At 33.1% G+C, this 57,671-nt stretch carries 52 protein-coding genes, 1 tRNA gene and 1 pseudogene (2 of these 54 cut by a window edge); 24 read left to right on the top strand and 30 right to left on the bottom strand.

All coding sequences use genetic code 11. The features are described from left to right. On the top strand, positions 1–764 hold the 3' portion of the coding sequence (locus tag SB689_RS15575) for a Gfo/Idh/MocA family oxidoreductase (RefSeq protein ID WP_410693007.1). It extends 292 nt beyond the left edge of the window; only the last 764 of its 1,056 coding nucleotides appear in the window; the start codon falls outside the window, past its left edge; its stop codon occupies positions 762–764. Between the two features lie 175 nt (positions 765–939). Here the strand turns inward: SB689_RS15575 and abc-f are convergent, their stop codons facing one another. Continuing rightward, positions 940–2,832 (bottom strand): ribosomal protection-like ABC-F family protein, encoded by a 1,893-nt coding sequence (gene abc-f / locus SB689_RS15570; protein WP_410693006.1) that lies wholly within the window; start codon positions 2,830–2,832, stop codon positions 940–942. A gap of 100 nt (positions 2,833–2,932) precedes the next feature. On the opposite strand from abc-f, the gene SB689_RS15565 reads away from it, so the two are divergent. The 4 genes from SB689_RS15565 to SB689_RS15550 all read left to right on the top strand — a co-directional run bounded on the left by SB689_RS15565 (position 2,933) and on the right by SB689_RS15550 (position 7,468). Further along, positions 2,933–3,562 carry a hypothetical protein gene (locus tag SB689_RS15565; protein WP_410693005.1) on the top strand — a complete coding sequence of 210 codons (630 nt, stop codon included), beginning with the start codon at positions 2,933–2,935 and terminating at the stop codon, positions 3,560–3,562. Positions 3,563–3,687: 125 nt separating this feature from the next. Continuing rightward, a complete protein-coding gene (locus tag SB689_RS15560) occupies positions 3,688–4,206 on the top strand; it encodes a DUF1761 domain-containing protein (RefSeq protein WP_410693004.1) in 519 nt (172 codons plus the stop codon). A 303-nt stretch (positions 4,207–4,509) separates the two neighbouring features. Continuing rightward, on the top strand, positions 4,510–5,640 hold the full coding sequence (locus SB689_RS15555) for a peptidogalycan biosysnthesis protein (RefSeq protein ID WP_410693003.1): 1,131 nt from the start codon (positions 4,510–4,512) through the stop codon (positions 5,638–5,640). 181 nt (positions 5,641–5,821) lie between these two features. Further along, a complete protein-coding gene (locus SB689_RS15550) occupies positions 5,822–7,468 on the top strand; it encodes an alpha/beta fold hydrolase (protein WP_410693002.1) in 1,647 nt (548 codons plus the stop codon). Between the two features lies 1 nt (position 7,469). Here SB689_RS15550 and SB689_RS15545 read toward each other — a convergent pair whose 3' ends face one another. Further along, the gene (locus SB689_RS15545; protein ID WP_410693001.1) at positions 7,470–8,333 is read right to left on the bottom strand and encodes a glycoside hydrolase family 25 protein; all 864 of its coding nucleotides are present in this window, start codon (positions 8,331–8,333) and stop codon (positions 7,470–7,472) included. A 65-nt stretch (positions 8,334–8,398) separates the two neighbouring features. On the opposite strand from SB689_RS15545, the gene SB689_RS15540 reads away from it, so the two are divergent. The 5 genes from SB689_RS15540 to deoC all read left to right on the top strand — a co-directional run bounded on the left by SB689_RS15540 (position 8,399) and on the right by deoC (position 12,893). Beyond that, complete coding sequence (locus SB689_RS15540) at positions 8,399–9,661, top strand: NAD(P)/FAD-dependent oxidoreductase (RefSeq protein WP_410693000.1); 1,263 nt, start codon at positions 8,399–8,401, stop codon at positions 9,659–9,661. Next, complete coding sequence (gene trmD, locus SB689_RS15535; protein WP_410692999.1) at positions 9,658–10,335, top strand: tRNA (guanosine(37)-N1)-methyltransferase TrmD; 678 nt, start codon at positions 9,658–9,660, stop codon at positions 10,333–10,335. The genes SB689_RS15540 and trmD overlap by 4 nt, the downstream gene beginning before the upstream one ends. 366 nt (positions 10,336–10,701) lie before the next feature. Beyond that, positions 10,702–11,631, top strand: a complete 930-nt coding sequence (locus tag SB689_RS15530; protein ID WP_410692998.1) for an endonuclease/exonuclease/phosphatase family protein — start codon at positions 10,702–10,704, stop codon at positions 11,629–11,631. A gap of 41 nt (positions 11,632–11,672) precedes the next feature. Further along, positions 11,673–12,143, top strand: a complete 471-nt coding sequence (locus SB689_RS15525) for an Lrp/AsnC family transcriptional regulator (protein ID WP_066755185.1) — start codon at positions 11,673–11,675, stop codon at positions 12,141–12,143. A gap of 3 nt (positions 12,144–12,146) precedes the next feature. After that, on the top strand, positions 12,147–12,893 hold the full coding sequence (gene deoC, locus SB689_RS15520; RefSeq protein ID WP_410693168.1) for a deoxyribose-phosphate aldolase: 747 nt from the start codon (positions 12,147–12,149) through the stop codon (positions 12,891–12,893). A 57-nt stretch (positions 12,894–12,950) separates the two neighbouring features. Here deoC and dusB read toward each other — a convergent pair whose 3' ends face one another. Beyond that, the gene (dusB, locus tag SB689_RS15515; RefSeq protein WP_410692997.1) at positions 12,951–13,946 is read right to left on the bottom strand and encodes a tRNA dihydrouridine synthase DusB; all 996 of its coding nucleotides are present in this window, start codon (positions 13,944–13,946) and stop codon (positions 12,951–12,953) included. Between the two features lie 200 nt (positions 13,947–14,146). Between dusB and SB689_RS15510 the strand changes: the two genes are divergently transcribed. Beyond that, on the top strand, positions 14,147–16,111 hold the full coding sequence (locus SB689_RS15510) for a T9SS type A sorting domain-containing protein (protein WP_410692996.1): 1,965 nt from the start codon (positions 14,147–14,149) through the stop codon (positions 16,109–16,111). A 77-nt stretch (positions 16,112–16,188) separates the two neighbouring features. Here the strand turns inward: SB689_RS15510 and SB689_RS15505 are convergent, their stop codons facing one another. Further along, positions 16,189–19,386 carry a hypothetical protein gene (locus tag SB689_RS15505; RefSeq protein ID WP_410692995.1) on the bottom strand — a complete coding sequence of 1,066 codons (3,198 nt, stop codon included), beginning with the start codon at positions 19,384–19,386 and terminating at the stop codon, positions 16,189–16,191. 186 nt (positions 19,387–19,572) lie between these two features. On the opposite strand from SB689_RS15505, the gene SB689_RS15500 reads away from it, so the two are divergent. Then, a complete protein-coding gene (locus tag SB689_RS15500) occupies positions 19,573–20,343 on the top strand; it encodes a T9SS type A sorting domain-containing protein (protein ID WP_410692994.1) in 771 nt (256 codons plus the stop codon). Between the two features lie 221 nt (positions 20,344–20,564). Next, on the top strand, positions 20,565–21,431 hold the full coding sequence (locus SB689_RS15495; protein ID WP_410692993.1) for a lamin tail domain-containing protein: 867 nt from the start codon (positions 20,565–20,567) through the stop codon (positions 21,429–21,431). Positions 21,432–21,484: 53 nt separating this feature from the next. Here the strand turns inward: SB689_RS15495 and SB689_RS15490 are convergent, their stop codons facing one another. From SB689_RS15490 to SB689_RS15450, 9 genes are all read right to left on the bottom strand, one after another. Further along, on the bottom strand, positions 21,485–24,310 hold the full coding sequence (locus SB689_RS15490; protein WP_410692992.1) for an aminopeptidase: 2,826 nt from the start codon (positions 24,308–24,310) through the stop codon (positions 21,485–21,487). A gap of 52 nt (positions 24,311–24,362) precedes the next feature. After that, positions 24,363–25,742: an orotidine-5'-phosphate decarboxylase gene (pyrF, locus tag SB689_RS15485; RefSeq protein ID WP_410692991.1), complete on the bottom strand. Its 1,380-nt coding sequence runs from the start codon at positions 25,740–25,742 to the stop codon at positions 24,363–24,365. Between the two features lie 209 nt (positions 25,743–25,951). After that, positions 25,952–26,299: a YkvA family protein gene (locus SB689_RS15480; protein WP_410692990.1), complete on the bottom strand. Its 348-nt coding sequence runs from the start codon at positions 26,297–26,299 to the stop codon at positions 25,952–25,954. An 84-nt stretch (positions 26,300–26,383) separates the two neighbouring features. Then, the gene (locus SB689_RS15475) at positions 26,384–26,923 is read right to left on the bottom strand and encodes a TlpA family protein disulfide reductase (RefSeq protein WP_410692989.1); all 540 of its coding nucleotides are present in this window, start codon (positions 26,921–26,923) and stop codon (positions 26,384–26,386) included. A gap of 153 nt (positions 26,924–27,076) precedes the next feature. After that, complete coding sequence (locus SB689_RS15470; RefSeq protein WP_410692988.1) at positions 27,077–27,640, bottom strand: thioredoxin family protein; 564 nt, start codon at positions 27,638–27,640, stop codon at positions 27,077–27,079. A gap of 14 nt (positions 27,641–27,654) precedes the next feature. Then, positions 27,655–28,725: a chorismate synthase gene (aroC, locus tag SB689_RS15465; RefSeq protein WP_066755197.1), complete on the bottom strand. Its 1,071-nt coding sequence runs from the start codon at positions 28,723–28,725 to the stop codon at positions 27,655–27,657. A 50-nt stretch (positions 28,726–28,775) separates the two neighbouring features. Beyond that, complete coding sequence (locus SB689_RS15460) at positions 28,776–30,410, bottom strand: LIC_10190 family membrane protein (protein WP_410692987.1); 1,635 nt, start codon at positions 30,408–30,410, stop codon at positions 28,776–28,778. Positions 30,411–30,465: 55 nt separating this feature from the next. After that, a complete protein-coding gene (locus tag SB689_RS15455; RefSeq protein WP_410692986.1) occupies positions 30,466–31,014 on the bottom strand; it encodes a YMGG-like glycine zipper-containing protein in 549 nt (182 codons plus the stop codon). A gap of 851 nt (positions 31,015–31,865) precedes the next feature. Continuing rightward, positions 31,866–32,693, bottom strand: coding sequence for a glycosyltransferase family 2 protein (locus SB689_RS15450; protein ID WP_410692985.1), 828 nt, complete (start codon positions 32,691–32,693; stop codon positions 31,866–31,868). A gap of 1,121 nt (positions 32,694–33,814) precedes the next feature. On the opposite strand from SB689_RS15450, the gene SB689_RS15445 reads away from it, so the two are divergent. The 3 genes and pseudogenes from SB689_RS15445 to SB689_RS15435 all read left to right on the top strand — a co-directional run. After that, a complete protein-coding gene (locus SB689_RS15445) occupies positions 33,815–34,525 on the top strand; it encodes a hypothetical protein (protein WP_410692984.1) in 711 nt (236 codons plus the stop codon). 34 nt (positions 34,526–34,559) lie between these two features. Then, positions 34,560–34,739 (top strand): hypothetical protein, encoded by a 180-nt coding sequence (locus tag SB689_RS15440; protein WP_410692983.1) that lies wholly within the window; start codon positions 34,560–34,562, stop codon positions 34,737–34,739. Positions 34,740–35,050: 311 nt separating this feature from the next. After that, positions 35,051–35,233: pseudogene (locus SB689_RS15435) on the top strand (hypothetical protein); the annotation flags it as partial. 38 nt (positions 35,234–35,271) lie between these two features. On the opposite strand, the gene SB689_RS15430 reads toward SB689_RS15435, so the two are convergent. The 8 genes from SB689_RS15430 to thrA form a co-directional block, all read right to left on the bottom strand. Continuing rightward, positions 35,272–35,541: a hypothetical protein gene (locus SB689_RS15430; RefSeq protein ID WP_410692982.1), complete on the bottom strand. Its 270-nt coding sequence runs from the start codon at positions 35,539–35,541 to the stop codon at positions 35,272–35,274. A gap of 304 nt (positions 35,542–35,845) precedes the next feature. Further along, a tRNA-Cys gene (locus tag SB689_RS15425) sits at positions 35,846–35,916 on the bottom strand. A gap of 60 nt (positions 35,917–35,976) precedes the next feature. After that, complete coding sequence (locus SB689_RS15420; RefSeq protein ID WP_410692981.1) at positions 35,977–36,465, bottom strand: RDD family protein; 489 nt, start codon at positions 36,463–36,465, stop codon at positions 35,977–35,979. A 36-nt stretch (positions 36,466–36,501) separates the two neighbouring features. Beyond that, positions 36,502–37,866: a DUF4403 family protein gene (locus tag SB689_RS15415; protein ID WP_410692980.1), complete on the bottom strand. Its 1,365-nt coding sequence runs from the start codon at positions 37,864–37,866 to the stop codon at positions 36,502–36,504. Positions 37,867–37,903: 37 nt separating this feature from the next. Further along, positions 37,904–38,272 (bottom strand): dihydroneopterin aldolase, encoded by a 369-nt coding sequence (folB, locus tag SB689_RS15410; RefSeq protein WP_410692979.1) that lies wholly within the window; start codon positions 38,270–38,272, stop codon positions 37,904–37,906. A gap of 5 nt (positions 38,273–38,277) precedes the next feature. After that, positions 38,278–39,582: a threonine synthase gene (gene thrC / locus SB689_RS15405; protein WP_410692978.1), complete on the bottom strand. Its 1,305-nt coding sequence runs from the start codon at positions 39,580–39,582 to the stop codon at positions 38,278–38,280. A gap of 24 nt (positions 39,583–39,606) precedes the next feature. Continuing rightward, positions 39,607–40,533, bottom strand: a complete 927-nt coding sequence (locus SB689_RS15400; RefSeq protein ID WP_410692977.1) for a homoserine kinase — start codon at positions 40,531–40,533, stop codon at positions 39,607–39,609. 10 nt (positions 40,534–40,543) lie between these two features. Continuing rightward, a complete protein-coding gene (thrA, locus tag SB689_RS15395) occupies positions 40,544–42,991 on the bottom strand; it encodes a bifunctional aspartate kinase/homoserine dehydrogenase I (protein ID WP_410693167.1) in 2,448 nt (815 codons plus the stop codon). Between the two features lie 61 nt (positions 42,992–43,052). Here thrA and SB689_RS15390 point away from each other — a divergent pair, with 61 nt between their 5' ends. From SB689_RS15390 to SB689_RS15365, 6 genes are all read left to right on the top strand, one after another. After that, positions 43,053–43,226: a hypothetical protein gene (locus SB689_RS15390; protein WP_410692976.1), complete on the top strand. Its 174-nt coding sequence runs from the start codon at positions 43,053–43,055 to the stop codon at positions 43,224–43,226. Between the two features lie 81 nt (positions 43,227–43,307). After that, the gene (locus SB689_RS15385) at positions 43,308–43,520 is read left to right on the top strand and encodes a bacteriocin-like protein (RefSeq protein ID WP_410692975.1); all 213 of its coding nucleotides are present in this window, start codon (positions 43,308–43,310) and stop codon (positions 43,518–43,520) included. Positions 43,521–43,528: 8 nt separating this feature from the next. After that, complete coding sequence (locus SB689_RS15380) at positions 43,529–43,750, top strand: bacteriocin-like protein (protein ID WP_410692974.1); 222 nt, start codon at positions 43,529–43,531, stop codon at positions 43,748–43,750. A 54-nt stretch (positions 43,751–43,804) separates the two neighbouring features. Further along, positions 43,805–43,990: a bacteriocin-like protein gene (locus SB689_RS15375; RefSeq protein WP_410692973.1), complete on the top strand. Its 186-nt coding sequence runs from the start codon at positions 43,805–43,807 to the stop codon at positions 43,988–43,990. A 62-nt stretch (positions 43,991–44,052) separates the two neighbouring features. Further along, a complete protein-coding gene (locus tag SB689_RS15370) occupies positions 44,053–44,244 on the top strand; it encodes a bacteriocin-like protein (RefSeq protein WP_410692972.1) in 192 nt (63 codons plus the stop codon). Positions 44,245–44,284: 40 nt separating this feature from the next. Then, complete coding sequence (locus SB689_RS15365; protein WP_157886014.1) at positions 44,285–44,452, top strand: bacteriocin-like protein; 168 nt, start codon at positions 44,285–44,287, stop codon at positions 44,450–44,452. Between the two features lie 54 nt (positions 44,453–44,506). Here SB689_RS15365 and SB689_RS15360 read toward each other — a convergent pair whose 3' ends face one another. From SB689_RS15360 to SB689_RS15345, 4 genes are all read right to left on the bottom strand, one after another. After that, positions 44,507–45,007: a hypothetical protein gene (locus tag SB689_RS15360; RefSeq protein WP_410692971.1), complete on the bottom strand. Its 501-nt coding sequence runs from the start codon at positions 45,005–45,007 to the stop codon at positions 44,507–44,509. After that, complete coding sequence (nadA, locus tag SB689_RS15355; RefSeq protein ID WP_410692970.1) at positions 45,008–46,027, bottom strand: quinolinate synthase NadA; 1,020 nt, start codon at positions 46,025–46,027, stop codon at positions 45,008–45,010. A gap of 92 nt (positions 46,028–46,119) precedes the next feature. Further along, entirely contained in the window at positions 46,120–46,692 is a 573-nt protein-coding gene (gene gmk, locus SB689_RS15350) for a guanylate kinase (protein WP_410692969.1), read from the bottom strand. 76 nt (positions 46,693–46,768) lie between these two features. After that, positions 46,769–47,626 carry a YicC/YloC family endoribonuclease gene (locus SB689_RS15345; RefSeq protein ID WP_410692968.1) on the bottom strand — a complete coding sequence of 286 codons (858 nt, stop codon included), beginning with the start codon at positions 47,624–47,626 and terminating at the stop codon, positions 46,769–46,771. Between the two features lie 167 nt (positions 47,627–47,793). Here SB689_RS15345 and miaA point away from each other — a divergent pair, with 167 nt between their 5' ends. Beyond that, a complete protein-coding gene (gene miaA / locus SB689_RS15340; protein WP_410692967.1) occupies positions 47,794–48,714 on the top strand; it encodes a tRNA (adenosine(37)-N6)-dimethylallyltransferase MiaA in 921 nt (306 codons plus the stop codon). Positions 48,715–49,070: 356 nt separating this feature from the next. Here the strand turns inward: miaA and SB689_RS15335 are convergent, their stop codons facing one another. The 4 genes from SB689_RS15335 to SB689_RS15320 all read right to left on the bottom strand — a co-directional run bounded on the left by SB689_RS15335 (position 49,071) and on the right by SB689_RS15320 (position 56,146). Beyond that, the gene (locus SB689_RS15335) at positions 49,071–50,483 is read right to left on the bottom strand and encodes an efflux transporter outer membrane subunit (RefSeq protein ID WP_410692966.1); all 1,413 of its coding nucleotides are present in this window, start codon (positions 50,481–50,483) and stop codon (positions 49,071–49,073) included. Positions 50,484–50,796: 313 nt separating this feature from the next. Further along, complete coding sequence (locus SB689_RS15330) at positions 50,797–53,979, bottom strand: efflux RND transporter permease subunit (protein ID WP_410692965.1); 3,183 nt, start codon at positions 53,977–53,979, stop codon at positions 50,797–50,799. Between the two features lie 45 nt (positions 53,980–54,024). Next, the gene (locus SB689_RS15325) at positions 54,025–55,185 is read right to left on the bottom strand and encodes an efflux RND transporter periplasmic adaptor subunit (protein WP_410692964.1); all 1,161 of its coding nucleotides are present in this window, start codon (positions 55,183–55,185) and stop codon (positions 54,025–54,027) included. 364 nt (positions 55,186–55,549) lie between these two features. Beyond that, positions 55,550–56,146, bottom strand: coding sequence for a TetR/AcrR family transcriptional regulator (locus SB689_RS15320; protein ID WP_410692963.1), 597 nt, complete (start codon positions 56,144–56,146; stop codon positions 55,550–55,552). A 302-nt stretch (positions 56,147–56,448) separates the two neighbouring features. Between SB689_RS15320 and SB689_RS15315 the strand changes: the two genes are divergently transcribed. Beyond that, positions 56,449–57,003 (top strand): thioredoxin family protein, encoded by a 555-nt coding sequence (locus SB689_RS15315; RefSeq protein ID WP_066755218.1) that lies wholly within the window; start codon positions 56,449–56,451, stop codon positions 57,001–57,003. 200 nt (positions 57,004–57,203) lie between these two features. On the opposite strand, the gene SB689_RS15310 is transcribed toward SB689_RS15315, so the two are convergent. After that, a protein-coding gene (locus SB689_RS15310) for an AraC family transcriptional regulator (RefSeq protein WP_410692962.1) crosses the window boundary here: on the bottom strand, positions 57,204–57,671 show its 3' portion. Its footprint extends 438 nt past the window's final position; the window shows 468 of its 906 coding nt (coding positions 439–906); its start codon lies off the right edge, out of view; its stop codon occupies positions 57,204–57,206.

Genomic DNA, 57,671 nt, shown 5'->3' with positions numbered 1-57,671 from the left:
TAAATGTTACTGAAGCTGAAGAATTGGTGAAATTAGCCGAAGAAAAAGGATTATTTCTAAGTGTTTATCAAAACAGAAGATTTGACCGTGATTTTCTTCAGGTTCAAAAAATAATGAGTGAAGGGAAATTGGGTGAAATTAAAGAAACTGAAATTCGCTTTGACCGTTTCCGTACAACAGCAAGCGGAAAAGCACATAAAGAAGATCCTCAGGCAACTGGTTCTGGTTCGCTTCATGACTTGGGATCACATTTGGTAGATCAGGCAGTACAGTATTTTGGTTTTCCTGAAAAACTTTTTGCTGATGTATTTTCAATGAAAGGAGAGGAGTTTGCGAATGATTATTTCGAAATTCTTTTGTATTATAAAAATAACTTACGAGTAAGATTAAAATCTTCTGTTTTCAGTAAAGAAGCACATTACGCTTATATGATTCATGGTGAAAAAGGAACTTTTTTACAGGAGAGAACAGATAATCAGGAAAATGAATTGGTTGCAGGATCAATTCCTGTTTACGGTAAAGACTGGACGATTCCTTTAAATGATACTGACGGGATTCTAAATGTTTTAAGTGAAAATTCAGAAACAGAAAGAACACTTACTTCAAGCGAACCAGGAAATTACATGAATTACTATCAGAATATCTATGAACACATCGTTTTCGGATATTATTTACCTTCGCCAGCAGGAGAAATTATTCAGAATATGAAGATTATTGATGCTGCTTGGGATAGCTCGAAACAAGGCAAAGTAGTTGAATTGTAAGAGAGATTTTGAGTTGGAGGGTTGGAGAGTTTTAGAGTAGGAGGATTGGAGCGTTTGTGTATTACATTAAGTTTTAAAAACTTGATGCTGATGACAAGAATTATAACATTCTCACCCTAAAATCCTAAAACTCTCCAACTCTAAAACCCTCCAACCCTAAAACTCTCCCACTCAATTATATCTCCTGAAGCTCCAACCATCTCATTTCGTGGTTTTCCAATTTCTCAGAAATCGCTTCTAATTCTGCAGAAAGTTTAGCGATTTTATCATATTCGCTTTCATTATTAAGTTGCTCAAGAATCTTGGCACGTTGCTCTTCCAATTGAGGAATTTCCTTGTCAATAGTTTCCAATTCTCTTTGTTCTTTAAAAGAAAGTTTTCTTTTTGTAGCCTGTGACTGTGGTGTTGAAACTGGAGCAGGAGCCGAAACAGGAGCTTCAACTTTTTTCTCTACAACAACTTTAGGACTTTTTTCTTCTAATTTTAAATTTTCTCTGTATTCTGAGAAGTTTCCGATAAAATCTCTGATTTTTCCTTCTCCTTCAAATGCTAAAATATGGTCAACAATTCTGTCCATAAAATATCTGTCGTGAGAAACAATAATCAAACTTCCCTGGAAGTTCAATAGGAAATTTTCCAATACCGTCAATGTTGGAAGATCAAGGTCATTCGTAGGTTCATCAAATATCAAAAAGTTTGGATTTTGATATAAAATATACATCAAATGCAGTCTTCTTTTTTCACCTCCCGAAAGTTTTGAGATTGGTGAATATTGGGTTTGATCGTCAAATAAAAATAACCTCAAAAACTGCGATGCAGAGATCGTTCTTCCGTTCGCTAAAGGAAAGTTTTCAGAAATTTCTTTGATGAAATCAATAACTCTTTCGTCTTCCTTATACTTAAGTCCTTTTTGCGAAAAGTAACCGAATTTTATAGTTTCTCCGGTTTCAATTTCTCCGGAATCTTTTGGTTCAAGACCTTGAATGATATTTAATAAGGTAGATTTTCCCGCACCATTTTTTCCTACAATTCCTACTTTTTCACCTCTTTGGAACTGATAACTGAAATCTTTTAGTAATAATTTATCTCCATAACTTTTAGAAATATCTCTAAGTTCCAAGATTTTATTTCCAAGCCTTTTCATTTCGAAATCAAGTTCCAGAGATTCTTTTCTTGTATCGGTTTTAGCTATTTTTTCAGTTTCGTAAAAGTCATCTTGTCTGGATTTCGATTTTGTCGTTCGTGCTTTTGGTTGTCTTCTCATCCACTCCAATTCCTTTCTGTAAAGGTTGTTGGCTTTGTCGATGGTAGAATTCATATTATCCTCACGAATCATTTTATTTTCAAGATAAGTCGCGTAAGAACCATTGTGGAAATACAGATTTTTATCTTCCATTTCCCAGATAATTCCACAAACAGCATCTAAGAAATATCTGTCGTGAGTTACCAATATTAAAGTGATTTTAGCCTTACTTAAATAACTTTCCAGCCATTCTACCATTTCCACATCAAGGTGGTTAGTAGGCTCATCCATGATAAGTAAAGTGTGACGGTGCTCTGCTCTGGTTTCAGTTAATAATTTTGCCAACGCAACACGTTTGATTTGTCCTCCGGAAAGGGTTCCCATTTTCGCATCCAGCTCTGTGATCTTCAACTGAGACAGAATTTGTGCCATATCATTTTCCAGATCCCAAGCTTTATGAATTTCCATTTCAGCTAAAGCTTTTTCAATGAAATCATAATCTGTGGAAAGTAGCGATTTATGGTAATTTTTCAATGCCTGAATTGGCGCTGAATCAAGCGTCATCATAAATTCGTCGATTGTTAAGTCAGAATCAAACTCGATTTCCTGATCAAACAAAACAACCTGAATATCTTTATTAATAACTACAGTTCCGCTGTCTGCAATTTCTTTGCCCATCAAAATTTTAAGAAGGGTAGACTTTCCACTGCCATTTTTGGCAACAATGGCAATTTTGTCTCCTTCATTTACATGAAAAGAGATATTTTCGAACAAAACTTTGATGCCATAAGATTTGGTAAGGTTTTCGACAGAAACGTAATTCATTGGAATGTAATGGTTTGATTTAAGAATTCAATTGAGCGGCAAAAGTACGAAAATGTAACAAGAAAACTTTTAAATAAACTAATACTAAAAAATTATTAACATGATAAAAAAACTATCCTCAATTCCCAAAGAAAGCTATTGGGAGTATTTTATTTTAGTGGCAAGGTTTTTACTGGCTGCTACATTTTTCAGCTATGGATACAGCAAACTTATTGAAAACGGACAATTTGGAATCTCACCTCAGGAAATGGCAACCCCAATCAAGGATTTATCTTTATTTAGAGTGATGTGGTATTTATTTGATCATGAGCCTTTTAAATCAACGATCGGGATTATTCAAATGATAGCCGGAATTTTACTTCTTTTTAACAGGACTGCAATTTTAGGAGTAATGTTTTTTATTCCTATTGCCGCTAATATTTTATTAATGGACATTAGTTTCATGCCTGAAGGTTTAGCAATGGGCTTTACAAGAAGGTTTGTTTGGTATTTTATTTTATGCTTTTTAATCTTATGGAATAATAAAGAAAGAGTGAAAACCATCTGGAATGCTATGATTAAGAAATTCTCAATGAAACTTAGATTCCCAATATTAATATATTTATTAGTTCCTCTATTTGCGCTGATTCTAGAGATCATACCAGGGATTCCACAGTTACTTTTTTATTTTTTTACCGAGCCAAATAAAAGTTTAAACTCCATCAAACAGGTATTTCATTTGTTGTTTTAGTATTTAATGTTAAAATTATTAATTTACTTATTGAAATCTTATTAAATGTGTTTGAATTTTGAATTAATTTATAATTGTATTGATTTTTAATGTAGATTTGATATAATTAATTAAAATACAAAACTATGATGCAAATTAACTTTTTGGCTATTGCGGTAGCCGCATTAGTACCCCTAATTATGGGATTTATCTGGTACCATCCAAAAATTTTCGGAACTGTTTGGATGCAGGAAGTGGGATTAACTGAAGAGAAAATGAAAGGATCAAACATGGGATTTGTCTTTGTTTTCGCATTTATCCTCTCTATTTTGATCGCTTTTTTCTTACAAATGATCACTATTCATCAATTTGGAGCTTTAGGAATGATTGGTGGAGACGAAACAAACGCAAAACCTTCATTTTTTGCCTTCATGAAAGACTACGGAATGGCTTATCGCTCTTTTGGTCATGGTGCTTTGCATTGTTTTATGGCCGGGGTTTTATTTATATTTCCACTTACGGCAATCAATGCCATGTTTGAAAGGAAATCCTGGAAATATACCTTCATTAATACAGCATATTGGACGATAACGATCACAATCATGGGTGGAATTGTCTGCGGTTGGTATTCTCCGGAAGGTTTTAATTGGGTTACACAAAAATAAAATTCTAACGATCGAAATTATAAGGCTACATTTGTGGCCTTTTTTATGTTATATAGCTCTCTGTGCAGTTGAATACTTTGTTTTTAAATATAAGTCAGACATCCATGTTCAGGTTAATCTAGTATATTCTAAATAGTAGCTTTTATTTTGCTTTTGCTTATTGCAAGCATAAACAAAGATAGATTGAAAAATAAATCATTTAATTAAAGAAAAAACAAAGCTCATTCGTTTATGTAAGTAAAACGAAAATAAAAACTATGGATTATCAATTATTTAAAATTTTACTTCCAAAATACACAACGGGTGCCATATAATTTAAAGATATATAATAGTGTTTCGGAGCTGCCTTTACAATGGAAAGCTGTAATTGGAAATCACAACATCATGCTTTCTAAGGAATATTTTCATGTTTTGGAATCGTCTAAACCGGATAACATGCAATGTTATTATATAGGTTTTTTCATTGATAATGAATTGATTGGCGGTGCTTTATTTCAGTATTTAAATTTTAAAAATCATGCTACTTTTCAGAAAAATGAAGTTTGGTGCAATATCAGAAATTTCTTTGGAAGAAAATTCAGCAAAGATGTTATGATCCTGGGAAACAATATGTTGACAGGGCAAAATGGATTTTATTTTGATGCTTCTAAAATTACTTTAGAACAAGTTATTCTGCTTTTGGATAAGGCGGTTCAGAAAATGCAAAAAGAAATCAGAAAAACATCTTTGATCATTTATAAAGATTATCAGTCTAATTTTGTGAAGTATTTCCAAGATAAAAATCATCAATCCTATTTCAGATTTTCAGTTCAGCCAAATATGATGTTGAAAATAAAAGAAAAATGGACTGTTTTTGAAGATTATTTAAATGATTTTTCCAAGAAATACAGAACAAGAGCCCGCTCTGCCAGAAAGAAATTTGAAGGAATTGAAAAATGTGAAATGAATTTTGATGATATAAAAAAACATCAAAAAGAAATGAATCTTCTCTATCAAAATGTAGCCGAAAATGCTCCTTTCAATACTTTTTTTCTTGCTGAAAATCATTTTGAAAGTATGAAGGAAAATTTAAATCAAAATTTTAAAATCTTTGGATATTTTTTAGATCAAAAATTAATCGGATTTTATACTTTAATTCTCAATAGCGAAGATATTGATACATACTTTTTAGGCTACGATAAAGAGCTTCAAAAAGAAAAGCAATTATATCTGAATATGCTTTTAGACATGGTGGAATTTTCAATTAATAACAAGTTTAAAAGAATAATTTTTGGAAGAACAGCCCTGGAAATAAAATCAACCATTGGTGCAGAGCCGATTGAAATTTTCGGGTTGATAAAACATAATAATATTCTCATAAATCAGTTTATTGGAAATATATTTTCGTCACTCAACCCTAAAACTGAATGGATTCAGAGAAAACCTTTTAAATAATAATTATTTCAATTAATTTATTTTTAGCGGAATCATCTGTGTAATCTGTGGTTTAAATATAAAATTAGAATCATATTTGAGTGATTTTTTATAAAACATTTAACAAGATAGGTGGTAAATTTAATAACCTGTTGGGAGCTTTTAATGAAATAAATGAACATTTTTGTGTCAAACTTTTACCATGAAAAAACTCAATACTTTATTTCTTATATTTTTTACTTTTTATATAAACGCGCAGGTTGTTTCTGGAACTGTTTTCTCCAAAGAAGAAAATAAACCAATTCCATACGTGAAAATTGGTGTCGAGAAAGAAAAGACGGGTGTTATTTCAGATGAAAAAGGAAATTTTTCAATCGATCTTTCCGGAATTGATGAAACTCATAAAGTAAAAATAGAAGTTCCCGGCTATGAAAATTATTCAGAATCTGTTCAGAATTTTTCTAAACAAAATTCTCAGAAAGTTTTTCTAAATGAGAAAGTTAAAAATATCCAGGAAGTAAAACTTGTACCTAAAAAGCTAGTTGATAAAAACTGGGGCGTGAATACCAAGACGAAACACGTGATGTACTCAGTAAATCCACAATTTCGAAAAGAAGATTTCTTGGGAGAAACTGCTTTGGAATTTAATGCCAGCAAAAGATCTAAGATTAAAAATATTAACTTAAATATTGCAAGTTATAAATCAGATAAGCCAGTTTTAATGCGTTACAGTATTTACAGCGAGAAAAACGGTTTTCCGGATAAGAATATTTTAGAGGAAGAAATTACTGTACAATTAACGGAAGATATGGTAAAAGACGGAGTTTTTTCGTTAGATGTTAATCACTATAATATTTGGGTTCAGGGAAAATTTTTCATTGGAATTCAATTTTTAAAGGAATTTGAAGGTAAAATAAATATCAGTGCAGCATTATTTCGAACAGGCTTTTTAAGAAAATTTTACGGAGATTGGGAGAAGATAACTTTGGCAGCTCCCGCAATAAATATTGATGTAAAAGTTGATAAAAACGGAAAGAATGTAAAAGATGAAACGGCTGTTTCTGATGAAAATCTTACAGACCTTATTCCTGATCTAAGCAAATATAATATGGAAAAAGAAAATTCTATTTACGGTAAAAATTCTTCTGTAGGAAAGGTTTTAAAGCTGAAAAATACAGATCTGTATTATGAAATATATGGTGAAGGAGAGCCTTTGGTTTTACTTCACGGAAACAGCGGAAGTATTCAAGAATTTTATCAGCAGATTCCTGAGCTTTCTAAATATTATAAAGTAATTGCTGTCGATACAAGAGGTCAGGGAAAAAGTACAGATTCATCAAAAACCGATTTTACCTATAAAATTTTCGCGGATGATGTAAAAGCTTTGGTTGACGAATTAGGTTTGAAAAAAGTAAATATCGTCGGATGGAGCGATGGCGGAAATAGCGGTCTTGAGTTTGCCCTGAAATATCCAGATCATCTGAAAAAGCTTGTAACAATCGGAGCTAATGTTTTTCCGGAAGGAGTAGATTCACGACTTTTGCATAATATGAAAACTCAGCTTCAGGTTTTTCAGGCTGAAAATGATCCTGCCAAATTCAATGAAATACGTTTGCTGAAAATTATGCTGAAAGAACCGAATATCACGAAAAATTCTTTAAATAAAATTCAAAATTCTGTTTTTATAATTGCCGGAGAAAATGATGTAATCAAAAAAGAACATACGGAATTTATAGCGAAACAACTTCCAAATTCCGAGCTTAAAATCTATAAAAATGCAACACATTTTATTCCTTTAGAAAACCCGGAAGAATTAAATGCTGATATTTTAGAATTTCTGAGAAAATAATTTAATCTATCGTCAATCTTTTCAAAGACCATAAGCTTCCATTGTAAATGTCCAAATCTACCTTGGTGTTGATTCCGTGAACGATTCCGCTTTCTGTAAACTGCCAGAAATCCCAATTGCCCTCTGGAGATGGAGTAGGAACATCATTATAATTAGCCAGCCAAAGCGGATAATCATCAAATTCGCCTTTTAAAAAATCTTTATAATAATGATAATAGGTATAAATAATTGGTTTTTCACCGTAGGTTTCCTCGATAATTTTGCACCAAACTTTTAAATCTTCAATTAATTTTTTGTTGGTTTTTCGCTTCGGAATTTTTTCAATATCTAAAATTGGGGGAAGATCTCCGCTTTCCAATTTTACATTAGCCAAGAAATTATTCGCCTGAATTACAGGATCTTCATCAGCTCGGTAAAAATGATAAGCACCACGAATTAATTCATTTTTTTTCGCCTGCTGCCAAAATTCTTCAAAATGTTTGTCGGCATTTCGGTTGCCCATTGTAGCTCTCATCACAACAAAATCCAACGGAATAGTTTTGTTGCCGATACTCAAACTGTCCCATTTTATATCTTCTCGATTTTGATAATGAGAAATATCAAATCCGTACGTTTTATCGAGATTATTGCTAAGAATTTTTTGAATTCTTAATGTTTCCCTTTCGTTATTATGGAGTTTTTTATGACTGAATTTATTAAAATATAATGCGTAATAATAGCTTATCGATTGTTTTAAGTACAATCCCGTTCCCAATAAAGCAACAAATAAAATGGCCAAGACAATTTTGCGACGGAAAAAATAATTTTTTCGCCTGTTGTCGTGAATCTTTTTGGCAGTTTTTTTGGTGTACTTTTTTTGTGTCATAAAGTTTTGCAAAACTAACTTTTTAACGACTAAAATGCTAAATAAAATCAGTAAATTTGTATAATATGGAAACACGCGAAAAGATCATCATTATAGGAGGAGGATTTGCGGGATTACAACTTGCAAAAACGTTGAATAACAAGAACAAAAAGGTAATTGTTCTGGATAGAGTTAATCATCATATGTTTCAGCCGCTCTTCTATCAGGTAGCGTGTGGGAGGATAGAACCTTCCAATATTTCTTTCCCGTTCAGGAAAATTTTTCAGCAGTCAAGAAATACTCAGTTTCGTTTAACGGAAGTTCGGGAAATTGACGCTGCCAACAATAAAGTGATCACCGATGAAGCCGAATTTACTTATGATAAATTGATCATCGCGACAGGTTGTAAAACTAATTTTTTCGGTAATAAAGATCTTGCAGGAAGAGCTTTCGGAATGAAAAATACTCAGGAAGCGATCGGAATCAGAAATCATGTTTTGATGACTTTTGAAAAACTGATTATTGAAAAAAGCCGAAGTGACGATGGAAACTGGAATATCGTGATTGTAGGAAGTGGACCGACAGGTGTTGAGCTAGCCGGAGCTTTCGCGGAAATGAAAAAAGAAATTCTGCCAAGAGATTATCCTTACATGAATTTTGATAATCTAAAGATCATTTTAATAAGTTCTACAGAAAAACCGCTTGCCGTAATGAGTCCTGAAGCTCAGGTACAATCTGAAAAGTATTTGAAAGATCTTGGAGTAACTTTCATGAGCGAAGAATATGTTACTGATTATGATGGTGATAAAGTCCACATGAAAAGCGGGAAAACTATTCCGTCAAACAATGTGATCTGGGCGGCAGGAGTTACCGGAAATGTTGTAGACGGTTTTCCAGAAGATAAATTAAACAGAAACAGATATATTGTTGATCGTTTTAATAAAATAAATGGATACGATAATATTTATGCAATAGGAGATATTTCCTACATGGAAACTCCAAAATATCCACAGGGGCATCCTCAGGTTGCGAATGTGGCCATTAATCAAGCAAAAAATTTAGGTAAAAATTTCTTGAAGAAAACTTCCAATGAATGGAAGGAGTATGAATACGAAGATCAGGGATCTTTAGCAACCATCGGAAAACACAGGGCAGTTGTGGATTTACCATTTATAAAATTCCAGGGCTTTTTTGCTTGGTATTTTTGGATGTTTTTACACTTAATGTTGATTTTGAGTGTAAGAAATAAACTTGCAGTGTTCTTCAACTGGATGTGGAGCTATTTTAATAAAGATTCATCTTTAAGACTAATTATTTTACCGAATAAGAAAAACGAAACATTACAATGAGAATTGATATCATAAGCGTACTTCCTGAGTTGATGGAAAGCCCTTTTCAGACTTCTATTTTGAAAAGAGCGGTAGATAAAGGATTAGTAGAAGTACATTTTCACCAATTGAGAAATTGGTCAATTAATAAACACAGACAGATTGATGATGAGCCTTACGGAGGCGGAGCAGGGATGGTGATGATGATCGAGCCGTTGGATAAATGTATCTCGGAGCTTAAATCTCAGAGAGAATATGATGAAGTGATCTATCTGACGCCGGATGGAGTTACTTTAACTCAAAAAATATCCAATACACTTTCTATTAAAAACAATCTGATTTTTTTGTGCGGACATTATAAAGGTATCGACCAAAGAGTGAGAGATCTGCATATTACAAAGGAAATTTCGATCGGAGACTATGTTCTTACGGGTGGTGAATTGGCTGCGTGTGTACTTGCAGACTCAATTATCCGTTTGGTTCCCGGAGTTTTGAATGACGAGCAGAGTGCTTTAACTGATAGCTTCCAGGATGATCTTTTGTCACCACCAATCTATACAAGACCTGAAAATTATAAAGGTTTAGAAGTACCTAAAATTTTATTAAGCGGTAATTTTGCTAAGATTGAAGAATGGCGACACGACGAGGCAATGAGGATTACTAAAGAAAAACGTCCTGATTTACTCTCGAAATAGTTACTTAAATTCGTTAATCAGAAACATTTTTTTCACTTTTTGAATAATTAATTCGAAAAATGGAATAATAATTGCAATAACTGCGATTAAGATTTAAATATGATTACATAATCCTATTTATAATAGATTATTATTCTAATTATTTTAAATTTTATATACTGTTTTGATTTTGTTTTGAATGATAGAACTTGGAAATGATTAAAAATTTTAATCTAATGTTTAAAATTAGTTATTTTTATCATTAAACTGTTATTGTTTTAAGTATGAAATTAATGTAAATATATTGTAAATAAATTAACCATATTTGAAAAAAAATAATAAATTTACATATCGAAACTAAAGTATAAAGAATAGAAATGCGAGGCGATGGAGTTGTTCAGTTTTTACAATGTTGAAAATTTATTTTTGCCCGATCCTGCACCAATTCATAAATTGGATCCTACAAAATCAGGATTAAGAGGTTGGGATGATAAAAGATACAGGAACAAACTTTTAAAAATTGCACACGTATTTCAATTAATGAAGGAGGAAAATGGGGTACTGCCATTTATGATAGGTCTGTCTGAGATTTCCGGAAGGAAAGTATTGGAAGATCTTGTGGAATTGCAGCCCTTTAATTCAGAATATGGCATTATTCATTACAATTCTATGGATGAGAGAAATGTAGATGTTGCCTTATTGTATGATAAAAATAAAGTAGAAGTAATAGACTCAGAAACCATTACTTTCTTCTTTGAAATTATAGATAAAAACACAGAAAACTACGACACAACAAGAGATGTATTGTATTCTAAAGTGAAATATAAAGGAGAGATTATTAATGTCTTTATCGCGCACCTTCCCTCAAAGCGAGAAAAAGATATTAATAAACCAAAAAGAGCTTTTATATTGAACGAGGTTCGGGGGCGGATCTTGAATATAATAAATGAAAAGGAGCATGTAATCTTGTGTGGTGATTTTAACGAAAACCCAGATGATGAAAATATAGTAAAAATTCTCTATGACAACGCCAGCGAGAAGGTATTAGAAAACCCTTTCCAGCAGTTGTTTTCCACAAGAAATTATTCTACTTTTCATTATAAATCCGGATTGCTGTTTGATCAGATTATATTATCAAAATCATTATTTGATAATGTTGGTTTGTCATTTCAGGAGGCTGAAGTGTTCAACTCTGAGAAAATACGCAGTAGGAACAGGAATTTTGAAGAAAGACCCTTTCGAACTTATGCCGGTACACGGTATTTGGGTGGGTACAGCGATCATTTTCCGGTTTTTGTAAAATTTAGCGATTTATAACACAATTTTAAAAACATAAATAATTAAAAAAAGTAGAAAAAATGAAAAATTCAACAAACGCAAACTACCATTTAGATTCAATCGACAAGGAGATCATCTACATGTTGATGGATAATGCTAAAACTTCTTTAGCTCACATTTCAAAAAATGTAGGAATTTCAACAACCGCTGTACACCAGAGAATTAAGAAGCTGGAGCATGCAGGAGTTATTGAAAATTCAATATCTTTTCTGAATCCTAAAAAGATCGGATATAAAGTAATTTCTTATATCGGTGTATTTTTGGATCAGCCAAGTCACTACCCTGAAGTTGTGAAAGCTTTAAAAGAGATCAATGAAGTAGTAGAAGCGCATTACACCACAGGAAATTACACGATTTTCTTAAAAGTTCTTTGTAAGGATAATGATCATTTAATGATGATTCTTAGCAAACTTCAGAAGTTAAAAGGAGTGACAAGAACAGAAACTTTCATATCTTTGGAGCAAGGTATTTACAGACAATTGAAAGTATAACAGATTATGAATATTGCTCAATATTTGGATTCAACATATTTGAAAACTCCGGCACAATCGGGTATTTCAAACGAAGAAACTTTACAGAAAGACAAAGATCTTGCACAGGAAGCTATTGATAATGAAATTCTTGCAGTAATGATCCGTCCGGATTATGTACCCGAGATCAAAAAGTATATTCAGGAAAGGAATTCAGGTGTTATTGTAGGAACTGTAATAGGTTTTCATGAAGGAACTTATTCTGTTGATGAAAAACTTGCAGAAGCCTCAAAAGCAATACAAGGCGGAGCAGACGAATTAGATTTTGTTATTAATTATAATGCCTATCTGAAAGGAAATCTGGAATTAGTAAAAGAAGAATTTGTAAAGTGTACACAACTGTGTATCGAAAATCAAAAGGTTGCAAAATGGATCATTGAGATCGCAGCTTTAACTGATGAACAGATTGCTGATCTTACTAAAAAGATATCCAATTGGGCAGAAGAAAATTTCTCTGAAAATGATCTTCCGAATATTTTCGTAAAATCTTCAACAGGCTTTTATGAAACTACCGGTGGAAAGCCGAACGGAGCAACATTTGAAGGTATAAAAATTATGCTTGATAATGCCGGAAAACTTCCTGTGAAAGCAGCAGGAGGGGTAAGAACTCCAGAAGATGCCGAGAAAATGATCAATTTGGGAGTGAAAAGAATAGGAACTTCTTCAGCATTGGGATTAATTAAAAATCAGTCTACTTCAGAAGGATATTAAAATATTTAATTTTAAATAATAAAAGAAAAACCATCAAATATTTGATGGTTTTCTTGTTTATACTTGAGCCTGATATTCTTCGTAAAATGCTTGAGTTTGTTTAATCACTTCATCCATTTCTTCCAAAGTATATACTTCCAGGAATTTTCTTCTGAAATCTTTAAAATGAGGAATTCCACGGAAATAATTGCTATAATGCTGTCTCATTTCGATCAGTCCTAATTTTTCACCTTTCCATTCTGCGCTCCATTCTGCATGTTGGCGAACAGCTAATAATCTGTCGAAAATTGTAGGTTCAGGTAAATGTTCTCCTGTTTTAAAAAAATGTTTTATTTCATTAAAAATCCAAGGATAGCCAATCGCCGCACGACCGATCATGATTCCGTCGCAGGCATATTTTTGTTTGTATGCTAAAGCTTTTTCGGGGGAATCAATATCACCGTTTCCGAAAATTGGAATTTCAATATTCGGGTTTTGCTTAATTCTTGAGATATGTTCCCAGTCAGCTTCACCTTTGTACATTTGCGCACGCGTTCTTGCGTGAATCGTTAATGCTTTGATTCCTGTTTCCTGTAGACGTTCTGCTACTTCATCAATATTGATTGTGTGACTATCCCATCCTAAACGTGTTTTCACAGTTACGGGTAGGTGAGTAGAGCTTACAACAGCTTTTGTAAGACGTACCATTAAATCAATATCTTTTAAAACTCCGGCTCCGGCGCCTTTGCAGACTACCTTTTTTACGGGACATCCGAAATTGATATCAACAAGATCCGGGTTTACCGTCTCTACAATTCTTGCAGACATTGCCATTGCTTCTTCATCTCCACCAAAGATCTGAATGCCGACAGGTCTTTCATAATCGAAGATATCTAATTTTTTTCGGCTTTTCATAGCATCACGAATCAACCCTTCAGAAGAAATAAATTCTGAATACATTAAGTCTGCACCATGCATTTTACACAAGCGTCTATATGGAGGATCACTTACATCTTCCATAGGCGCTAACAAAAGCGGAAATTCCGGCAGTTCTATGTTGCCTATTTTTATCATGATGCAAATTTACGAAATTATAAAACATTTAGAAAAGTTGTTTTATCATGTTTAAGTTGGGAATAAAATATGTGTTAAAAATTCGTAATTGATTGGTTTTTATTTAGTTTAAAAGTAATTTATTTGTGTTAAATTAATTTATTTTGATTTTAGTTTGAATATTTTACATATATTTATAATCCAATTCAAATAACAATAACATGAAAAAAATTCTATTTTTTATTGCTGTAAGTGCTGCAGCGATAAACTTAAATGCACAAGTGAGTTTAGCTGCAACGTCAGGCACAACGACAGGAACATATACTACATTAAAAGATGCATTTGATGCAATTAATGCAGGAACCCATCAGGGAGCTATTAATATTAGCATTACTGCAAGTACTACGGAAACTGCGACGGCGGTTTTAAATGCAAGTGGAGGAACAACAAGTTACACTTCTGTTGCTATAAAACCTGCAACGGGAGCAACTCCAACTATTTCTGGGAATTTGGCAAGTTCAACGCTTGTAAGAATTCTTGGAAGTAATATTACGTTGGACGGAAGTAATACCGTCTCAGGCACAACGCGAGATCTTACATTTACCAATACAGCCACAACAGCTCCGCAGGTCATTAACTTCATAGCGACAACTGCAGCGGCTGCCAATACCAATATTGTTGTTAAGAATTTAAATATCGTTAATGGTATCAATACTTCTTCAGCTTTTATCATGTATGATGGGAATACAACACCTACGGGAGGATATTTTAATAATGTTACCCTTCAAAATAACTCCGTAAAAAAATCTTATATAGGAATGTATCTGTTTACAGCAATCGCTGCCGGTAACGGAGCAAATACTTTGGTTACAGGAAATGATTTTACTGCAACAGGCGCAGATGCGAACCGATTGGTAGGAATATATCTACAAGGATTAGACGGAGCAACAGTTACCAATAATACGATAGGAAATTTTGAAACTGCAAATACCGAAATTAAAAGAGGTGTTTGGTTTGCAACGGGAACGGTGAACTCGTCAATAACCTCAAATACAATTACAAATCTTGGATATACGGGTACCAGTACAGGAGGAGCAACAGGAATTACGGTTACATCGGGAAATACAGGAGCGTCAGCAGCTGCTAATGTTATCATAAGAAGTAATAATATTAACAATTTTACTTCAAGCGGAACGGGTACTATCTTTGCCGGAATTTATGTAGCCGGTACAGCTACGAACGGGGTAATTATCGATAAAAATAAAGTAAGTACAATTAAAAATACGAACATAAATGGCTACGGTTCACAAGGTATTTATGTAGCTTCTACAAATGTTGCTGCAAATACTTTGGTATCCAATAATATTGTAAATGGTATTTCAGGATATGGATACGCTGCAGCTGGCGGAGTAAATGATAACGGTAACGGAATTGTAGTCGGCGCAGGCGGCGGTTATAAAATATATTACAATACTGTTGTGATGGACGCGAGTCAGACCGTGGCAGGAAGACCTTCTGCATTTAATGCTTTGTCAACTGTTACTGCTGCAGGAGCAATTGATTTAAGAAATAATATTTTTGTAAACAGCCAAACACAGGCAGGTGATAGATATACAGTTTATTCAAGTTCTGCGAATACTATTTTCTCTAATATTAATTATAATGATTATTATTCTTCAGGAACAAGTCTTGGGTTTATAGGTTCTGCAAGAGCTACTTTAACAGATATGCAAACAGGTTTCGGAGGAAACGTGAATTCTCTTAATATTCTTCCTGCGTTTGTTTCTGCTACAGATTTTCATTTAGCTTCTTCGGGTAATTCTACTCTTGATAATAAAGCAACGCCGGTTCCGGAAGTTACAGTAGATGCTGATGGTAATGCCAGAAATGCAACAACACCGGATCTTGGAGGTTATGAGTTTGTTACAACAGTTTTAGCGGTACAGGATGTTGCTAAGAAGAAACTTAATTATTATCCAAACCCTGTGGTAGACTTTATCTCCATTAATGATGTGAATAAAATCAAAAATGTAGAAGTATACAATACGGTTGGACAAAGAGTGATTGTTGAAGATGTAAATTCAGATAAAGCATTAATTGATATGAGAAAAGTACCTACTGGAACTTATATCTTGAAAGTTAATTCTGAAAAAGAATCACAATCAATAAAAGTTATAAAAAGATAAAACCAAATAAGAATTAAAATTATGACCCGGCTTTTAAGTCGGGTTTTTTTGTTTTTATTAATGGTCAATAATGAATTTTAGAAACTTGCCTTCACCTGCATACTTCCGATATGTATGGTTCTATCTCCGGAATTTCTTCCTTCGTAATTTAAGTTTAATTGTAAGAAAGAATTGATCGCCTGTTGAATGAAAACACTCCAAACCTGGTTTTTTCCTGGCTTTAATCCATCCAACATTTGGTTCCCAACGATGCTGAAATTATTTCCATTAAAATTATTATTAATAAAAGAGAAATTCCCTCTGATGGAAGTTTTCTTGCGATCCCACTGTATCGTTCCTGTGATGTCAAAAGCTTTCAATAGTTCCTCACCGTCCATTCTTTGCTTTTGACGGAAAGCAGACGATAATTCAGCCTGAATGGCGTCCGTAAATTTATACGTAGCTTTTGGCTTCGTCTCAAAATTATTCAAACGATAATCTCTCGTTGCAAACAACTGTGATGAGTTCTGAATATCATGAACCGAGTTTTCCCAATCTACCCTGAACTCTTTATTAAACCAATATCCAACATTTAAGAAATGAGAAACCTGCTCTCTTTCTTCATTACTGAAATTGGCATTGATGAGGTTGTCGTTGGAAATAAAACGGTAATTACCATTCCATCCGGATTTTTCTGTCGGACTGAATTGAACTGATGCTAATATATTTTGATTTTTAAGAATCTGGTCAGCGTTTTTCTCAAACGGATTTATTACCAAAACCTTATCTTTTTTGTAGAAAGAATTTTGAGAATTTAAGGAAATATTAAAATTCCAACGCTTTAAAAATTTATTTTCAGAATTAAAAACAATAGACGGATTTACAAATAAAGCCAACTGAATTTTATTTTTATTGGAAGGAATATACCGTACAGAATTTGTATAAACTCTGATGTATTGTGCTAAATCTGAATATTCTGCAATTTCAAATTCATCAAGCTGTTGAACGCCGTCACCATTGTAATCGGTCCATTTATAAATACCTTGCCCGTCTGTAACCTTTAAATATTGGAATTCTCTTTGCGCTTCCTGTCCGTTTCCTAATTCATAAAACGCCTGCAAACGCATACCGTTTCTGAAAAGCTGTTGATTGTAAAGAATATTTCCAACCACGAAATCATTGTTTCTTGATGCGTCAATATCCTGATTTTGATAGAAGAATTTTCTGTAATGAATTAAAGCATTTAAAGTCGTTTTTTCAGTTTTGATGATCTGACTTTCCGCCATAAAACCTAAAATATTATTCATGTTTTGAAGCCTGTTGTCACGCACTGAGTCATTGTCTCTCATGTAAACTCTGGCCAACAATTTCGTTCTCGTACTGTCACCGATTTTCTTCTGAACAAATAATTCTTTCCAACTGAAACTTGTAACATCCATCAACTGGGTGTCGTTGTATTTTTTCTCGTTGTGTTCCATACTTCCACCGACTGCCCAGCTTCCTTTTGCGCCTGTAAATTCTGTAGAAACACCACCTCTGATGAATTTTGTATCCTGTTGAATAGCATTCGTATTCAAATAAGATAAATTTCCTTTTGTGAAGAATTTTCCTTTGATCCAGCCAAAATCCAGATCATTTTTCATTCCTTTATAAGAATCCTGTTCGTCCAGATAGTTGATGCGGTAGTTTAAGGTAGATTTATTATTCCATTTGTTTAAAAAGCTGAAAATAAATCTGTTTTGCGTTCTTCCGCTGAATTCCTGAGCCAAGTTGAAGTCTCTGGAGAATTCTACATCATTAATTCTGTCTAAAATATGGAATTGCTTATCTATATATTGATACTCGAAACTTGGAGTACCTTTCCAGTTATTTTTTGTGAACGTTTTATTCCCGAAAATACGTCCGGCATAACCAATATTTTGGTCAGAATCTTTTGATGAGAATAAGTTTAAATCATAATTACTTAATGAAAAATCCGCTCCTATTTTTCCGTCTTTCAGTAAAAATTCAGAATTTACAGAATATACCTGAGATTTTTGTGGTGAAGGCAATTTTCTCACGGCTCTGTAATCTCCCGCATTTGGACCTACATATTCAAAAACACGACCGTTGTTGGTGGTCTGTGTAATTTTATAATCTCCAAGATTGATCCCGAAATAAGTAAACGAAACCTGATAAAGCGTTTCATTAGGATCGGTAGAAAATTCATAGAAACTTCCATTACCGTTTTGTGATAATTTGTATAGAATCTTATTGACATCATATTCAGTAATTACACCTGATGGAGCGTACATTAAATTAGGATCATTTCCTGCGTCGGCTAGGATCTGCTCGTCTTCTTTAGAAAGATTTAGTGCTAATGGAGCATTTTTGTTGTCATTTTCCATAAACCAGCTTAAGCCCACTTTTAATTTTTCTCTCTTATGCTCAAGTTTTCCTGTAAATAAATATCTCGAATAATTTCTATTCGCATAATTATAAGAAATAGTAATAAAGTTTTGCTGGAAAATAGGTCTAAAACTGGTGAAAGTTACCTCACCTGTGTTATAATTGATAATATAATCTTGGTTTTCACCACGCTTCATTAAAATACCGTCAATAAAAACCTGCTCAGAACCTGAGATCAACGTTATAAACTGCTCTCCATTTTTACCTGTTAAACGATAAGGCCCTTGGTTACCTTCAACCCCTTGAAAACGAACTCTATGGAACTCACTTCGAGCCACACCCATCGAAACATCTACAAAAGTTTTATTATCCTTTCCGAATTCTGTCTGGAACTGAAGTCCCATGCTTCGTCTCTGGTATTTTGCGAAATAGTTTTTAGATTCATTAAGATCAAGATGCCCGGCTCTAAGAATAGATTTATCCTTTATATTAAGCTGCATGTAAATCTTATCGAATTCCTCTAAAGTCTGCGTGTATCCATCTGCCTGAATAGGTAAATTGTGATCCGAAATACTGGCCAAAATAGTTACATCTTTAGAAAGTCTCCCGGAAATTTGCAGATCCATCGAACTTTGTACAGACTGCCCCTGATTGTTACCAAAAGTTATCCCTCTAATAATAGAACCTTTAGAATTTAGTTCGCCTAAAAATCTTTTTTTATCATTTTTAGCAAGTACAGCTTCGTCTACAATAATTCTGTTGCTGGTTCTTACAAAGTCTAGAGTATCTTTTGTGAAAATATCCTGTTCAAGTCTTGCGGCGAGAATACTGTCCTTTTTTATACTGTCTTCCGGAATGTTAGGATTTTTCCACGAAAAAACCTGAGCATTTCCCAAGAATAGGCCCATGAAAAACAACGAGAATAATAGAATAAAATTCCGCAAGGTTTTAATAATAATTGGTAAAAATACTTAAAAAATGTTAATGGTAAGCCTTTTAGCATTATTAACAAAAAATTAACCTAATTATTGTTTCAAATAAAAAAATCTACGTAATTTTGTCATGTAAATTATTAATAATTAAAAATTTAAGTTATGAAAAAAATCTTTACAATTTTAAGTATTGTTGTTATTTCGGCTATTTCTAATGCACAGACAGTATTTAGCGCAACATTTGATGATGTATCAGGAACAGGTGGAAATGATGGTGGATGGAGTGGAAGTGTAGCTGCTTCTGGATTTGCAGATGGATCTACATCTTATACAACTGGAGGAGCTTGGACTTTGGCAAAAGCTTACAAAGGTAACCAGTGTGTTAAAATGGGAACAGGTTCTTTAAAAGGAACAATGACTACACCGTCAATCACTTTAACAGGAAACGGTACGTTAAGTTTTAGAGCTGGAGCTTGGAATGGAGCAAGTGAAGTTACTACTTTAAATATCTCTGCTACTGGTGCTACATTAAGCCAGGCTACTGTAACTTTAGCTAAAGGGGCATTTTCTACTTATACAGTAAATATTACAGGTGCTACAGGTGCGGTAACTCTTACTTTTGAAGGAAGTGTAGCTGCAAACAATAGATTCTTTATTGATGATATCATTGTAACTACTGGTTCTTTGGCTACTGCGGATTTTGCTAAAGCAAAAGGAAACTTCGTTAAAAACACTTTCGTTAAAAATGAAGGAATTACTTTCGGATCTCAGGCTAAAGATGTAAAAGTTTACAATATGTTCGGACAAGTTGTAAAAACTGCTTCTGTAAAAGAAAACGAAACTTTAAACGTTGCTGAATTAGCAAAAGGTAACTACATTGTTACTGGAACGGTAAATAACCAACCGGTTTCTCAAAAAATCTTGAAAGACTAATCTGAAATATTTTTTAGATATACAACCGCTGTTTCATTGAAGCAGCGGTTTTTTTGTTTAATTAAATCTTAATTAAATGCATGTATTAATAACAGATACTATTATTTAAAATTAATTATGTTGTGTTTAATTTAAATAATTCAATATATTATTGATTTTAATTAAAGTTTTTCGGTATTATTTTTGCATTTTCATGATAACACCACAAAAATCGTATTATCATGAAAAAACTTTTTACTATTATCGGATTAGTTTCGACGGTTGCATTAATGGATGCTCAGATTGTCATCAGCGAAATTTACGGCGGCGGCGGAAATTCGGGATCAACATTAAAGAATGACTTTATAGAACTGAAAAATATTGGTTCGGCGACAGCTACATTAACAGGGGCAACCATTCAATATGCTCCGGCTGTTGGAGCTTTTACTCAATATCATAATTTACCAAGTATCACTTTGAGCCCCGGACAGGCTTATCTTATTCAGGAGGCAACAGGTGGTGGCGGAACGGTAGATCTCCCAACTCCGGATTTTATCGCTACAACGGTTATTAATTATAATGGAACTCCAAATCCTTCGGTCGGAATCGGAATAGCCGTTACTTCTGGAAAAATTGTTTTAGCTAGCAATGCCACGCAGGTTACTGGACCAACAGCTACCAATGTGTTAGATTTTGTAGGCTATGGACCTACAGCGGATCAATTTGAAGGTCCGGGACCGGCTCCATCACCAACTACGACAACTTCAATTACAAGAATCTCGGGTGATACCAATAATAATGTAGTTGATTTTACCATTGCAACGGCTTCTCCAGGTAATTCTTCCGGTGGAACATTGGCTGTTACTGATATTTATAATAATACTGGGAAATTCAATTTCATCCAAAATGGATTTGTCAAAGAGAATGAATTGATGTTCGGAACTGAAGTGAAAAATGTGAAAATATACAACTCAGTGGGAGCGATTTTAAAAGCTACTTCTGCGAAAAATATTTTAAGTTTAGATGTTTCTGATTTACCAAAAGGAAATTATATTGTGACAGGAACTATTAATAATGAACCTGTTTCTCAAAAGATATTAAAAGATTAGTTTAAATAATTTTTGTACATGAAAACAGCTGCCATCCGTAGCTGTTTTTCTTTTTAGTACCAACCTCTTCTCGCAGCATTAATAATTGATCCTAAGTTAAGAACCAATGTATATCTAATCCTTTTTGCATAATCTTTAAATGAAGGCTCGAATCCTAAAGAAGACTGAATCGGGAAGTATACCTCAAGGAAATCAGGAATTACTCTTACTTTTACGCCTGTGTCCCAAATAAACTTTGTAGGTTGATCTTTATTTTTATAAACTCCGGCGTCAGCATACACATGAAATATTTTCCAAACACTTGAATCTACGTTTACAGAAGTGACCCACTTATTGACACTTCCGGGAATGAATGATTTGAAACCACCATCAGCCAAAATAAACTGCTGGGATAAAATTCCACTGTTGGCACTTTGACCTAAAAGATTGTACGAAAAAGAGTAATCAGAAACTCTTGAAATACCATAGTTGAAGGTATTATTTCTTGTTTCATTTCTCAGGAAATATCCTCCGAATAATCTTACGCTTAATTTTTGTTTTGGGGCAAATTCCCACCTGTAAAAAGCTTCTGCGGTGATTTTGTTAAAATCTTCCATTCCTTGTGTACTCACGCTTAAACTTTTTTCGTGGATCATTTGATTGTCGGAATATCCATAGCCTACACTCCAGAGATTGTATTTATCATAATCGCGGTTAGCAATCATTAAAGGACTTAAGTCTCTTTCAAAATAAGTATAAGAAAGACCAATTCCTCTGCTCACTGTGCTTCTCGGATTTTTTCTGAAATTGATATTAGAAAAAATAGAAGCTTTTCTATAAGCAAGATCATAATCATAATGAAAATAAGATCCCGAAACTCCAAAGGTTAAACTCCTCAGAATACTTTCGGCAGGCAGAAAAGAGTAGGAGACAGACCCTGAGCCAGTCAGTTGCCCTGTACCTGTACTGTAAGTTGGAGTTACAGAGTATAAAAATTTCTGATCAAAGAAAGATTGATTTTTAAAATTAAATCCGATCAAAAATTTGTCGTAGGTATTATTAAAACGAACTCTCGGACTTACATAAATTTCATTGAATTCAGGATTCGGAATATCTTTTATCAGTTTTAATTTGATCTTTTTTGTATTTGAAAAGAAACCTTTTGCATAAAGAAAATTATCTCTATACTTCGATTCAGGAAAAATAAAATCGTTGTTTAAAGTGATCTTGTAGATATCTAAAGCTGGAATAGAAAACATTTTTGTGTTTTCATTTTCGTCGGTTTCTATCCAATATTCTTTTTTCTCTTTTGTCTCCTTAGTTTCGGTTTCCAGCTTCACAGGAATTGAGGAAATAGTATTTTTGTAGATATTGATATTTAAAGAGTCATCTTCTTTTTTAAATCTTTTCAGTTTAAAATTAACCCTGTTTTTATGTTCAAGAAAATCAGTTAAATAACTTGTTGTTTTATCTTCTTGAGAAAGTTGTTTTAGGAAATCCTTTGGATTAATTTGTTTATCAGTATTTTCAGCAATATAATTCTTTAACAGGGTATTGAATTTTTCATAGCCCATTTTATCCGCCGAATAATTGAATAGACTTCCTGTTTCAAAACCACTGATTGCCATGTCATTAAAATTACTTAAAACAGTAAATTTTTCATCAATTTTCTGATCAAGATTTTGAGACATGATATATTGATACGCCAAACCATAACGATCAATCAATTTTACTTTTGAAGCATGGAACAGTTTTAAAGGTTTTACGCCGAAGACTTTAGTTTCGGGTAAAGTTCCTAAAAGTTTTGTTTCAGAGTAAAATTTATTTAAATATTGAATTTCAAGATAAGATTTTAAACCATTTTTAAACCAATGGTTATCCTGCTTGTCTGTGATAATACTTTCGTCAAGAATTTTTTTAGCAATGATCCCGAAATAATCCATATCCGTTTTTTCAGCTTCAGTAAAAAGTCTGAATCTGAATTTCAAAAACGTAATGTCATTATTTCCAAAGAAATCCTCTTTATCTCTGAACTTGTCTGAAATAAATATTCTTTCAGGAACGGAACCTATTTTTTCTTTAATGAATTTTAAATGTAACGGTAAATAAAATTCTAAATTTTGTTTTTCTTCCGGTTTTAAATTATACCCAAATTTTACTTCAGTGTTGATGTCCGAAGTATTGATTTTTATGGAAGGAAATTCATTTTGTGAGATCAAGAATTCAGGATCAGAATCCAAATATCCTTTAAAGGAGTTCATTTGGATCTGTTGAAGATTACTTTCAATAAAATAATTTACCGGAATGTCGAAATTAACTGTCCAAAAGGTATTGAAGCTGATAGATTCCTCAATATCATGATAATTTCTCTGAGAAATATTGTCCGGATCAAAATGATCCGGAACAATAAAGAAATATTTTAAAGCTATATTTTTATCAGATGTTCCGTAGCCTGTAAATTTTTTATCAGGCAGCTGCATCTGATATTGCAGTTGTAATTTTACGCTTTCGCCGGGCTTTAAAGTCTTAGTCAAAGGAAGAAAAAGATTCTCTTCTGATATGTTATTTACAGAAATATCCTGATTGTCGGAACTTTTAATGTTTAAACTTAAAAGTTTCCCCTGTTCTTCAGGTTTTGCGAAATGCAGATCATTATTTCTGTCTTCCAGTTTTCTGTAAACCAGCGAAGTTCCTCTTTTTCTGTAAGCCGAAACCCAGTTTAAAAGTTTTACTGTATCGAGATCTTTTTCGGAATTATTGTAATAAACGAGTTCCTGATTAATGTTCAGCGTTTTTTTATCCGAAGACAATTTGGCTTCAATATAAATGCTGTCTTTTTGCGCAGAAACCTCTACAACACCCAAAAACAAAACAAGACAAATACTAATACTTTTTTTCAAAATTCTGATAAAGTACCAAATATAACTTATTTTGAAGAGATTTCGTAAGATTTTAGTTCTGAATTGCTTTTTTTTCTAAAGAATTCAAATATGCTTTCCAACCTTCGTTTTTATACGTGATAGAAGCCTGTTCAGGATTATCAGATTTATAAATTCCTCTTCCTACAATAATAAAATCTGTGTGAAGCGTTTTAAATACATGCTCCGGAGTATTATATTGCTGTCCTTTTCCGTCTCCTGAATCTGCTAAATTCACTCCCGGAGTAAACAATAAGATCTCCTCAGGAATAGCGTTCTGAGAAACACCTCCAATTACATTTGGATGTGATAAAGCTACTTTAAGCGCTTCTTCTCTATAACTGTTGGTTGTTAAAGTTCCTTTTGAAGACATTCCGATGATGGCAACAACACCTACATTTTTGAAGCAGTCTAACGATTCAAAACCTCCGATAACTTGAGAAGTCACGAAATCTGCCCAATCTGTAATTTTGAAAACTCCACTTGTGAACTGTAATTCCTGAGTGTTTCCGATGTCAGCAAATTTTCTGTCTTCCATTAATAAAAACTGATATTTTTGAGCCAAAGCTTTTAATGGAACGATTGTTTTTTCGTAATCAAAATCAGAAATAATATCGATGTGAGTTTTTAATGCAATAATATTTGGACCTACTTTTTCTGCTAATTCCAACAATTCTTGAGTTGTGGTGACGTCTGCAGAAGCGATAAGGTTTGATTGTTTTGCTAAAGCTGTCTCTAATAATTTTTTAGAAACCGAATGCTGAGCATTTTGTAATTTTTGCTCGTAAGAAGCTCTTGTTTTCTCTTCAAACTGAATATGATTCCCTTGAAGGAAATCCTGAATTCTTTTTACTTCTTCATCGCTAAGATCTCCAGTTTCCTGAAGAATTTCGCAAACTTCTGAAATATTGAAAAGGGTATGAACTCTAAATCCTTTGTTTTCTAAAAGTTGTTTTCCGCCTTGTTCTCTGTCTAAAACGACAACGATGTCTGCAACTTTAAGATCTTCCTGCTCGATTTCAGCGATGGTTTCTACCAAAGATTTTCCGGAAGTAATTACATCTTCTACCAAAAGACAGTTTTGTCCTTTCTGGTAAATTCCTTCAATCATTTTTTTAGTACCGTAATCTTTTGCTTCTTTTCTTTTGATAATCAATGGAATGTAGCTTTCCAAAGACATAGCTGTTGCCATTGGAAGTGCAGCGTAAGGAACTCCGCAGATCAAATCAAAATTATCTAAAGGAAGCATTTCCAATAAATAATTAGCAAGATTTTTTAAAATTTTAGGATCTGAGGCTAAAGGTCTTAAGTCTACATAAAACGGACTTTCAATACCACTTTTTAAAGTGAATCTTCCGAATTTAATGATACCTAGCTTGTAGCACTCCAAAAAGAATTCTTTTTTACTTTCCATTATTTTTTATTAGATGTTGCAAATTTAAGGATTTGAAAGGGAACTTTAAAATGTGAAAGGGGAATTGTCAATTTTGCTTTGCAAGTGAATAGTCAATTGTGAATTGTTTGCGGTTATTTGCTAAGTTTAAATTATTAAAATTCACAATGAAGTTAATTGACTTATTCACTATTAACAAAAAAACCATTCCTTTTCGGAATGGTTTTTATTTATTTTAATATTTGCGCGTCAATTACTTTTGTTTGACCCGAGCTGTATTCCTTTTCGGCTTCCCAAAGTAAAAACTTGTCGACTTCTTTTACCAATTTAGGAATCGTTAGTGACAAAACTGCCAAGTCATCCAAAACTCCCAAAACAGGTATTGCAACCTCTGGAAGTAAATCAATTGGTGAAATTACATAGACAAGACCTAATAAAGGTAGAATAATATCAATGGAATTCACGGGATAATCTCCTTTTCTCCACATTTTTATCATCCTGAATATATCAGGGATTTTTTTTACGAAACCTTTATGGCTAATGGCTTCTTTTGCCAAATTTAATTTTGAATACTTCATTGTGCGTTTAGTTTTAAAATAATTTTTTCAACTATACAAATTTCGCAAATTCCGTACCAACTCAATAAAAATTTTAGTTAAATATTACTTAATAATATTATCAATGAATTGATGGGTAGATTCTGTGTTCCAGTCTCTTGAAGCATCTTCTTTTATAAGGATTCTTCCGCTTTTATCTAAAAGAAAAGTGGTAGGAAATACTTTCGGCAACAGTTTTTCTGAGATCGGACTTTGAGCAATATAAACCGGAACATTGTATTTATTTTCTTCTAAAAACTTTCTAACAGCCGGTTCCTGGTCATTCATTGCGATTAAAACAAAATCTACATTTCCTTTTCTTGTGTCATATAATTTTTGAATTGAAGGCCATTCTTTTCTACAAGGTGGACACCAAGTTCCCCAGAAATTTAAGAAAATAGGCTTGTCTTTGAAGTTTTTGAGATTGGTGTTTGGAACGTTTATTCCTTTTAATTCAATATCATAATCTTCTTCGCTGATGTGTACCGCATTTTCAATCGTAGCGATTGGGAAAAACAGATCTTTAAGAGTGTCTTTGACTCCCGGAACAAAAGCGATCACACCGATAATGGCGATCAAGACTATATAAATTATATTTTTTTTCATTTTTATTTGTTGATAAAAATTGTAAATCTTTAACTTAGGAATTTAAACATCATATTTGTCATTCCGTAGGAATCTAAACAGTTTAAGATTCATTATGAGAACTACTTTGTTGAGATTCCTACGGAATGACAAAATGAATGTAATATGATTGTGTTATAACAATTCTAAAATCTCCTGAACAGCATCTTTTCCTCTGTTTTTAGCATAATACAATTGAAGATCATTATAAAATTGATCTTTTGTATATGCTTCCGGATCGGCTTTGTATTTCATTAATAATTCCTTTCCGAATTTCGGTCTTGGTCCCCAAGAATTTTTTACGTTAAAATCTTTATCCAATATAATAACTTTCGGAATAGATTCTGTCCCATTAGTTTGAAATTGACTGATCAGACTTTTATCGCTGTCTCTTAAAAATATTCTTACTTCGTTGTGACCTTCGAAAAATTTAACCAAAGCAGGAACGGTTGCACTTGCATCACCGCACCAGGTTTCAGAAATAATTAAAATTTTTCCATCGAAATTTTTAGATTCTAATTCTTTTAATTGTTCTTCATCCGGGGTGTACTTTTTTAAAGTTCTTTCCATTCTTTGAAGTCCCAATTCGTAATATTGTTTATAATCTGTGTCTTGTTGAGTGATCGGATTTGCTAATCTTTCTTTTCCTGTATTTACATACTCTTCGAAAGAAATTCCTTTATCCCAGTAATTTTTCATACGATTAATTGATATTAAAAATTATTGATGTTTCTTGTTTTGTTGATCAAAAATAAGTCTGCCAATACAAAAGCAGCTAAGCTTTCTACCACAGGAACGGCTCTTGGAACTACACAAGGATCATGTCTTCCTTTTCCTTCCACGATGGCTGGATTTCCATATTTATCAACACTTTCCTGAGGTCTTAAAATAGTTGCAACAGGCTTAAAAGCAACACGGAAATAAATATCCATTCCATTAGAAATTCCACCTTGAATTCCTCCAGAAAGGTTAGATTTTGTAGTGAAATCTGTGTTGAAACCGTCGTTGTGCTCACTTCCTGTCATTTTAGCTCCGCAAAATCCGCTTCCATATTCAAAACCTTTACAGGCATTGATATTTAACATTGCTTTTGCTAATTCTGCCTGAAGTTTAGAGAAAATAGGCTCTCCAATTCCCACAGGAACGTTTTTAATCACACAAGTAATCGTTCCACCAATTGTATTTCCTTCTTTTTTGATCTCTTTGATTCTTGAAATCATTTTTTCTGCGGTTTCTGCATCGGGACAACGAACTTCATTGCTTTCAGTTTTAGAAAAATCTAAAGCCTGATACGGTTTTTCACAAAAAATGTCGCCTACAGAAGAAACGTAAGCATTGATTTCTATATCAGATAAAAGTTGTTTTGCAAGCGCACCCGCAACAACCCAGTTGATTGTTTCTCTCGCTGAAGATTTTCCACCGCCACGATAATCTCTGATCCCATATTTTTGATCGTACGTGAAATCTGCATGACTCGGACGATAAGAATTAGCGATGTGATCATAATCTTTTGATTTCTGATTTTCGTTTTCGATGATAAAACCAATTGGAGTTCCGGTTGTTTTTCCTTCAAACATTCCTGAAAGAAATTTTACGGTGTCACTTTCTTTTCTTTGTGTAACAATAGCCGATTGACCTGGCTTTCTGCGATCTAATTCATACTGAACTTTATCAAGATCGATTTCCAAACCTGCCGGAAAATTATTGATGATTCCACCGTAAGCCACACCGTGACTTTCTCCAAATGTTGTAAGACTGAGAAGATTACCTAAAGTATTGAACATAATACAAAATTACCGATTTTTCTCCACATAATAAAGTTTACGGATTGGTTCTATTTATTGGTGTTTTCGATAGTATTGATAACGTTTTGGGCTTCTTTTTTCTCTTTTGGATTCATTTTTTTCCAGATAAATCCTTTTTTGATATTATTTTCATCAATAAGTTGTGGGAAAATTTCTGCTTTTACATCATCAGAAATATAACTTGAGGAGATGGCAGGAAGCTGAGTATCAAAATTAAAAGAATATTTTTTAGAAATATTAAACTTCAAATTTCCGACTTTTTGAGTGCTGAAATTATTATAAATATAACTTGACGGTTTGTATAACTGTTCTTTTTCAAATGTTCCCATGAATTTGCTTAATCTAAAACTCGGTACGTATTTTTGAATAAGATTCGGGAAAGATAAAAATCCAATGAAAAATATACTTAATGAGGTGAAAACAATAAATGCTTTCTTTTTGGTGAAATAATTAATGAATATTACAAAAAATATCACGAAAAAAACATCGATGAAGAATCTGTATTGTGCTGAAAACAGAAGTACTAAAACGGTTTTTATAATTAATGAAATGCAAATTAATGAGATGATTTTATTTTTTTTAATGATTGCAAAACCAATAAAGATTAATAAGCTTGTAATAAAAAAAATGTTGATTTTTGATTTAATTCCATTTAGGAAAAGCCAGTTTTTAATATAATCTATCGAAGAAAATTGTTGAATTTCCTGATAGGAATATTGCATATCATAAGTTTTCAAAATAGCATATTGAGACGAGATTTTTAAAACTTCGGGATTAGGTTTCCAGCTTACTCCAATATCACCGATTGAAACTGGAAAAATTGGATGACCGAAAGTCCAGATATTTTTAATTAAGAATAAAATAAGAATTGAACTTCCAAAAATCAAACTTTTAAAATTCGATTTAACAATGAAAATACAGTAGAGGAAACTTAAAATCGGAAGCCAGATCATTGTTGGTTTTATAGCAAAAACAAAAACTGAAAATCCTATTAATAATGATGTCTTTTTATTTCCCGAAAGAATCTCTTTTAAGATAATCATTGAGAAAATAATGACAGGAAGATCCGGGCTTGGAGATTGCGAAAATAACAGCAGAATCGGGATGAAACATAGTTGAATCCAGCTTTTCTTTTCGATAATATAAATTGTGTAGACAATCAGTAAAATCGCATTGATTCTTAAAAAAGGATCAGAAAAATTAGAAAATCCGGCCTGAAAAATATGCCAGACAGACATTTGTCCCAAAGTGAGATCCAGATTTGAAATTCCTTTTACCAATCCGTATTCTGTGAGCCATTTTATGGTCGGAATATAATATCCGAAATGATCTAATATATAAGGATAATAAGAACTTGCTAAGAGAATTATAAATGAAATTAATGCAATTGGAATTGTATCTTTTTTTGAAAAACTATAAATTTCTTGGTATAATTTATCTTTAAAAAAATAAAAAAGTCCAATTAAAAGGGTAATAATTTCTACATAAATATTCAAGGGAATAAAAAATGCAAGAATCGTCCATAGTAAACTGATTCCCAATATTCCGGAAAAAACTTTTGAAGAAATTCCTTCAAACAAAGAACCTGAAAAATTTTCCACAATTTTCCCGAAACCTAGCAAGGTTGGAATTATGAGAATTGTAGAAAGTAAAATTAAAATCATAAAAAAAGATTGCCTAAAAATAAGCAATCTTTTAAATTTATTGTGAAAATATTAATTATTTCGGTTGAACTCTACCGTCTTTTCTGTCACCGGCTCTACCGATTGTATATCCTGTTGCACCACCAACTACACCACCAATTACGGCGCCAAGACCTCTGTTTTTCTTAGCAATGATCGCACCTGCTGCGGCTCCACCTACAGTACCGATGATGGTACCTTTTGCAGCTTTACTCATTCCTTTTTTCTTGGTTGCAGTTGTTCCTGTTGAACTATTTCCGTTATCTGCATATGTTCCATTATTAGAGCTAGAGCTTGATTCTCTGTCTCTGTAAATGGTTTTTGTTTCTCTTATTACTTGTGGTCTTGAATTATTAGCTGCCGCAGTTTTAGCTTTTTGAACTTCAACAATGCTATCAGCCTTTTTCTGAGCTTCATAAGCCATTTTCTCCTTTTCAATGGCTAATTTTTGTTTCTCTATATCCAATTGTTTAGCCTGGAATTCGATTTTCTGTTGTTCAAGAGACTTTTCAGCAACTTGATCATCTTTCTTACAGGCTGTCAATAAAAAAACTGACAAAAGCCCTGTTAATACTATATTTTTCATAACTCAAATTTTAATAGGGTTGTTCTAGTCGAATTGACTTTAACTATTATAATATTTTCAATTATGAAGCCAACCTTAAGTTAACTAATGTTAAATGTTCTAAAAAAGTATTAAAGTACTGTGTTGCTGATTGTAAAAATTGGAGCAGCATTTATTTAATTTTAAATGAATTTGCTTTATTATCAAATTTTTCTACATCCTTATATAGACAATGTCTTTTCAGATGAATTTAACATAAAGAAATATTAACTGTTGATTATCATTGAATTAATATAAAATTTATATTTTTGAATTACTAATTGTATGCAATGAGAACTCAATAGTTAAAATTTTAGTTTTTGCTTGATCAATAATAATCTTTGGAATGATGTAGTTTAGATGTGATGGGTAATTAGGTTGGAAGAATGCTTTCTGATACTCAATTAAATGCAGATGAATATGTTGCAGTTTATATTTGTATTGAATGGGAGGAATAATAAAAATTAGTTTATATTTGCAATGGTAAAATTTTAGTTTAGAAATTTTTTATATAAAAAGTATTCTATTGGCAATTATTATTCATGTGTTTTAGTGATTGGCTATAAATTAGGATTTTTAACTAATACTTTATTCTTATAAATTTTTAAAAGTTTATAATTTAAAAAGAATAATGAAGTAATGTGAATTACTTTTACAATATTCTATTCGGGTTTTCATTTCCGGATAGATTTTTTTCATCATTTGTGTTTTTACGGTCTCCCGCAAGGGAGACCTTTTTTTTGATGAATATTGATAATAGAATTGTGGGAATTGGGAAAAACAATACAGTTAATATTTATTTGGGAACAAATATTTTCATCGGTTTTTAGAATCTACATGAAGGCGATATTGAATTTATTTCTTATTCTGAATAATGGCTCGGTCTGATATTCTAAAAGTTTATAGATCTCATGTGCGTTGGTAAATTGGTCCGGAACGTTTTTGCTATGAATTCTCTTAATTCCTCTTCGTTTCATCGCTTCATGAATCACTTTTGCAAACGAGTCTTTTGCGCCCTGTCTTGAGTTGTGCTGAGAAATTCCATCTGCGTGAAGTCTGTATTTGTATAGATTTTCATTGATAAATGCAACATCTCCAAGCTCAAGAATTTTGAGGTATAAATCCTGATCTACTGCACTTTTTAATTCAGGATCAATTCCTTCGGTTTGAAAATATATTTCTCTTTTGAAAGTGAAAAAATGAGCAAATTGTATCGGGCAATTGAAAAAATATCGATCATTAAAAATTCTTTTTGTGGCACTAAAGGTTTTTTGAGGGTTCAGATTTTCATCGCACAACATCATTTTCGAGTAAGTGGCAACAATTTTATTATTGAATAAATATTCTTCAGCCGATTCTTCTAAAGCAATAGAATAGAGTGCGTCATCAGGATCTAAATAAGCACATATTTCTCCTGTTGCGTACTTCATGCATTCTCTTTTGGTATAGCCGCAACCTTTGTTTGTACCGTTTTCATACAATTTAAAACGGCTGTCATTTGCTATAATATTTTTAATTATTTCTATTGAGTCATCAGTAGAAGCATCATCAACAATTATGACCTCCCAGTTTTGATACGTTTGATCAATAATTGAATTATAACATTCCAGAAAGTATTTTCCGTTGTTATAATTTGCGATGAGAAGGGAGATTTTATTCATATTTGTGTGAATTATATTTTCACATCAAATCTAACGCTTAATAAAATTGAAAATTATGACCTAGATCAATGTATTTTAATTAATAATTTTCTATTTTATAGTTATTGTTATGTATTTAATCTTAATAATCGCATTATGTGTTTAAATTGTTAATTTTAATGAATTGGGTTGAATTTTATATCATTTAATAGTGAATTGATAATTTATTTGGAATTTTTATGCGAATATTTGTTTTGACTTATTAATTATTCTTTTGATTCTAAAAAAAAATTAAAATTTTACGGTGTTGCTATATTTTATATTATAAAATCATAATGGAGTTGATATAGTTTTAACAAATATTTAAGCAAGCTTGTGATTGTACTCATAAGAAAACTATTTTCCACACCATAACTTTGTTAAAGAATTAAATGGATTAATATCTTTCGATATAATTTTATTTCATCATTTGTGTTTTTTAACCTCCTTCCCAGGAGGTTTTTTTGTTAAATGAATGTATATTGGGAAGTATTTTCAGAAAATAAAATAGAAAAATTTATAGAGATATTGAATCAAGCTTTATTATAGCTTCGAGAATTGCAGACTTAATTCTGAGCTTAAGAAAGTCTTTTGTATAATTTACAAAATCATCTGGGATCAAGAAAGAGCGAGAAGTTATGTTCAGCGTTTTAAATTCTCCAAGTTCTTTGGATGTAATAAAGTAACTGTAAATTTCTTCTACACTTAAATTTTCTTTTATAAATTTCTTTCGGTCTTCATTAAAAGGCAATCCAGAAAAAACTTTTTCTTTTAAAGGTTCAATAACTTCTCTTTTTACTAGTACAATTTTTTTTCCATTGTATAAAATTACGAGTATTGATTTAATTTTGATATGCTATTCGTTGAATTTTCGAAATCCATACGTGCGGGGAAAACATTCAGAGTTTTTAGAGTCCATAAAAAAAGAGAAAATTTAAAGTTAATGATATATTGCGTCGGGCATTCAAGATAATTTTAATTCATGGTTCTCAGAAAATCGTGAGAGTTTGGAGAAGAGAAAAAGTAAGCCCTATTTCTTAGACGAAAATAAAAAATTTGTGGATTAAATATGGTTGTGGTATTTTTGAAGGAAAAGATTGTAGATGAATAAAAAAGATTTACCCCTGAATGTTTTGCATGCATTATCTCCATTTGTAAAAATGAAAGGAAAACTATTTATAGTTAAGGATGATCCTGAAGAAAGTTACATGATTGCATTTGATAAAGATGAAAATTCAAAATTTTATTATGCTATAGAGAATTTTGAGTATTCTGGAAACGAATATGTTTTTAATGTTAGTTATGCTCCATCGGATGAAACATCAGTAAAGCCTAATACAGTTCGCGTAGGAGAAAAAGCTTTAACAACACACTTTAATAAATGGATAGCATACTTAGAATCATATAATAATGTTTCTTCATTTTATGATGATCCAATATTAGAAGCATATCAGACTGAGTTTGTTTCAAATTTTGAATTCTTAGATGAAAGTGCTGAAACAAGTCCATTTCATACAACTCAAATTCTACAGTTGGACAATTTGTTAGAGCAAATGAGTGTCAGATTAATTGAATTATCTGATGATACTAATAGAGAAGAAATTCAAGTGATAGCTGATGAAATTGATGAAATAAGAAATAATCTAGCAACGCGATCTAAGAGATGGATTGTTGATCATATGTCAAATGTTTTTGCAAAAATTGCAAAACAAGGAACTAAATTTATTAATGAATTTTGGGCAGAAGGCAAAAAAGAAATTATTAAGAACGTCGTGAAAGGTTTAATTGAGGCTGGAACAGATTTAATAAATTAATAAGAAAATAAAACATATTATTAAAATCAATCAGATGACCTCATTAGAATATACCGAATACGACCACCTTACCTACGAAATGGAGCTACATTTTATAGCTTTCACTCCTTTTATGGAATACTGTGAGAATGTTATTTTCGGTCAGGAAATCGAGGATTTCCAGTATTTCTGTTTTCACTTCTGCAAGGACAACGACCTTTCACATTTATACTAGAAATTATCTCATAGGATAGAGCGATTATACAAGCAAATAGACACAGAAAAATTCTTGGATTTATCCTAATCTTATTATTTACCTAAAAGAACCAGTAGCCGCAGGGAAACGACTTAGAATACAAAGCGGAGAATTTTGTCTACTGGGGAAATCAGATATTGCAAGATCCTGCTTTAGCTCATAGTGAAAGTTTTAGGAAGTATTTGAAAGTACTATAGAATAAATTATTATTTTAGATAAAGAATTAAAAATAAATAAACATGGCAAAAACAAATTTTGAAATTGGAGATATAGTTTAACTTAAAGCTGGAGGGCCAGAAATGACAGTTTATAAAATTGACACTAAGATTCCTAAATTAGGAAACCGACCAATAGAAGAAAGAGAATTTAACACAATTCATACAAAATGGTTTGACGAAACTAAATTAGAGTATGGGAGGTTTTTAGAACCAGAAATAAAATTTATTAGAAAAGAATTAGATGGATTTATTTAGTAAATAAAACAGTCCTTTATTGGGACTGTTTTTATTTTTTAATAGTTATCCGCTATATCATTAACTACTATCTGGACTTCAAAATTAAGTCTCGAAGTTATTGCTTTTAGCTCTTCGTCACTATTGTAAAGAATTGAAACTTTACAATAGTGAGCAAATTCTTCTGCAATTTTTATTTTGTTAAGATATTCCAAAGGGTTTATTTTTCTTCCAACACTTTTAGTTAACCCCTTTTTATTTTTGAATTCTTCAAAAGACTTGGCTACTTTTTTCTTGATTTCATCTTCTTTTTCTATTGATAATTTCATGTGTAATTAGTTTAATGTAAAGTTAATTCTTTTCCTTTAAGTGCGAAGAGACAAAATTTTAAGACTACTAATAATATTATCAAAACTAGACGAATCAAATACCTTAAAAGGATTGTACAAAACAGTGCATTGATCCCCAATTTAAGTGAGTATAGATGTATCGTTAATGAATATAAATCTGGATTTACGTATCGAATATTAACACCATTTAAATCAGTGAAAAGAAAATATTATTTGTGGTTGACACAAATATTAACACACTTTAAAAACAAAAAACCTCCAATCAATTGATTAGAGGTTTTTGAGGTACCTAGCGGATTCGAACCGCTGTAGATGGTGTTGCAGACCACTGCCTAGCCGCTCGGCCAAAGTACCATGGTTTACCATTTTTGAGGTGTGCAAATATAATAAAATATATTACGCTACAAAAGGTTTTTAAAAATTTTCTTTTGCACCAAGGCTGTTTATATCGTCTTTTGCCTGTTTTTCAGCAACATAATTTTTCACTTTAATTACTCTTGTGTCACTCCAGTTGTCATGAAATCCGTTATCCCCTAAAAAAGAGAACTGATCAATGATGATGATTCCACGAATGCAGTTTCTTACAAAAAAGTTACCAACAGTCGGTTTGGTGCCGTCAATCATTATTACTTTGGTTCCTGTAATCAGTTTTCCAATGCTTTGCCCGCCCGTTAATGTTTCAATAAGGAATGAATAGAGGACGTATGAAATAATAAGTAACAACCTGTCAGTTATGGTCGACATATTAGCTACAAACCCATTAAATGCGGGACTGATAGCCAATAAAATACCAATAATTACAAAATATACGATATAAAAAATAATAAGATCTATAAAATAATTGGCAACTCTCAGGCCTTTATCTGCTCTGTGATCTTCTACGATTCTTAAATGTTTTCTCATGGTTTAGTTTATGGTTTTAAATTTAGTTTTTTTAATTTACATTCCGTTGACGATTAATTTTAAAGTAGCATTAATGTCAATAACGGCGGTAATTCCTGTTGGATTTAAAAGAATATTGGTTGGTTTCAGGCTGAAAACCTTTCCTCTCATATTCAAACCTTTATAATATTCTTTATTAAAGGCTTCTTCAATGCTTTTTCTTGATGTTTCTTCGAGTTCCTGAGTAGGAATTCCATATTCTTCCTCAATCATTTTAACAATTTTCCCTTGGAATAAAACGGAAGCTGTTTTTTGAAGAATATTCATGGTTTTCAGCTTAAACTTGGTATTAGACAAAACAATTTTTCTCTTGGTTTCATCATACACAGGAATTCCGGAAATGATGGCTTTTCCTTTTACGTAACCATCTGTTTCAGCTTCAATCATGATTTTATTATCTAAACCATATACTCTGATATCTGTGATTTTAACTTTTGAACCTTTTAAATCAAACTCTTTATTAAGAAAAGTTTTTCGTGCAATATTAGAGGCTTCCGTAAAAGAAATATTTGCAGTCGTTTGAAGTGAAAATTTATCTGCTAAAACAGAAATTGAGTTAAAATTACTCGCTGTTTTTATAGGTTGAGATGATTCCGGTTTGCTTCCTGTAAAAGTTTCAGAATATACATCGATTCCAATATTGGTATCGATCTGGTTTCCATAAAATTTTAACGGAGTAATATTAATGTTGATTGGAGTGACTTTCAACCAAGTATTATATTCTTCAGAAATATTGAAAGGTTGCGTAAAAACATTCCACGCCATCATCGCATATTGTTGAAAATTCAACTGTGTAGCCATCTGCTGATCAAGGGTTTTACAGAATTTTTCCTGTTGTTCTTTTAAGCTTTTTTCAACCAAAGAAGTGATCGGGATTTTTATTTTTCCATAATCAAGAACAGGTTTTGTAACCCATTTAAAACCATTGGGTTGAGTGTTGGTTACAATAGTCCAGTTATTTTTAAAACTTAAAGACGTGTTGAACGACATCACCGTTTCAAAAGTGGTGTTCTGATACGTGTAAACTCCCAAAGTTCCGATGCCTTTTTCTGCCCAGATTTTCAATGGAACTTCAATCAGTAAATTTTGATTAGTCCCTCCAACTACACGGATCGCACGTGTTTTCCAGACTTTTACCTTGAATTGGTCATTGTTGTTATCGGTGTAAGAATCATCCTGATAAATGAGGTCTTTCACAGAAGCGTTGATCATATTATTGATTTCCGAAAGCGGAATAGTCACCGGCATCGTAATACTGGATTTTATTTTCGGAAAATTATACACCGCCAATTGATTATCAACATTGGTCTGCCCAAAAATATTGATACACGTTAATAGAAATAATATTTTAATGAATTTCAATTTCTTATGTTTTTTAGGATACGAAAATAAGGATATTTTAATTTTCAGGTTTAAAACTTTTTTCCAGTTCAATACTTGCGCCTTTCATTTCGCCTTGCATTGGAGGAGCTGTTTTGGTGATTTTTAATTTAATATAAGAAATCTGAGAAAATTTTTCATGAATTTTTGAAATAATTCTTCCTGCAACATGCTCCAATAATTTCGATTTTATTTTCATTTCACCATGAACAATTGCGTTGATATCGGCATAACTTATCGTGTCATTCAAATCATCCGATTCTGAAGCTTTCCACAAATCTGTGTGAAGTTCCAGATTCAATATATAGTAAGTTCCGATGATATTTTCCTCTGGCAGAACTCCGTGATAGGCATATATTTTTACATCTTCAAGATAGATTTTGCTCATTGCTTTTAATTTTGATCAAGCAAAATTCGTTTTAATTCTTCAAAATCTGCGTTAATTTCTACAATTTTTTTCTCTTTCTTCATTAATTCAGCCAGTGATTCAGGGACTTCAATTTTAATGTTCGTTGCTTTTTCCACCGCATCAGGAAACTTTACAGGATGAGCCGTACCTAGAATGAAGCCTTTTTTATCAGGATTTTCTTCTAAATATTTTTGTAATGAAGCAAAAGCAACCGCGCTGTGAGGTTCCAAAGTATATCCGTAATTTTTATAAACTTTTGAAATGGTTTTTAAAGTTTCATCATCATTAATTGAATAACCTGAAATTGTATTCTTAAGATTTTCAAATTGATTTTCAAAGATCTCCAAAATTCTTACAAAATTGCTTGGATTTCCAACATCCATTGCATTTGAGAGTGTTGCAACAGTATCTTTAAATTCTAAATTTTGAGTATTTAAATAATTCGGGACAACATCATTTTCATTACAGGCTGCTATGAAATGTTCCACAGGTAATCCTCTGAAATGGGCTAAAATTCCCGCGCAAATATTTCCAAAATTTCCACTCGGAACGCAAATTACAGGATTTTTATCATTATTTTTTTGCCATTGTTTTAAAGCTAAAAGATAGTAAATCTGCTGTGGAAGCCATCTCGCTACATTGATGGAATTGGCTGATGTTAAAAACAGATTTGAATTAATTTCCTGATCAGAAAAAGCCTGCTTCACCATATTCTGACAATCATCAAAAGTTCCGTTAACCTCAATTGCCGAAATATTTTCTCCCAATGCGGTTAGTTGCTTTTCCTGAACTAGGCTAACCCTATTTTTTGGATATAAAATAACCACATTCACTCCCGGAGTTTTGTAAAAACCATGAGCAACCGCACCGCCAGTGTCGCCTGAAGTTGCTACCAAAACAGTAACTTTCTTATCCTCATCTTTTAAAAAATAGGAGAGACACTGACTCATAAACCGAGCGCCAATATCTTTAAACGCCAACGTCGGGCCATGAAAAAGTTCTAACACAGAAATTTTATCATTGATTTTTTTTAATGGAATTTCAAAATTAATTGTTTGGGAAACTATTTCTTTTAATAATGACTCAGGGATCTCATCACCAACAAAATCTTTCATGCATCTGAACGCAATTTCTTCATCCGAGAATTGATTTAAATTTTCAATAAAACCTTTTTCAAACTGAGGAATTTTTTCTGGAAAGAACAAACCTTTTTCGTTTCCCTGTCCTTTAATGGTAGCTATTTTAAAATCAACTTTTTCTTTTTTATCTTTTAAATTATAGTAAATCATTGTCTTGGTTTTAATTGATTAATTCTAATCTTCATTAATGATTTCAACTCCTGCCGGATTGATTTTTGAAACATACACAAAACTTTCTATATCAATTTCATCATAAATAGATTTCATTATTTCAGCAATTTTCTGTGCGGTTTCTTCCTTTTCTGTCAACATAAAAATTGAGGGACCAGAACCTGAAATTCCCCCGCCTAAAGCTCCCAATTGTAAACTTTTAGCTTTAACTTCATCAAATTTCGGAATCAAGATACTTCTTACAGGCTCTATAATGACATCGTTGAGGCTTCTTCCAATCAAAGCATGATCATTTTTTTCAATTCCAGCCACCAATCCTGCGATATTTCCCCATTGTTGTACAGCGTCTTTCAGTAAAATATTTTTCTTTAAAATTTGTCTTGCATCGGAGGTTTTTACTTCAACCTGCGGATGTACAGCTGCGACAAATAAATCGGGACAACGTAACGGAATAATATCAATTGGATCAGTTGATTTCACTAATGTTATTCCGCCCAAAAGACAAGGTGAAATATTATCTGCATGTCTTACTCCGGAAGCCAATTCTTCTCCAAACATCGCAAAATGGATCATTTCGTTTTGCGATAAAATATTTTCTAATAAAGCATTGACTCCAAAGACAGCTCCGGCGGCGCTAGCCGCACTGGAGCCGAGCCCGCTTCCCGGTTTTATATTTTTATGAATAATCACTTCAAAGCCAATTTTTAAATTCAAATGTTCCTGAATTTTTAAAAGAACAACTCCAGCAACATTTTCTTCCGTTTTTTCAGGAAGCCCAAAATTATCGGTGTGTTTTATGATAATGTCAGGAGTTTCTAGTAATTTAAACTCCATTTCATCATAAGGCTGGTTGATCGCCATTCCCAAAATATCGAAACCACAAACCAAATTGGCGACTGTTGCGGGAACTCTTATTTTTATCTTTTTCATATTTTATTATTTAAATTGAGCGAACGATATCTGAAAAAACCCCGCTTGCTGTTACTTCCGCGCCTGCACCTGCGCCTTTTACGACTAATGGCTGTTCAGAATATCGTAAAGTTTTTAGAATGACAATATTGTCTTTGCCATAAAGGTGAAATAGGTCACTTTCTGGTGCGATGTGCTGTAGTCCGACTTTGGCTTTTCCATCTTTAAATTCGGCAACATATTTTAAAATTTTGCCATCTTTTTTAGCTTTGTCTAATATGTTTTTAAAATGATCTTCATATTGAACCATCATGCTATAAAAATCGTCAACACTTCCGTTCATACAATCCTCAGGAAGAAATTGTATATTTTCTATTTCATCAAACTGAAGCGGATATCCAGCTTCTCTCGCCAGAATTAAAATTTTACGTGCAACATCTGTTCCTGCCAAATCAAGTCTTGGATCTGGTTCTGTAAAACCTTGTTTTTGTGCTTCGGCTACGATCTCAGAAAACGTTTTGTTTCCGTCATAATTGTTGAAAACAAAATTTAATGTTCCACTCAATACAGCTTGAATCGAAGTGATTTGATCACCGCTTCTTATCAGATCATTAATGGTTCCGATAATGGGAAGACCTGCTCCTACATTGGTTTCAAAGAAAAATTTGCAACTGTGGTTTTTAGCAATATTTTTTAATGATTTATATTTTTCAAAATCAGAGGAAGCGGCAATTTTGTTGCAGGCGACAATATTTATGCTTCTTTTTAATACAGTTTCATAAATTTCGGGAACTTCTGCGTTGGCAGTTACATCTACAAAAACAGAGTTTCTAAGGTTTCTTGAAATAATTTCTTCTGCAAATTTTTTGATAGAAGCTGGTTCGCCGTTTTCTAGTTTTTCATTCAAATCATTTTGTGAAATTCCCTGATCGGAAAATGCCATTTTACGACTGTTGGAAATTCCTGCAATTCTTAAATTAATTAAAAGATTTTCCTGCAAATATTTATTCTGATCATAAATCTGCTGAATCAGTTTTGAACCAACATTTCCATTTCCACAAATATAAAGATGAACCTGTTTTATTTCTGATTCAAAAAATTCTTCATGAAGAACATTTACGGCTTTTTTAATATCTTTTTCTGAGATTACAATGCTGATATTTCGCTCTGAAGAACCTTGAGCAATAGCTCTGATATTGATTCCGTTATTACCTAAACAACCGAACATTTTGGCACTTACACCGCTTCTATTTTTCATATTTTCTCCAACCAGAGCGACAATTGAAAGTTCGGATTCTATTTTTACAGGAGATATTCTTTTTAATTTTAAATCATCCTCAAAAGAAAAATTGATGGCATTTTCTGCATTAAAAGTATCTTTTTCATTGATCGCAATCGTAATTGAATGTTCCGAAGAACTTTGAGTAATCAATATTACATTTATTTTTTCATGACTAAGACATTGAAACAATTTTGCCGAAATACCGGGAATTCCAACCATTCCGCTGCCTTCTAAAGTAAGTAGGGCAATGTTGCTCATATTTGAAATTCCGACTGCGACTTGCTGTTCTTCACCTTCTGAAATTTTAATATTATGAGATATTAAAGTTCCTAAAGCTTCGGGATCAAAAGTATTTTTAATCCTTAAATCAATATTTCTCACCATAACTGGCTGAATTGTTGGCGGATAAAGAACTTTTGCTCCAAAATGAGAAAGTTCCATCGCTTCCTGATAAGATATTTCCGGAATAGGTTTCGCGTTGGGAGAAAGTTTGGGATCTGCGGTCATCATTCCGCTTACGTCAGTCCATATTTGGAGTTCTTCTGTATTGAGTAATGACGCAAATATAGATGCTGTATAATCTGATCCGCCTCTTCCTAATGTTGTCATATTTCCGTTGTGATCTTTAGCAATAAACCCGGGAACTACAGTAATTTGATGCTGGTTTTCTTTAAAATATTTAATTAAATTTTTTTCAGAGGCTTCAAAATCAACTTTTGCATTGATGAAATTGCTATTTGTGATAATATGATCCGCAGAATTCATCCAGACAGCGTCTAATTTTTCAAATTTAAATCTTGCAGCAATAATATTTGATGATAAAAATTCTCCGTAAGAGGTAATTTTATCTTTGGTTCGACCTGTAAATTCACCTAAAACAAATATTCCGTTGCAAAGATCTTCAATGTCATTAAAATGTTTTTTTACAAAGCTTAGCCACGCACTTTGTTCTAAAATGGGGATAAGTTCTTTTACAAGATTTAAATGTTTTTCTTCAATTATTTTGATGATTGAGAGATAGCTGTCATCATTACTTGATGCCTGTTCTGCTGCTTTTATTAACATGTCAGTTACATCATGCAACGCTGAAACGACAACAACTATTTTCTTTGAAGATTCTTTTTTAATGATATTTTCTACTTTCAGAATATTTTCTGAATTGGCTACAGATGTTCCGCCGAATTTGAGGACTTTCATCATTTTTTGATTTTGAATGATTGACAATAAAATTTTTCACTCTTTAAAAAAAAGAGCACGGGTGCCGGTGATAATATGTGAAAATGTACCCCGTTATGGGGTAGTAGTTGTAGTCGTAGAAACAGAAGATACTTCAGAAGTAGAAAACTTCGGAGTAGAAATATCAGATATGTTTCTTGTAAATTTCATTGTTGTAAAACAAATGTACAAATTATTTTTAAATATCAAAATGTAAAGGAAAAAGATTATTTTTCAACATAATGTGATTTATTGAAAATATTTATTAAATTTATAAGCTAAACTAAATCAAATTATTATGAAAAACCTAAAAAGATTAAACAGAAGAAATTTAGAACAAATTAATGGAGCAGGAGTACCGCCAATTACACATTGTAACGGTTGTCCGACAGGTGCCTTTGGACCAAATGATACTCATTCTTGTGAAGCGTATTGGGGACTTCCAGAGACTTGCAGAAAATGTGTTCTTGTTAACATGGAGTGTTTTGAACTAGTTCCAATATTAAAATAAATAATACCATGAAAAACTTAAGAAAATTAAACAGAAAGAATTTAGGACAGATTAACGGAGCAGGAGTTTCGCGTTGTGAAGGATGTCCTAGTCATCTTGTTTTTGGCCCTGGAGGAGGATGGCCTGATACCTCTAGTGCTTCTTGTGAAGCCTATTTTGGGCTATCCGAGACCTGTAAAATGTGTGTGATGGTGAGTGTAGATTGTTTTGTTCAAATCTCTGCGATCTAAAAAAAGTTTTAAAAACTGAAATTTATATTTTAAACTAAACTAAATCAAGATATTATGAAAAATCTAAAAAAAATTAACAGAGAAAATTTGAGATCAATTAACGGTGGTGCAACTTGTAATTATGTTTGCCCTCCAGGACCTTACGGGCCTGGGCTTCCAAGATCATGTGAAGCTTTTGATGCTTTGCCGTCATGTTGTAAGTCAAAAGTGTTGGTAAGTATGGATTGTTTTCCTCAATAACAACTTAAAAAGTACTGTTAAAACATTATTTTATATTTTAAAAACAACAAAATTAAATTACCATGAAAAATCTAAAAAAATTAAACAGAAAAAATTTAAGAGCAATTACAGGAGGCTTAACGGAATGTAATGTAGATCTGGATTGCGGACCTACAGGCTGTGCAATATGTACAGACTTTAGAGGTGGGCGTAGAGTTTGTCTTTATTTTTATGATCCGACGAATATGGATAGCTGTCCAGATATTAATCCATAATTAAAGAAGGAAGAAAATAATATCCAAATTCAAATAAGTTATGAAAAATCTAAAAAAACTTTCAAGAACAGAACAGACGAAAATCCAAGGAGGTTTTACACAGGTTCAGATAGATGCCTGTGGAGGAGAAGCATATGTATGCTTCCGTGCGGGAGGATGGGGTTGTTGGAGAAAGCCAGGAGGAACTTGTTATGCACCTATGGTATAATAAAGAAAAAAGCACTGTAAAACACAGTGCTTTTGATTTTTAATTACTTTTTAACTATTGAGAAGTAATTTTTTTCTTTGGAAGATTTAACTTAGAACTTAAGTTCGGAAAATATTTTATCATCTCTGAAATGTTTTTTCCTGCAGTATCAATAAATTTCCAGAGCTTTCCATTATCTTTAGAAATACCTATTAAGTAATAGTCTCCTAAAATTTTACCTTTTGGAGTTTCCATTTCTATTTTTTGATGAACTACAGTTTGTAATTCAGCTTTATTATTTATAATATCTGAGACCTCAGAAAAAGTAACATCTTTAAAAGTATATCCCGCTTTTTCCATCTGATTTATAGCGTCCACAGAAGCATCAATCATTTTCTTTTTATTTCCATACATTTTTATTACTCCGTCATAAACGTAATTACTAAAAGCGTCATAATTTTTTTCCATGAAGTATTTCCTCATGTCATTAGCTTGTTTAATAACGGTTTGTTTTTGATTTTGCGAAAAACCAAAAATAATGATACATAAAAATATAATTGAAAATACTTTTTTCATTTATTTTATACTTTTCGAAAGATCAAGCATCGCCTCAATTGGCTTCAATGCTCTCAAACGAAGTTCTTCGTCAATAAGGATCTCAGGAAGTTCATATTTCATACATAAGTACAACTTTTCCATTGTATTACGTTTCATATAGAAACATTCTGAGCAGTTACAGCTTTCGTCAAAAACCAAAGCAGGAATCAATTCTTTATGAGGTGCGCGTTTTCTCATTTCGTGAAGAATTCCTTCTTCAGTAGCAATGATGAACGTCTGACAATCGTCTTTTTCCACATAATCTAACAAAGCAGAAGTAGAACCGATAAAATGAGCCAGTTTCAATACTGCTTCTTCACTTTCCGGATGTGCAATCATTTTAGCATTCGGATGATCTGCTAATTGTTGCGCAATTCTTTCCATAGAAAAGGCTTCGTGAACGATGCAGCTTCCATCCCAAAGAATCATATCGCGTCCCGTTTTTTTAGATAAATATCTTCCTAAGTTTTTATCCGGAGCGAAAATAATCGGTCGGTCTTTTGGCAACGCTTCAATCACAGTTTCAGCGTTTGAGCTTGTTACAATAATATCACTTTCTGCTTTTGTTTCAGCGTTACAGTTGATGTAAGTTGCGATCAGTGCATTAGGATGCTGCTCACGCATTTTTCTCAAACCTTCTCCTGAACATCCGTCTGCCAAAGAGCATCCCGCCATGGTATCTGGAAGAACTACTTTTTTAGTTGGGTTCAAGATCTTCGCCGCTTCTGCCATGAAATGTACTCCGCAGAATACAATCATATCAGCATTGGTATCTTTTGCCTGTCTTGCCAATTGCAGAGAATCTCCCAAGAAATCGGCAATATCCTGAATCTCTCCAGGTTGGTAATAATGCGCTAAAATAACCGCATTTTTTTCTTCTTTCAATTTAAGAATGGCTTTCACCAATTCTTCTCCTTGAGGAATTACCAAATCTTTTATATCCAAAAATCCTCTTACCGGAATCGCAGATTTAGCTTTTTCTAATGTTTCGGTACTCATATCAACCTCAATGTTTTTTGATTGTAGAAGTTAGAGTTTAGAAATTAGTTGTTAGTTAAAATTTTTACGTTTCAAAAACTAACTTCTAGCTTCTAATTTCTAGTTTCTCCTACAAAATTTTTTATTAAACTTTCTATTTCTTCTTTTGCAATATCCAAATCGTTATTGATCACGATTTTATCAAATTCTTTTGCGTAAGACATTTCTTCTTCTGCCTTTTCTACGCGGGTTTTGATGGTTTCTGCATCATCTGTGTTTCTGGAAATCAATCTTCGTTCCAATTCTTCAATGGAAGGTGGTTCAATGAAAATAGATAAGGCTTTTTCTCCAAAATATTTTTTTAAAGAAATTCCGCCTTTTACATCAACATCAAAAATCACTACTTTCCCCTGATTCCAGATCTTTTCAACTTCAGATTTTAAAGTACCGTAATATTTATCAGTATACACTTCTTCAAATTCTACAAAAGCATCTTCCGAAATTTTCTGTCTGAATTCATCAGGACTTAAAAAATGATAATCCACTGCATGAATTTCGCTTCCTCTCGGCTGTCTTGTCGTGCAAGAGATTGAAAACTGGAGTTCATTAAATATCTCCAAAGAATGCTTTACTAATGTAGTTTTTCCGCTTCCTGACGGCGCTGAAAATATGATAACTTTATTCATATGGTTGTTGGCTGATGAATTTTAGTTGATTATTACGGATAAAACACACAACAATCAACCAAAAACAATCAACTAATTATAATACGTTTAACGTTTGTTCTTTAATTTTTTCCAAATCATCTTTCATCATCACGACCAATTTTTGGATCTCAGCGTGATTGGCTTTTGAACCTAATGTATTGATCTCTCTTCCGATCTCCTGGGAAATAAAACCTAATTTCTTTCCGTTGAAATCTTCATTATCCATTACTTCCTGGTAATATTTTAAGTGTTGAGTTAATCTTACTTTTTCCTCAGCAATATCTAATTTCTCTGTGAAATAAGCCATTTCCTGATAGAAACGAGTTTCATCAACGTTTTCAAATTCTTTTAAAGATTTTTGGTAACGCTCTTTTACACTCTGGATTCTCACCTCTTCAAAAGGAATGACTTCAGATAAATATTTGTCGATATTTTTAATATTTTTCTCAAGTTCCAGATGCAATGTTTTCCCTTCTGTCTTTCTGAAATCTTCAAATTTGTCAACAGCATTATTAACAATTTTAGCTAAAGATTCCCATTCACCATCCGTTAATTCGTCTGGTCTTGAGGTAATTGCATCAGGAAGTCTTACCGCCATTTTAAGGTACTCAAATTCAGGAGCATCAGAAGCAATATTTCGAAGCTCATTCATGTAAGAATCAATCAGTTTTTTATTGATTTTCACATCATTGGATTCTTCAAGATTTTCTATATTGATATAGCAATCCACTTTTCCACGGATAATTCTATCGTTAAGAATTTTTCTGATCTCGAATTCTTTCTCTTTATAGCGTAACGGTATTTTTATATTTAAATCAAAGCTTTTGCTGTTCAGTGATTTAACATCTACGGTTATTTTTTTTCCTTCAAAAACATCTTCGGCTCTACCGAAACCGGTCATTGATAAAATCATAGTTTTTTATTGTCGTACAAAGATAAACATTTAAGTCTATAGTTCGACTAAAGTCGAACGGGCTGGAAGTTGGATGCAGGAAGTTGGATGCAAGAAGTCGAAAGATTTTAAACTTCCAACCTCAAACTTCCATCTTCGGGCAATTAACATTTTCGTAAATTAGCGCTGTGAAAAATAAAAATTTAATTTCTGTTGTAGGCCCTACCGGAATTGGAAAAACGAGATTGGCAATTGATTTGGCTAACCATTTTAGCACAGAAATTATTTCTTGTGACTCGCGCCAGTTTTTTAAAGAAATGAAGATTGGTACCGCTTCACCATCGCAGGAAGAGTTGGCGGAAGCACCTCATCATTTTATTGGAAATCTTTCTGTTGAGGAATATTATTCTATCGGACAATATGAGGAAGATGCCTTAAAAAAACTCAACGAACTTTTCAAAAAATATGATACTGTTATTTTAGTTGGCGGAAGCATGATGTATGAAAAAGCGGTGATTGAAGGATTAAATGATTTACCAGAAGCTAATGAAGAAAACCAAAGAAAACTTCAGGAGATTTTAGATAATGATGGAATCGAAAAATTGCAGGAAATCCTGAAAGAACTCGATCCTGAGTATTTTGCAGTGGTAGATTTTCATAATCACCGAAGACTTTTCCGATCTATTGATGTTATATGGCAGACCAATACAAAATATTCTGAATTAATTGCTGTTTCACAAGATGCCCGAGATTTTAATGTGATCAGAATCGGAATTGAAGCGCCCCGAGAAGAACTGTATGACAGAATCAATAGGAGAGTGGATATGATGATGGAGAAAGGCTTGTTGGAGGAAGCTAGAGGTTTAGAAAAATTTAAAGGATTGACTGCTTTAAATACTGTTGGATATGCAGAATTATTCAAATATTTTGATGGAGAGTGGGAATTGGATTTTGCAGTTTCTGAAATCAAGAAAAACAGCAGAAGATATTCGAAACGTCAACTGACTTGGTATAGAAAAGCAGATGATATTCATTATTTGCAATTGGGTTATTCTCAGGAGGATTTTGATGGCTTGATTGAATATATTAATGAGCAGACTTCAAAGTAATTTAAATTTTTTTGACGCAAAGATTTATTTTTAATTCTGAATATTTAAAGGAGCAAAGAATTGAATCAATAAAATTGATTCTTACGAAGCTATCTTCATCAGCGACTTTGTCGCTTTTCTTTGCACCTTAAAATTATTATTCTTTTATATTAAACCTTTGCGTTTAAAAATAAATTCAATCTTAATGGTTCATTGTCATTCTGACGAAGGAAGAATCTTTACAAATATAGCTTAGATTCCACGCTACACTGCGTTTCGCTCTGAATGACAGTGCGAACGGCAAATAGGCAGCTCAATTTAAAACAAAAAAGTGCGATTCCGAAAAACCGCACTTCAAACAATATTAATTTAATTGACTACTTCCAACCGCCACCTAGAGCTCGGTATAAATCTACAATACTGCTTAATCTCTGTCTTTTTACGGACGCAAGATTCAGTTCAGCTTGTAAAGAATTTCCCTGAGCTGTAATTACTTCCAGGTAATTTGCCATTCCGCCTTTGTAAAGCATTTCGGCACTTTTAATTCCGTTTTTCAACGTTGCAACTTGTTCGGTTGCTTTTTGTTCCTGAACTTTTAAGCTTTCGTTTGAAACTAATGCGTCAGAAACTTCACCTACTGCATTCAAAACAGATTGACGGAACGCTAACACGTTTTTCTCTCTCTGAATTTTAGCAACATTTAAATCGGTTTTCAATTGTCTTTTCTGGAAAATAGGCTGAGTTAATCCTCCTAAAACAGACCCGAACAATGAAGCCGGAATCTGAAACCAGTTATCAATTTTAAATGAATTTACGCCACCGTTTGCTGTGATTTTCAATGCCGGATACATATTTGCCTGAGCAATTCCGACCATTGAATTTGATTCCAACAACACCAATTCCTGCTGACGAACATCCGGACGACGGCTTACCATTGCTGCAGGAAGTCCTGTAGAAATATTTTGAGGTAAAGAAGTGTCGGACATTTCGATGGTTCTGTTCACTTTATTTGGATTTTCACCCACCAAAATGCTCAATGCATTTTCCTGAATGGCAATATTTTGCTCCAATTGAGTGATCAAAAGTTCCGTAGATTGCTTTTGAGCAGTTGCCTGCTGAACACCCAAAGAAGTGGTGTCGCCACTTTGCCACATTTTTTCTGTGATAGACAAGGTGTTATTGCTTAATTCTAAATTAGATTTTGCAATATTCATTTGTTTGTCAAGCATCAGCAAGTTATAATATCCTTGAGCAATCGCCGCAACAACCTGTGTCTGAATTGCTTTTGTAGCTTCGTAAGTTTGCAAATACTGCATTCTCGAAACCTCTTGTTGATTTTTAATTTTCCCCCAAATATCAGCTTCCCAAGATAAATTAAAGGCTGCATTGTAATCTTCAACATGGCTTTGACCTAAAAATAAATTTAAGCTTTGTCCATTCATGCTGTTTTTTGACGGTTTTGAAATCTGTGCTGAAACTCCGAAACCAACATCAGGATATTGAAGATATTTTGCCTGTTTCAATCTCTCCTGTGAAGAAGCAACTTGTTTTAAAGCGATCTGAAGGTCATAATTATGGGTAATTCCTTTTTCAATTAAACCCTGTAAAATTGGGTCGCTGAAAAATTGTTTCCATTCTAGATTGGCAACACTTGCTGTGTCTGCGGTTGCCGTGTATTGGAATTTCTCTGGAAGCTCAAGCTCCGGTTCTGTATATGCCAATTTGGAGACACATGAAACCGAGCCAATAGCTAATATAAATGTGAGAAAAATATTCTTTATTCTTTTCATATGGAGATATTTATTTTTATTAAAAGGTCATATGTAATCGCTGGATTTTATTGAAATTTTTCGTTTCCAAGTGATGGCGATTTCATAGTTTTTAAACTTTTAATTGAATACAAAACTTTGAGAGTTTTTATTTTAAAACAAAGATGTCTTTAGTAGGAGAAAATACTTTGCTTTTATAATATTAGTTTGAATAGTTGCTTCTCTATTTTTTGTTTTGACCACAGATTTTCACAGATGATTGTGTTTATTTGTGAAAATATTTGTGTTGTTTGTGGTTAAGCCAAATCTCTCAAAGTTTGTAATTCATTTTTTATTAATGAGCAGTTGCTAAAAGTTCTTCCTGTTGTTTTTGTTTTAACAGTCTTTTTTGTTTTCTGCTTGGCATTTTTTCATGTAAATATTGGAAGATCACATACATCACCGGAATGATGAAAATCCCGAATACAACTCCTGTAAACATTCCTCCAACTGTACTGATACCGATAGAGTGGTTACCTTTTGCAGCCGCACCTTGTGACCAAACCAACGGAAGCATACCGATGATGAAGGCAAATGAGGTCATCAAAATTGGTCTTAAACGTAATCTTGAAGCCTGAAGTGCGGATTCAATTAATGTTTTTCCTGCTTTTCTTCTTTGTACGGCAAATTCTACAATCAAAATGGCGTTCTTCGCTAATAATCCGACGAGCATGATTAATCCAACCTGAACGTAAATATTATTATCAATTCCAGCCAGTCCTGTGAAAGCAAATACCCCGAAAACTCCTGTAGGAATCGTTAAAATAACGGCAAACGGAAGAATATAACTTTCATACTGAGCTGCCAGTAAGAAATACACAAATAAGATACTCAACATGAAAACAAAAGCTGTTTGTCCGCTTGTTTTGATCTCTTCACGGGTGATACCTGTCCACTCGTAACCGTAACCTCTAGGAAGTGATTTTTGAGCAACTTCTTCTACCGCTTTAATCGCATCTCCGGTACTGTAACCAGGTTTCGGAGTTCCGTTAATTGTCACGGCGTTGAATAAGTTGTTTCTTGTCACTGTTTCAGGTCCGAAAGTTCTTTTTAAAGTCACTAAAGTCTTTACGGGAACCATTTCGCCTGTCTTATTTTTAACATAAATCCCTTCCAGAGAATTCGCATCCGTACGGTAAGGAACATCTGCCTGAGCCATTACTCTGTAGTATTTTCCGAATCTGTTGAAATCCGAAACGAAGCTACTTCCGTAATAGATCTGCATCGTCTGCATCAATTCTGTCACAGAAACTCCCAACTGATTTGCTTTATCTGAATCTACATCAATTGTATATTGCGGGTTTCCTGCTGCATACGTTGTAAAAGCAAATGCAATTTCAGGACGTTTCATTAATTCTCCGATAAATGCTTGAGTTGTTGTTCCCAATTGCTCAAAAGAACCGCTGGTTTTATCCTGAAGCATAAATTCAAAACCTGAAACGTTACCAAAACCTTGTACCGTAGGAAAGTTGAAGAAGAATGCGCTGGCATCTTTCACTTGTGCTACTTTTCCTGTTAATGCAGCTGCAATTTGATCAGGATCTTTCATGTCGCCACGTTTGTCATAATCTTTAAGTTTAATAAAACCTGCAGAATATGGAGACGCGTTGGCATTACTGATGAAGTTCAGACCATCGGCTACCCAAAGGTGATTGGTTGCTTTTTCACCATTTACAATCTTATCGATTTGTTCTGTTGCTCTGTGTGTTCTTTCCAATGAACTTCCCGGAGGCGTATTTACCGCATATAAAACGAAACCTTGATCCTCTGTAGGAATAAATCCTGACGGAGCTTTTTTAATTAAGAAAACACTTGCTCCTGTGATTAAAGCTAAACCAGCGATACCCACCCATTTGTTTTTAATTAAAAATTTAAGACTGTAAATATATTTTTTAGTCATATTATTAAAGGCAACATTGAATGCGTTGAAAAACTTCGCACCAAAACCTTTTTTATGACCGTGATCTCCGTGTTCTCCCTGAGGATCATTTAATAATAATGCACAAAGAGCAGGGCTTAATGTTAAAGCGTTTACCGCTGAAATCATGATCGCAATTACCAATGTAAAGGCAAACTGTCTGTAGAAAACTCCCGCAGGACCCTGCATGAAACCAACCGGAATAAACACGGCACACATCACCAATGTAATGGAAATGATCGCCCCGGAAATTTCACTCATTGAGCTTGTCGTAGCTTGTTCTACAGGCATTCCTGTGTGTTCCATCTTGGAATGGACGGCTTCGACGACGACAATCGCGTCATCCACCACAATTCCGATGGCGAGTACTAATGCGAACAATGTCAACATATTGATACTGAAACCAAATAGCTGAAGGAAGAAGAATGTACCGATAATCGCTACCGGAACCGCAATAGCAGGAATTAATGTAGATCTGAAATCCTGAAGGAAAATAAATACTACAATAAATACCAGGACAAATGCAATCACTAAAGTTTCTACCACCTGATGAATTGATGCATCCAGGAAGTCTTTAGAGTTATACATGATGATCGGTTTTACTCCTTTTGGAAGCGTTGTTGAAAACTGATCAACCTGTTTTTCGATTTCTGTTAAGATCTCGTTCGCATTGGAACCTGCTGTTTGGAGGATCGCAAAACCCGCTACAGGCTTACCATCCACTCTATTAGCTGCTGTGTATGTATATGAACCGAATTCTACTCTTGCTACATCTTTTAATCTTAAAAATGAACCGTCATTATTGGCTTTAATAGCAATATTTTCGTAGTCTTCGTTTTTGTTTAATTTACCTTTATATTTAAGGATATATTCGTAAGTTTCCTTACTTCCCTGTCCAAGACGTCCCGGAGCAGCTTCAAGGTTATGATCTTTAATGGCTGCCATAACTTCCTGTGGAGAAAGACCATTAGCCGCTAATCTGTCTGGTTTCAACCAAATTCTCATCGAATAATCTCTTGTTCCGAAAACTTGAGCCTGAGCAACTCCCGGAATACGCTGAATCTGTGGAATTACATTGATTTTAAGGTAATTCTGTAAGAAAAGCTCATCGTATTGTTTAGGATCATCACTCGAAAGTCCCATAAACATAATCATACTGTTCTGAACTTTCTGTGTCGAGATTCCCGCCTGTACAACTTCCTGAGGAAGCTGGCTCATCGCTTTTGATACACGGTTTTGAACGTTTACGGCTGCATTATCTGCATCTGAACCTTGTTTGAAAAATACGCTCAAAGTCATTGTACCGTCATTACTTGAGTTTGACGTCATGTAAGTCATATTCTCAACACCGTTCACTGCCTCTTCAATAGGAACTGCAACCGAACGGGCTACAACTTCCGCATTCGCACCCGGATAAAATGCCGTCACCTGTACGCTTGGTGGTGCAATATCCGGAAACAGAGTGATCGGAAGGTTGAAAACCGATAGCGCTCCCAAGAGTAAGAGTATGATGGAGATGACCGTTGAAAGTACCGGTCTTTCTATAAATTGTTTTAACATAAGAAGTTTATTTTTTTAAGTCTTCTGTTTTTTTGAAAAGGATTGTTACAAAGGTTTTGCTCTCAAAAGGCTATCAGAAGAAATAACTTTTGGCTGAATGGCAACACCGTCTTTCAATGCTCCGATTCCTGTAAATACGATTTTATCTCCCACAGCAAGTCCTTCTGAAATGAAGTAATAACTATCTGTTTTTCCAGAGATTTTTACAGGTTTTCCGGTTACTTTTTTATCCTTTCCAACTACATAAACGTAGGTTTTGTCCTGGATTTCAAAAGTTGCTTCTTGTGGAATAACAAGTGTACTTGTGAATAATTGAGGCATACGAACTCTACCCGTATTTCCGGTTCTCAACGTTCCGTGTGCATTCGGGAATACGGCGCGAACGCTGATTGCTCCTGTACTTTTGTCAAACTGTCCGTCAACAATGCTCATTTTACCTTTTTCAGGATATGTGCTGTTGTCTGCGATGACCAAGTCTACCATTGGCATGTTTTTCAGCTTCTCGTTTAAAGTTGCTCCGGGATATTTATTTTGAAAAGCAATAAAATCCAGTTCGCTTAAAGAGAAATACGCGTAAATTTCGCTGATATCAGATAACAAAGTCAATGGACTTGGATCTGTTCTTGAAATTAGGCTTCCTTTTTTGTAAGGAATTCTTCCGATGTATCCGCTAACAGGCGCAGTGATTGTAGTAAATCCTACATTGATTCTGGCTCCACCAACAGAAGCTTTTGCCTGAGCTGCGGCTGCCACAGCTGCGGCATAATTTGCTTTTGCAGTTTTCATCTGTACATCAGAAACTACTTTTGCGCTTACCAAAGGCTGAAGTCTGTCAACCTCAACTTTAGCTTTCTGAATGTTTGCGTTGGCAACTTGTAAATTAGCCTGAGCCATATTCATTTGCTCACCGTAAGCTCTTGAATCTATTTTAAATAAAGGTTGTCCGGCTTTTACATAAGCACCTTCCTCAACATAAATTCTATCTAAATATCCGTCAACCTGAGATCTTATCTCTACATTGTTTTTTCCTTCTAAAGCTGTCGGGAATTCCTGATAAACTGTTGCAGGAGATGTGATTACGGTATAAACTGGCAATTCTGGTGCAGGTGGAGCAGCGTTTGATCCTTCGGCTGCCTTGGTGCAATTCTGTAAAAGGATAATACTTGAAATTAGTATGATAATCCTCGTTTTTGCAAGTGTTTTCATTTTAAGTTTAAATTTTTAATGAAGTGTTAGATTAAGTAGTATTGTTTTTAATTTAAATTCCGTTATTTTTCCTAACAGTGTTAATGGTTAGTTCAAAAAAAATTACAGAATTCTTAATATTGAGTAAATTATTGTTTACATGATTACAATTTTTTTAATGTTGATTTTAAATGTATAAATAATGTGTGTAGTGTTATTTTTCCTAACGGTGTTAATGATAAGGAAAGAAAATTACATAAAGTAATGCTATAAAATTAGTCTTCATTTTTAAAGTTTTTTCTTTTTTAGTTTAAAAAAAATTGAATAATGTTAATTATTCCGTGTTACTTTTCCTAACGGTGTTAATTTTTGGTTCAAAAAAAAATTACAAAGATTTAACAAAAGCCGCAACCGTTTCGTCTAATGTTGTTTTATTCATTGTAGAAGGGATATCATCGTTACGCATCATCATAATAGAGATCAAACCATGCACCGCAGAAAATAAAGCGTGAGAGGAGTGACAGGCATTATCAGGATTTGAACCTTTTTTCTTGATGATTTCATAAGTACAATCGTAGATCATATCCTGAAACGAAGAAAATTCTTCTTTCATCAAACCTTTTCCGCTGCATTGCATTCCCAACCCAAACATTAGCTGATAATATTCTTTATTTTTAAATGCAAACTTCCAATAAGCATCAACAATAGCTGTAATCTGCTCTTCAGGAGTATCGTGCTTTTTCTGAGCCTTTAATAATTCTATGTGTAGACAATGAAAACCGTTCAGTGAAATTTCAAACAGAATTGCTTCCTTGTTTTCAAAGTAATCGTAAACTACTGGCGCACTGTATTCTATAGCGTCTGCAATTTTACGGATTGAAAGCGAGGCCCAACCTTCCGTTTTAGCCAAAGAAAAAGCCGCATCCAAAATATTGGCACGTATTGATTCTTTTTCTCTTTGACGACGTTCATGTAAGCCCATGATTTTTTATTTTACTAACAGTGTTAGCAAAACTACAAACTTTTAAGTATAACTTCCAAATGTTATTCTATATTTAACACTAGCGAATGGTTTTGAAGTACTTTCATAAATAGGCTAAATGTTGTAATAATGGGAGTTTAAATACATGATTTTGAAATTATTGTAAAAAGTAATGGGATCAATAGCCTAATTCGATTGGATTATAATTGTTTTTCAAATTATGTAACTTCTTCCTTCTGCTTAAAGCTTCTTTACTTATATAATGAAAGAAATTTTTATCTTTGTGCCTAAATAAAAAAGATATGAATACTCCCTCAAATATGATCGCATTAGGAACAAAAGCTCCTTTTTTTGAGCTTCCGAATCCTTCAAAAAGTAATGAAATTCAATCATTAGATGATTTGAAAGGTAAAAAAGGAACATTGGTGATCTTCATGTGCAACCATTGCCCGTTCGTTCTTCACGTAATCGATAAATTGAATGAATTATATGAAGACTATAACGAAAGAGGAATAGAATTCATCGCGATCAACGCTAATAACGTAGAAAAATATCCGGATGATTCTCCAGAGAAAATGATCGAATTCCAAATCGAAAAGAACTTTGATTTTCCTTATTTATATGACGAAAGCCAAGCGATCGCAAAAGCATATGAAGCTGCTTGCACACCGGATTTCTTTTTCTTTGATGAGAAATTAGACCTTATTTACAGAGGACAAATGGATGATTCAAGACCTGGAAATAATAAAGATGTTACGGGTGAAGATTTAATTATCGCTTTTGAAAATCTTTTATTAGGGGAACCTCAGGAAGATATCCAAAGACCGAGCATGGGTTGTAATATTAAATGGAAATAATTTTTCATTTTGTTTAAAATATATGAAAGCTGTTCATTTTGAACAGCTTTTTTATTTAATATTGTTCACAAATTATTTTTCATGAAAATAATCTTCTAATTGATTGTAATTATGTCTTTTACGTTGAATTTAATATATTGGTTTTTATTGCTTTAAAAGTTATTAACACGGTTATCCACAGAGTTATCCACAATTTTGTTTTAAAAACTAGCTTTGATTTTAACCTCATTTTCAATCTTCAAATCGACATTCACCTTACTAGGAGAATAATTTTTAATAAACTCAGAAGGCGTTTTTTGGGTGTATTTTTTAAACATTCTATTAAAATAAGTCACATTATTAAAACCGCAACTGTAACTACATTCAGAAATACTTTTATCCTGCGCCATCAGCAAGCAAGCCTTATTGATACGATATCGGTTTACAAATTCTGTAAACGTAATCTGTGTGGCTTTTTTGAAAAAATTACAGAAAGCAGGAAGGGTAAGATTCGCCAGTTTTGCAACATCTTCGATATTAATTTCCTTGTCATAATTATGTTCAACAAAGGTGAAAATATTCTCAAGACGCGTTTTATTTCTTGAAATAATCGTGTAAGGCATAATTTCTTTATTTAAAAGCTCATAATCCGCACATTTTGAAAGCTCGAAAAGAATTTCAAGCAACAA

Source organism: Chryseobacterium sp. SIMBA_038, assembly GCF_046535115.1.
In the GTDB taxonomy this organism is placed as follows: Bacteria; Bacteroidota; Bacteroidia; order Flavobacteriales; family Weeksellaceae; genus Chryseobacterium.
The sequence above is the reverse complement of the archived record's forward strand: the minus strand, read 5'-3'. Positions and strand labels throughout refer to the sequence as shown.

Excerpts from the sequence above, each read along its gene's own strand:
- abc-f (WP_410693006.1), bottom strand. The coding sequence starts at position 2,832 with ATGAATTACGTTTCTGTCGAAAACCTTACCAAATCTTATGGCATCAAA.
- SB689_RS15565 (WP_410693005.1), top strand. The coding sequence starts at position 2,933 with ATGATAAAAAAACTATCCTCAATTCCCAAAGAAAGCTATTGGGAGTAT.
- SB689_RS15560 (WP_410693004.1), top strand. The coding sequence starts at position 3,688 with ATGATGCAAATTAACTTTTTGGCTATTGCGGTAGCCGCATTAGTACCC.
- SB689_RS15550 (WP_410693002.1), top strand. The coding sequence starts at position 5,822 with ATGAAAAAACTCAATACTTTATTTCTTATATTTTTTACTTTTTATATA.
- SB689_RS15545 (WP_410693001.1), bottom strand. The coding sequence starts at position 8,333 with ATGACACAAAAAAAGTACACCAAAAAAACTGCCAAAAAGATTCACGAC.
- SB689_RS15540 (WP_410693000.1), top strand. The coding sequence starts at position 8,399 with ATGGAAACACGCGAAAAGATCATCATTATAGGAGGAGGATTTGCGGGA.
- trmD (WP_410692999.1), top strand. The coding sequence starts at position 9,658 with ATGAGAATTGATATCATAAGCGTACTTCCTGAGTTGATGGAAAGCCCT.
- SB689_RS15530 (WP_410692998.1), top strand. The coding sequence starts at position 10,702 with ATGGAGTTGTTCAGTTTTTACAATGTTGAAAATTTATTTTTGCCCGAT.
- SB689_RS15525 (WP_066755185.1), top strand. The coding sequence starts at position 11,673 with ATGAAAAATTCAACAAACGCAAACTACCATTTAGATTCAATCGACAAG.
- dusB (WP_410692997.1), bottom strand. The coding sequence starts at position 13,946 with ATGATAAAAATAGGCAACATAGAACTGCCGGAATTTCCGCTTTTGTTA.
- SB689_RS15510 (WP_410692996.1), top strand. The coding sequence starts at position 14,147 with ATGAAAAAAATTCTATTTTTTATTGCTGTAAGTGCTGCAGCGATAAAC.
- SB689_RS15505 (WP_410692995.1), bottom strand. The coding sequence starts at position 19,386 with ATGGGCCTATTCTTGGGAAATGCTCAGGTTTTTTCGTGGAAAAATCCT.
- SB689_RS15500 (WP_410692994.1), top strand. The coding sequence starts at position 19,573 with ATGAAAAAAATCTTTACAATTTTAAGTATTGTTGTTATTTCGGCTATT.
- SB689_RS15495 (WP_410692993.1), top strand. The coding sequence starts at position 20,565 with ATGAAAAAACTTTTTACTATTATCGGATTAGTTTCGACGGTTGCATTA.
- pyrF (WP_410692991.1), bottom strand. The coding sequence starts at position 25,742 with ATGGAAAGTAAAAAAGAATTCTTTTTGGAGTGCTACAAGCTAGGTATC.
- SB689_RS15480 (WP_410692990.1), bottom strand. The coding sequence starts at position 26,299 with ATGAAGTATTCAAAATTAAATTTGGCAAAAGAAGCCATTAGCCATAAA.
- SB689_RS15475 (WP_410692989.1), bottom strand. The coding sequence starts at position 26,923 with ATGAAAAAAAATATAATTTATATAGTCTTGATCGCCATTATCGGTGTG.
- SB689_RS15470 (WP_410692988.1), bottom strand. The coding sequence starts at position 27,640 with ATGAAAAATTACTGGGATAAAGGAATTTCTTTCGAAGAGTATGTAAAT.
- aroC (WP_066755197.1), bottom strand. The coding sequence starts at position 28,725 with ATGTTCAATACTTTAGGTAATCTTCTCAGTCTTACAACATTTGGAGAA.
- SB689_RS15460 (WP_410692987.1), bottom strand. The coding sequence starts at position 30,410 with ATGATTTTAATTTTACTTTCTACAATTCTCATAATTCCAACCTTGCTA.
- SB689_RS15455 (WP_410692986.1), bottom strand. The coding sequence starts at position 31,014 with ATGAAAAATATAGTATTAACAGGGCTTTTGTCAGTTTTTTTATTGACA.
- SB689_RS15450 (WP_410692985.1), bottom strand. The coding sequence starts at position 32,693 with ATGAATAAAATCTCCCTTCTCATCGCAAATTATAACAACGGAAAATAC.
- SB689_RS15445 (WP_410692984.1), top strand. The coding sequence starts at position 33,815 with ATGAATAAAAAAGATTTACCCCTGAATGTTTTGCATGCATTATCTCCA.
- SB689_RS15440 (WP_410692983.1), top strand. The coding sequence starts at position 34,560 with ATGACCTCATTAGAATATACCGAATACGACCACCTTACCTACGAAATG.
- SB689_RS15430 (WP_410692982.1), bottom strand. The coding sequence starts at position 35,541 with ATGAAATTATCAATAGAAAAAGAAGATGAAATCAAGAAAAAAGTAGCC.
- SB689_RS15420 (WP_410692981.1), bottom strand. The coding sequence starts at position 36,465 with ATGAGAAAACATTTAAGAATCGTAGAAGATCACAGAGCAGATAAAGGC.
- folB (WP_410692979.1), bottom strand. The coding sequence starts at position 38,272 with ATGAGCAAAATCTATCTTGAAGATGTAAAAATATATGCCTATCACGGA.
- thrC (WP_410692978.1), bottom strand. The coding sequence starts at position 39,582 with ATGATTTACTATAATTTAAAAGATAAAAAAGAAAAAGTTGATTTTAAA.
- SB689_RS15400 (WP_410692977.1), bottom strand. The coding sequence starts at position 40,533 with ATGAAAAAGATAAAAATAAGAGTTCCCGCAACAGTCGCCAATTTGGTT.
- thrA (WP_410693167.1), bottom strand. The coding sequence starts at position 42,991 with ATGAAAGTCCTCAAATTCGGCGGAACATCTGTAGCCAATTCAGAAAAT.
- SB689_RS15385 (WP_410692975.1), top strand. The coding sequence starts at position 43,308 with ATGAAAAACCTAAAAAGATTAAACAGAAGAAATTTAGAACAAATTAAT.
- SB689_RS15380 (WP_410692974.1), top strand. The coding sequence starts at position 43,529 with ATGAAAAACTTAAGAAAATTAAACAGAAAGAATTTAGGACAGATTAAC.
- SB689_RS15375 (WP_410692973.1), top strand. The coding sequence starts at position 43,805 with ATGAAAAATCTAAAAAAAATTAACAGAGAAAATTTGAGATCAATTAAC.
- SB689_RS15370 (WP_410692972.1), top strand. The coding sequence starts at position 44,053 with ATGAAAAATCTAAAAAAATTAAACAGAAAAAATTTAAGAGCAATTACA.
- SB689_RS15365 (WP_157886014.1), top strand. The coding sequence starts at position 44,285 with ATGAAAAATCTAAAAAAACTTTCAAGAACAGAACAGACGAAAATCCAA.
- SB689_RS15360 (WP_410692971.1), bottom strand. The coding sequence starts at position 45,007 with ATGAAAAAAGTATTTTCAATTATATTTTTATGTATCATTATTTTTGGT.
- nadA (WP_410692970.1), bottom strand. The coding sequence starts at position 46,027 with ATGAGTACCGAAACATTAGAAAAAGCTAAATCTGCGATTCCGGTAAGA.
- gmk (WP_410692969.1), bottom strand. The coding sequence starts at position 46,692 with ATGAATAAAGTTATCATATTTTCAGCGCCGTCAGGAAGCGGAAAAACT.
- SB689_RS15345 (WP_410692968.1), bottom strand. The coding sequence starts at position 47,626 with ATGATTTTATCAATGACCGGTTTCGGTAGAGCCGAAGATGTTTTTGAA.
- SB689_RS15335 (WP_410692966.1), bottom strand. The coding sequence starts at position 50,483 with ATGAAAAGAATAAAGAATATTTTTCTCACATTTATATTAGCTATTGGC.
- SB689_RS15330 (WP_410692965.1), bottom strand. The coding sequence starts at position 53,979 with ATGTTAAAACAATTTATAGAAAGACCGGTACTTTCAACGGTCATCTCC.
- SB689_RS15325 (WP_410692964.1), bottom strand. The coding sequence starts at position 55,185 with ATGAAAACACTTGCAAAAACGAGGATTATCATACTAATTTCAAGTATT.
- SB689_RS15320 (WP_410692963.1), bottom strand. The coding sequence starts at position 56,146 with ATGGGCTTACATGAACGTCGTCAAAGAGAAAAAGAATCAATACGTGCC.
- SB689_RS15315 (WP_066755218.1), top strand. The coding sequence starts at position 56,449 with ATGAATACTCCCTCAAATATGATCGCATTAGGAACAAAAGCTCCTTTT.